This window comes from Hungatella effluvii, from assembly GCF_003201875.1.
Lineage (GTDB): Bacteria > Bacillota > Clostridia > Lachnospirales > Lachnospiraceae > Hungatella > Hungatella effluvii.
Genome location: NZ_QJKD01000016.1, coordinates 57672 through 115342, shown reverse-complemented (window position 1 = coordinate 115342; position 57671 = coordinate 57672). Strand labels below are relative to the sequence as shown.

51 protein-coding genes (1 of these 51 only partly in view) are annotated in these 57671 nt (G+C 49.1%); 4 read left to right on the top strand and 47 right to left on the bottom strand.

Annotation, left to right across the window (positions count from 1 at the left end; translation table 11 throughout):
* Positions 1-117 precede the first annotated feature (117 nt).
* Complete coding sequence (locus tag DFR60_RS24225) at positions 118-633, top strand: GNAT family N-acetyltransferase (RefSeq protein ID WP_110325189.1); 516 nt, start codon at positions 118-120, stop codon at positions 631-633.
* Between the two features lie 12 nt (positions 634-645).
* Here DFR60_RS24225 and DFR60_RS24220 read toward each other — a convergent pair whose 3' ends face one another.
* Entirely contained in the window at positions 646-1929 is a 1284-nt protein-coding gene (locus DFR60_RS24220) for a dicarboxylate/amino acid:cation symporter (protein WP_110325188.1), read from the bottom strand.
* A complete protein-coding gene (gene rfbD / locus DFR60_RS24215; protein WP_110325202.1) occupies positions 1926-2780 on the bottom strand; it encodes a dTDP-4-dehydrorhamnose reductase in 855 nt (284 codons plus the stop codon). The genes DFR60_RS24220 and rfbD overlap by 4 nt, the downstream gene beginning before the upstream one ends.
* A 183-nt stretch (positions 2781-2963) precedes the next feature.
* On the opposite strand from rfbD, the gene DFR60_RS31025 reads away from it, so the two are divergent.
* Together DFR60_RS31025 and DFR60_RS24210 are read left to right on the top strand one after the other, a co-directional pair.
* On the top strand, positions 2964-3164 hold the full coding sequence (locus tag DFR60_RS31025; RefSeq protein WP_243005171.1) for a helix-turn-helix domain-containing protein: 201 nt from the start codon (positions 2964-2966) through the stop codon (positions 3162-3164).
* 25 nt (positions 3165-3189) lie between these two features.
* Complete coding sequence (locus DFR60_RS24210) at positions 3190-3684, top strand: transposase (RefSeq protein ID WP_243005170.1); 495 nt, start codon at positions 3190-3192, stop codon at positions 3682-3684.
* A gap of 749 nt (positions 3685-4433) precedes the next feature.
* Here the strand turns inward: DFR60_RS24210 and DFR60_RS24200 are convergent.
* The 17 genes from DFR60_RS24200 to DFR60_RS24120 form a co-directional block, all read right to left on the bottom strand.
* The gene (locus DFR60_RS24200) at positions 4434-5783 is read right to left on the bottom strand and encodes an amidohydrolase family protein (RefSeq protein ID WP_110325187.1); all 1350 of its coding nucleotides are present in this window, start codon (positions 5781-5783) and stop codon (positions 4434-4436) included.
* A 171-nt stretch (positions 5784-5954) separates the two neighbouring features.
* On the bottom strand, positions 5955-6857 hold the full coding sequence (gene rbsK / locus DFR60_RS24195; protein ID WP_110325186.1) for a ribokinase: 903 nt from the start codon (positions 6855-6857) through the stop codon (positions 5955-5957).
* Positions 6857-7852, bottom strand: a complete 996-nt coding sequence (locus DFR60_RS24190; RefSeq protein ID WP_110325185.1) for a nucleoside hydrolase — start codon at positions 7850-7852, stop codon at positions 6857-6859. Before DFR60_RS24190 ends, rbsK begins: the two co-directional genes overlap by 1 nt.
* Positions 7853-7862: 10 nt before the next feature.
* Positions 7863-8834, bottom strand: a complete 972-nt coding sequence (locus DFR60_RS24185) for a nucleoside hydrolase (protein WP_110325184.1) — start codon at positions 8832-8834, stop codon at positions 7863-7865.
* A gap of 1 nt (position 8835) precedes the next feature.
* Positions 8836-9744: an ABC transporter permease gene (locus DFR60_RS24180; protein ID WP_110325183.1), complete on the bottom strand. Its 909-nt coding sequence runs from the start codon at positions 9742-9744 to the stop codon at positions 8836-8838.
* Positions 9737-10855 carry an ABC transporter permease gene (locus DFR60_RS24175; RefSeq protein ID WP_167437715.1) on the bottom strand — a complete coding sequence of 373 codons (1119 nt, stop codon included), beginning with the start codon at positions 10853-10855 and terminating at the stop codon, positions 9737-9739. Before DFR60_RS24175 ends, DFR60_RS24180 begins: the two co-directional genes overlap by 8 nt.
* Positions 10836-12422, bottom strand: a complete 1587-nt coding sequence (locus DFR60_RS24170) for an ABC transporter ATP-binding protein (RefSeq protein ID WP_341457997.1) — start codon at positions 12420-12422, stop codon at positions 10836-10838. The genes DFR60_RS24175 and DFR60_RS24170 overlap by 20 nt, the downstream gene beginning before the upstream one ends.
* A gap of 66 nt (positions 12423-12488) precedes the next feature.
* Entirely contained in the window at positions 12489-13676 is a 1188-nt protein-coding gene (locus DFR60_RS24165; protein ID WP_110325181.1) for a BMP family lipoprotein, read from the bottom strand.
* Between the two features lie 18 nt (positions 13677-13694).
* Positions 13695-14648, bottom strand: coding sequence for a nucleoside hydrolase (locus DFR60_RS24160; RefSeq protein ID WP_110325180.1), 954 nt, complete (start codon positions 14646-14648; stop codon positions 13695-13697).
* A gap of 439 nt (positions 14649-15087) precedes the next feature.
* The gene (locus DFR60_RS24155) at positions 15088-16443 is read right to left on the bottom strand and encodes a glycoside hydrolase family 28 protein (protein ID WP_167437714.1); all 1356 of its coding nucleotides are present in this window, start codon (positions 16441-16443) and stop codon (positions 15088-15090) included.
* A complete protein-coding gene (locus DFR60_RS24150; RefSeq protein WP_110325178.1) occupies positions 16440-17351 on the bottom strand; it encodes a glycyl-radical enzyme activating protein in 912 nt (303 codons plus the stop codon). The genes DFR60_RS24155 and DFR60_RS24150 overlap by 4 nt, the downstream gene beginning before the upstream one ends.
* A gap of 18 nt (positions 17352-17369) precedes the next feature.
* Entirely contained in the window at positions 17370-19664 is a 2295-nt protein-coding gene (locus DFR60_RS24145) for a pyruvate formate lyase family protein (protein ID WP_110325177.1), read from the bottom strand.
* A gap of 23 nt (positions 19665-19687) precedes the next feature.
* Positions 19688-21073 (bottom strand): glycoside hydrolase family 1 protein, encoded by a 1386-nt coding sequence (locus DFR60_RS24140; RefSeq protein WP_110325176.1) that lies wholly within the window; start codon positions 21071-21073, stop codon positions 19688-19690.
* Between the two features lie 36 nt (positions 21074-21109).
* Positions 21110-22012: an ROK family protein gene (locus tag DFR60_RS24135; protein ID WP_110325175.1), complete on the bottom strand. Its 903-nt coding sequence runs from the start codon at positions 22010-22012 to the stop codon at positions 21110-21112.
* Between the two features lie 15 nt (positions 22013-22027).
* Positions 22028-22867 (bottom strand): carbohydrate ABC transporter permease, encoded by an 840-nt coding sequence (locus tag DFR60_RS24130; protein WP_002601197.1) that lies wholly within the window; start codon positions 22865-22867, stop codon positions 22028-22030.
* On the bottom strand, positions 22867-23742 hold the full coding sequence (locus DFR60_RS24125; RefSeq protein ID WP_110325174.1) for a carbohydrate ABC transporter permease: 876 nt from the start codon (positions 23740-23742) through the stop codon (positions 22867-22869). Before DFR60_RS24125 ends, DFR60_RS24130 begins: the two co-directional genes overlap by 1 nt.
* Positions 23743-23801: 59 nt before the next feature.
* Positions 23802-25124: an ABC transporter substrate-binding protein gene (locus DFR60_RS24120; protein ID WP_110325173.1), complete on the bottom strand. Its 1323-nt coding sequence runs from the start codon at positions 25122-25124 to the stop codon at positions 23802-23804.
* 242 nt (positions 25125-25366) lie between these two features.
* On the opposite strand from DFR60_RS24120, the gene DFR60_RS24115 reads away from it, so the two are divergent.
* Complete coding sequence (locus DFR60_RS24115) at positions 25367-26104, top strand: GntR family transcriptional regulator (protein ID WP_110325172.1); 738 nt, start codon at positions 25367-25369, stop codon at positions 26102-26104.
* Between the two features lie 464 nt (positions 26105-26568).
* Here DFR60_RS24115 and DFR60_RS24110 read toward each other — a convergent pair whose 3' ends face one another.
* From DFR60_RS24110 to DFR60_RS23975, 28 genes are all read right to left on the bottom strand, one after another.
* Entirely contained in the window at positions 26569-27582 is a 1014-nt protein-coding gene (locus DFR60_RS24110; protein ID WP_110325171.1) for a LacI family DNA-binding transcriptional regulator, read from the bottom strand.
* Between the two features lie 95 nt (positions 27583-27677).
* Entirely contained in the window at positions 27678-28448 is a 771-nt protein-coding gene (locus tag DFR60_RS24105) for an SPL family radical SAM protein (protein ID WP_146218630.1), read from the bottom strand.
* Between the two features lie 7 nt (positions 28449-28455).
* Entirely contained in the window at positions 28456-29283 is an 828-nt protein-coding gene (locus DFR60_RS24100; protein WP_110325169.1) for a carbohydrate ABC transporter permease, read from the bottom strand.
* Complete coding sequence (locus tag DFR60_RS24095) at positions 29283-30140, bottom strand: carbohydrate ABC transporter permease (RefSeq protein ID WP_110325168.1); 858 nt, start codon at positions 30138-30140, stop codon at positions 29283-29285. The genes DFR60_RS24100 and DFR60_RS24095 overlap by 1 nt, the downstream gene beginning before the upstream one ends.
* A 41-nt stretch (positions 30141-30181) precedes the next feature.
* Complete coding sequence (locus DFR60_RS24090; RefSeq protein ID WP_110325167.1) at positions 30182-31627, bottom strand: ABC transporter substrate-binding protein; 1446 nt, start codon at positions 31625-31627, stop codon at positions 30182-30184.
* A gap of 449 nt (positions 31628-32076) precedes the next feature.
* The gene (gene deoD, locus DFR60_RS24085) at positions 32077-32787 is read right to left on the bottom strand and encodes a purine-nucleoside phosphorylase (RefSeq protein ID WP_002601203.1); all 711 of its coding nucleotides are present in this window, start codon (positions 32785-32787) and stop codon (positions 32077-32079) included.
* A 246-nt stretch (positions 32788-33033) separates the two neighbouring features.
* The gene (locus tag DFR60_RS24080; RefSeq protein WP_110325166.1) at positions 33034-33858 is read right to left on the bottom strand and encodes an HAD family hydrolase; all 825 of its coding nucleotides are present in this window, start codon (positions 33856-33858) and stop codon (positions 33034-33036) included.
* 125 nt (positions 33859-33983) lie between these two features.
* A complete protein-coding gene (locus tag DFR60_RS24075; RefSeq protein WP_167437712.1) occupies positions 33984-34748 on the bottom strand; it encodes a GntR family transcriptional regulator in 765 nt (254 codons plus the stop codon).
* Positions 34749-34854: 106 nt separating this feature from the next.
* Positions 34855-35667, bottom strand: coding sequence for an HAD family hydrolase (locus tag DFR60_RS24070; RefSeq protein ID WP_167437711.1), 813 nt, complete (start codon positions 35665-35667; stop codon positions 34855-34857).
* A 54-nt stretch (positions 35668-35721) separates the two neighbouring features.
* On the bottom strand, positions 35722-37071 hold the full coding sequence (locus DFR60_RS24065) for an ABC transporter substrate-binding protein (protein WP_110325163.1): 1350 nt from the start codon (positions 37069-37071) through the stop codon (positions 35722-35724).
* Between the two features lie 26 nt (positions 37072-37097).
* On the bottom strand, positions 37098-37946 hold the full coding sequence (locus DFR60_RS24060; RefSeq protein ID WP_110325162.1) for a carbohydrate ABC transporter permease: 849 nt from the start codon (positions 37944-37946) through the stop codon (positions 37098-37100).
* 4 nt (positions 37947-37950) lie between these two features.
* Positions 37951-38841, bottom strand: a complete 891-nt coding sequence (locus DFR60_RS24055) for a carbohydrate ABC transporter permease (protein ID WP_110325161.1) — start codon at positions 38839-38841, stop codon at positions 37951-37953.
* A 5-nt stretch (positions 38842-38846) separates the two neighbouring features.
* Positions 38847-39893, bottom strand: a complete 1047-nt coding sequence (locus tag DFR60_RS24050; RefSeq protein ID WP_110325160.1) for an ABC transporter ATP-binding protein — start codon at positions 39891-39893, stop codon at positions 38847-38849.
* Positions 39894-39932: 39 nt separating this feature from the next.
* A complete protein-coding gene (locus DFR60_RS24045) occupies positions 39933-41225 on the bottom strand; it encodes an alkaline phosphatase family protein (RefSeq protein WP_110325159.1) in 1293 nt (430 codons plus the stop codon).
* 279 nt (positions 41226-41504) lie between these two features.
* The gene (locus tag DFR60_RS24040) at positions 41505-42380 is read right to left on the bottom strand and encodes a ribokinase (RefSeq protein ID WP_110325200.1); all 876 of its coding nucleotides are present in this window, start codon (positions 42378-42380) and stop codon (positions 41505-41507) included.
* A gap of 35 nt (positions 42381-42415) precedes the next feature.
* On the bottom strand, positions 42416-43528 hold the full coding sequence (locus DFR60_RS24035) for a nucleoside 2-deoxyribosyltransferase (protein ID WP_110325158.1): 1113 nt from the start codon (positions 43526-43528) through the stop codon (positions 42416-42418).
* A gap of 15 nt (positions 43529-43543) precedes the next feature.
* The gene (locus tag DFR60_RS24030) at positions 43544-44497 is read right to left on the bottom strand and encodes a nucleoside hydrolase (protein ID WP_110325157.1); all 954 of its coding nucleotides are present in this window, start codon (positions 44495-44497) and stop codon (positions 43544-43546) included.
* 63 nt (positions 44498-44560) lie between these two features.
* Positions 44561-44968 carry a secondary thiamine-phosphate synthase enzyme YjbQ gene (locus tag DFR60_RS24025; RefSeq protein ID WP_110325156.1) on the bottom strand — a complete coding sequence of 136 codons (408 nt, stop codon included), beginning with the start codon at positions 44966-44968 and terminating at the stop codon, positions 44561-44563.
* 14 nt (positions 44969-44982) lie between these two features.
* A complete protein-coding gene (locus DFR60_RS24020; RefSeq protein WP_110325155.1) occupies positions 44983-46125 on the bottom strand; it encodes an SIS domain-containing protein in 1143 nt (380 codons plus the stop codon).
* A 1-nt stretch (position 46126) separates the two neighbouring features.
* Positions 46127-47029: a nucleoside phosphorylase gene (locus DFR60_RS24015; protein ID WP_002601209.1), complete on the bottom strand. Its 903-nt coding sequence runs from the start codon at positions 47027-47029 to the stop codon at positions 46127-46129.
* Complete coding sequence (locus DFR60_RS24010) at positions 47019-47987, bottom strand: carbohydrate kinase family protein (protein WP_110325154.1); 969 nt, start codon at positions 47985-47987, stop codon at positions 47019-47021. Before DFR60_RS24010 ends, DFR60_RS24015 begins: the two co-directional genes overlap by 11 nt.
* 33 nt (positions 47988-48020) lie before the next feature.
* A complete protein-coding gene (locus DFR60_RS24005) occupies positions 48021-50129 on the bottom strand; it encodes an ADP-ribosylglycohydrolase family protein (RefSeq protein WP_110325153.1) in 2109 nt (702 codons plus the stop codon).
* A gap of 12 nt (positions 50130-50141) precedes the next feature.
* Positions 50142-52376 (bottom strand): ADP-ribosylglycohydrolase family protein, encoded by a 2235-nt coding sequence (locus tag DFR60_RS24000; RefSeq protein WP_243005169.1) that lies wholly within the window; start codon positions 52374-52376, stop codon positions 50142-50144.
* A 68-nt stretch (positions 52377-52444) separates the two neighbouring features.
* A complete protein-coding gene (locus DFR60_RS23995) occupies positions 52445-53287 on the bottom strand; it encodes a carbohydrate ABC transporter permease (RefSeq protein ID WP_002601213.1) in 843 nt (280 codons plus the stop codon).
* Between the two features lie 9 nt (positions 53288-53296).
* Positions 53297-54166, bottom strand: coding sequence for a carbohydrate ABC transporter permease (locus DFR60_RS23990; RefSeq protein WP_002601214.1), 870 nt, complete (start codon positions 54164-54166; stop codon positions 53297-53299).
* Between the two features lie 106 nt (positions 54167-54272).
* Positions 54273-55709 carry an ABC transporter substrate-binding protein gene (locus DFR60_RS23985; protein ID WP_110325150.1) on the bottom strand — a complete coding sequence of 479 codons (1437 nt, stop codon included), beginning with the start codon at positions 55707-55709 and terminating at the stop codon, positions 54273-54275.
* A gap of 461 nt (positions 55710-56170) precedes the next feature.
* Positions 56171-57226 carry a LacI family DNA-binding transcriptional regulator gene (locus tag DFR60_RS23980; RefSeq protein WP_243005168.1) on the bottom strand — a complete coding sequence of 352 codons (1056 nt, stop codon included), beginning with the start codon at positions 57224-57226 and terminating at the stop codon, positions 56171-56173.
* A gap of 172 nt (positions 57227-57398) precedes the next feature.
* Positions 57399-57671, bottom strand: the final stretch of a protein-coding gene (locus tag DFR60_RS23975; RefSeq protein WP_110325148.1) for a nucleoside hydrolase. It continues 726 nt past the right edge of the window; 273 of the gene's 999 nt are visible here — the last part of the coding sequence; its start codon lies beyond the right edge, outside the window; it ends in the stop codon at positions 57399-57401.

Genomic DNA, 57671 nt, shown 5'->3' with positions numbered 1-57671 from the left:
TCCTGCTGTATGTACCGGTTACGGTTCCGCTATCCATCGGCACGAATCTGTGCTAGAATGTACGGATAACAAAAAACAGGCGTGAATCGGCGCAATCATTTACAGGAGGGAATCGCTATGATAAGACTGGTATTACCAACGGAAGACTACGAGGAACAGGTTCTGGATTACAAAGCATCATTTGAAAGAGACGGTGACAGCCTGGATGGAACCGCAGGATTACTGAATTTCCGTACCTTTAAAGAGTGGTACGAGGCACTTCTGGACAATTCCTGTGAGGCAACGGTGAGAGAAGGCCTTGTTCCCGCCACGACATTTCTGGCTGTCGATGAAAACGACAGGCTGGTCGGAATGTTGGACCTCCGCCACCGCCTGAATGACGCCCTGGAAAAATGCGGCGGCCATATCGGGTACAGCGTAAGGAAAGACGAGCGGAGAAAGGGGTATGCCACCCAGATGCTGTCCCTGGCCTTAGAGGAATGCAGGAAAATGCATATCATGCGTGTTTTAATCACCTGTAATAAGCTAAACATCGCCTCGGCCAGAACGATAATGAACAACGGCGGGATTCTGGAAGATGAGATCAGGACGGCTGAAAGGATTACACAGAGGTACTGGATTACCCTCTCTTAGAGGCAAAAACCGTTAATTCGCCTGCTTACCGGCTTCCGGATTTAAGAATACTTCCTTTTTCACTGCTTTTTCCTGACAGGCCACGATCGTCGTGCACACGGCGTCACCAGTGACGTTGACGGCGGTCCGGCACATGTCCAGGATACGGTCAATTCCCATGATGAGCGCGATGGCTTCCACCGGAAGTCCCACGGATGTGAACACCATGGAAAGTGTGATCAGCCCTACGCCCGGCACGCCCGCCGTTCCGATGGAGGCCAGGGTAGCCGTCAGAATGACCGTCATATAATCGGCTGCAGACAGGCTGATCCCAAACGCCTGCGCGGCAAATACCACGGCAACGCCCTGCATGATGGCCGTTCCGTCCATATTAATGGTGGCTCCGAGAGGAATGGTAAAAGAAGAAATCCTCTTGGAGACCCCCATTTTTTGATGAAGCGTGTCGATGGACAGCGGGATTGTGGCATTGGAGGTCGCCGTGGAAAAGGCAAAGCCCATAACCGGCAGAAACTTCCTGATAAACAGAAACGGACTCAGTCCCGTAAAGCCTTTCAGCATCACCATGTAGACCACCAGGCACTGAACCGCCAGCGCCAGCAGCACGCCTGCCATATACTTGAGAAGCGGCAGAAACGCATCGAATCCAATTCCCGAAAATGTCTTCGCGATCAGACAGAACACGCCGTAAGGCGCTAATTTCATAACCATGGTCGTCATTTCCATCATCACATCGTTAAACTGGCTGAAGAAATTGCCGACAGTTTCCACACTCTCGCCCAATTTTGCAAGAATTATCCCCACAATCAGCGCAAATAAGATGATTGGCAGCATATCACCGCTTGCCAGCGCCCCCAGCGGGTTGGTCGGTATGATATTCAGCAGCGTATCCGGCAGACTCACCTTGCCTGCGATGGCTACCTCGCTTCGCTCGATGGAGGACATATCCAGCCCCACGCCCGGATTTATCACATTGGCCACCAGTATGGCGGCCGTAATGGCGAGAGCCGTCGTAAAAAGGTAGAAGAACAGCGTCTTGACGCCGATGGTTCCCAGCTTCTTCGTATCTCCCATGGCCATGCTTCCGCAGACCAGCGAGCAGAACACCAGCGGAACCACTAGCATCTGCATCAGCCGCAAAAATCCGTTTCCGATGACATAGAATATGCCTCCGATCAGGAACTCATCCCGTATCACGCTCTCCGGTACGGCGTAATGAAGCAGGATTCCGGTCGCGGCGCCTGCCAGCAGCCCAATAAATATCTTTGTTGTCAATCCTGTCTTTTTTCTGTTTTTCATATACTGGTATAATCCTTCCTGTCTGCTATAAAACGTTCCAGCATGATTTTCCATTCCGGAAGCAGGGAGATTCCGGACATGCGCAGCATCATGTTGTCCAAAACGGAGTACGACGGGCGCATGGCGGTAAGCCTGTCATCCACAGCCGCTACCGGCACTACCTCTGCCTTTGATCCGGAAAGGCGCACGATCTCCTGCGCAAATTCATACCGGCTGCAGCTTCCCTGGCCGGTCACATGGTATAACCCATCCGGTGCAGACTCCATCAGTTCGTTGATCTTTTCCGCCAGCTCCGAGGCTCCGGTCGGCACAGCGGTCTGATCGGCTGCCGCATAAATCGTCTTCCCCTCTCCCGCCAGCTTCATAATCTTCGAAAAATAACTGCTGCCCTCTCCAAATATCCAGGAACTCCTGACGATAATGTGGCGGTTGCAGAATTCCTTCACGAAATTCTCCCCGGCAAGCTTCGATTTTCCGTAAATGGTCTGTGGATTCGGCGTATCAAACTCCGTATACGGCGTCTCCCCGCTTCCGTCAAACACGTCATCCGTAGAGAGCTGTATCATCCTGGCTTTTCCCATTCGGGCCGCCACACTTAAATTTCTGGCTCCCAGGGCGTTGACCTTAAACGCTTCCTCTTTATTCTCCTCGCACGCGGCCACATCCGTAAGCCCCGCGCAGTTTACAATGAAATGCGGCCGGTTCATGCCTGCATAATCCCTGACTGCTTTCGAATCGGTGATATCGACAGCGTCGATGTCCGTAAGCAGCAGCTCCACCGTGTTTTCCAAAAGTTCCGTCATTTTGCGGCCGACTCTGCCGTTTGCTCCGCAAATCCAAACCTTTTGCATATGATTCATAAAATGCACATGGAGACTCGCGTCTTTAGACATGAGAGGAATTGTGCCCCTCCTGACTCTTTCGCAAGCTCCTTCTCCTTTTTGTTTTTTAGTTTTTCAAACATTCGTTTGTTTTTTACCTCTATTTGTGGTAAAATGTACTCAGTCCATAATTTGTTATGAGGTACAAAATCTATGAAATCTATTACCATTACTGCTAAAGTCAAACTATATCCTACATCAGAACAGATGATTATTTTGAATAAGACACTGTCCGTTATCCGGGATGTGCTGAACTATGTCTCTGCTTTCGTTTTTGAACGGGAGGGAATCCGCTATCCCGAATTAGCCCATGCCTTATACTACCCGCTCTCAGATGACTCAGAGTGTATTTAAGACCGTCCTTGCAAAATATAAATCCATGAAAAGCAATGGCCGCCCTTTCTCGAAAGTATCTTTTCGAAACTTTGCATATGATCTGGTATGGAACCGGGATTATTCCATATCAGGTCAGTCCGTCAGTTTAAATACCCTTTCCGGCAGGCTGCATATCCCCTTTGAATTAAAAGGGATGGAACACTGGTTTTCTGCCGGAGGACGCTTTGGCACTGCTAAACTGATCCATAAAAACAGGAAATCCCGGTACGTCATAGTCTCCTGGGCATTCTATCAGTTCCGGGAGATGTTGGAATACAAAGCTGCGCTGTCGCAGTCGAAAGTCCTTGCGACAGACCCGAAGTACACCAGTCAGAGCTGTCCGGTCTGCGGGAATACGACAAAGGCTAACCGTAACAGAAGAAAGCATGAATTTTGCTGTACCGTATGCGGTTACCGGAGTAATGACGACCGGACAGGGGCCATCAATATCTATCGTAAAGGATGTAATACTCTGTTCGCAGAGGCCTGTCAGGCATAGCCGAAGCAGGCGGGCTGTCGTCAACTATTCCGCCGAACGTATGTGAGGGGGACTTTCCTGCAGCCTATTGTAGCCAGCGTTTGAGGTAGGTGGCATGAATCACATGCCGTACTACGTGTAGTTGAGTTACAAGCCAGTGTCATCAGACATGGGTAATTGACTTGGTATCCTCCATTCTGAAATCGTGACAAGGTATTGTACCATAGATCGCAGGGGCTGCCAAGGTGGGAAAGGGAATTTCAGTATAAACTTACAGAATTATTAAGAATTGTGGTTCCTCATGAGGATGAGAAAATCCCGGCAGAAGCGCTTCGGGAATTGGTGGATTTGGCCAGGATGACCGCTTCCACCGCAAATTCCCAGGCGCTCAAGTTCCGGATCTGCAGCACGGAGGAAGAAAATGAGCAAGTGTTCGGAACACTGAAATGGGCGGGCGCACTGCCGGATTGGGACGGGCCCGTAAAGGGAGAGCGGCCATCGGCCTATCCTATCATCCTCTGTGACTTGCCCTTGGGAAGAATAAACTTCAGGACGACGGGAACGGCTGGCGGAGCTTCTGGATATCGATACCGCAAAGTACTCTATTGATCTCGTGCTGGCGCTTGGAAAGCCAAAGGAACAGGTCGTGGTGGTGCCGGTTGGGGCGGACGGAGACGTGCGCTATTACCGGGACGCAGAGCAGGTCCATTATGTGCAGAAAAGAAATCTTGATGAAATTATCCTGTGAGACGTTTCAGCTTTCCCACTGCTTAACCCGCATAGGCCCCCGCTTTTGTAAACAGAGCATGGTTTTTCATCCCTGCATTGGCCTCTGCCAAAACCTTTTCCTCGTCAATGGTCAGAAGCTTCCGGTCCTTCATGACCAGTTTCCCGTTAATGATGGAATGCTTTATATCGGCTCCCGAGGCACTCTCGATCAGGGTATTCACGAGACTTCCCGTTGGCATCAGATGGGGTTTGTCTAAGTCAATGGCAATGATATCAGCTAAGTTCCCCCGGCGGATTGCTCCCAGGCTGCTGTTCATCAGGGCCTGTGCTCCGCCCGCCATGGCCATGGATAGAAGGGTTTTAGCCGGCATAATCTCAGGATTTCCGGTGGTGATTCCGTAGGCCACGTTCATGATGCACCGGAACGCCCGCATCTCCCGGAATAAATCCAGTCCGCCGTGGCCCGCGCCGTCGGAGCCGAAGGCCACGGGAATCCCTGCCGCCAGGAGGCGCGGCGTCTGGGGAATGCCCTTGCCGCAGTTGCTGAACGGACAGTGCACCACCTTAATACCGCGTTCCTGTACCGTCTGAATCTCGGATTCGGACAGCATAATACAGTGTGCTGCTACAAAACGGTCCGACAGCGCGCCGATCCGGTCTAAGTAACTGAACGGCCGTTCTCCGTAACGTTCGATGAAATCAAGCACTTCGCTGGCGTACTCGTTCATGTGGCATTCTGCCGCCACCTTCTGCTCCCTGGCCGCGAGAAATATGGTGCGGAACAGGTCTTCCGTGCAGGCCATCAGAGAGGTTACGGAATAGTACACCTGGAGCAGGCCGCCTTTCCCGTGGTATTCCCTGTGGAATCTTTCCAGACGCGGCAGCGCCTCCCTGGTGTCGATGCGCAGACCATCCGGCACTTTCGCACCGTCGGTTGTCTGCCAGGTCAGGGCTCCCCGCATCCCCATTTTCAAATACTCTTCGGCCGCGGCTTCGATATGAGGCCCGCCGGCGTCCACAAAGGATGTGGTCCCGCTCTTTATCATCTCCGCGCCGGCAAGCCTGGCGGACAGGGCCATGGTTTCCTCCGTCAGAGAGGCCTCAAACGGCACGTTGATCCGTTTCCAGATCACCGGCTTCTCATCCAGCAGACTTCCCCTTAAGAACTGCTGGCTGGTGTGAAGATGGCCGTCTGTGAGGCCCGGCATCCACAACAGATGCGGATCGTCGATCACGGTTTCGGCATGGTATCCCCCGTTCCGATCCTCCGCTCCAGAGTCCAGAATGTCCAGAATCCGTGTTCCGTAAACAACAATGGTCTGATTCTCTTTGATACTCATATCGGACATCAGGATTCTGGCATTTTTAATTAAAATATCACATGACAACATAAAGAAACGCCCCCTTCTCTTTTCCTGTAATGAAATAAGCTGTATTCATTATAGTAAATCGTTCGGGCCGAAAAAAGGACAGTTGGGATGTTTGGACAACTTATCTGGTGGTTTTGTACAAATGCTTTTTCCCCTGCCCTCTTCTCTTTCTCTCAATAAATATGGCGCCTCTTAAAGAAGCCGTTCCACCTCTTCCAGTAGAGGTATCGAATCGGCGGCCCCCTGTCTGCTCACTGTGATACTGGCTGCCAGGGAAGCAAATTCCATCGCAGTTCTGACTTCATATCCTCTTGACAGAGCCGACAAAAAGGCCCCTATATAGCTGTCTCCTGCAGCCGTGGTATCAACCGCGCTGGTCTCTGCCGCAGGGATAAAAAAATCCTGACGGCCGTCAACATAGCATGAACCCTCTTCGCCCATTGTGACAATGACTGCTTTCACGCCCCGGTCGGTCAGACGGCGCGCCGCGGCCACAGCGGTATGGCAGTTCACTTCGCAGCCTGTTAAAAGTGCCAGTTCCGTTTCATTGGGGATCAGATAATCGGTAAGAGATAATAATTCGTCCGGAATTTTTTGAGCAGGAGCAGGATTTAAAACGACTTTTCCCCCATGCTCCCTGCATATTTCTGCGGCGTGAGCCACCACCTCCAGATTGATCTCCAGCTGCATCAGGCAAAAATCCGCCTCCGCGATAACCTGCGCGGCACTGTCAATATCTTCGCAGCTGAGCGCACCGTTGGCGCCCGGGTCAACAACAATCGTATTATGTGCGTTTTTATCGACGCAGATAAAAGCGCTTCCCGTTGGAACATTCTTTTTTATAATATGGTCAACGGAAACTCCATATGCCGCCAGTGCTTCCACTGCCCGCTCGCCCGGCTCGTCGGCTCCCACCGCGCCTATCATGGCGACCTCCAGCCCCATCTTGGAAAGCGCAGCCGCCTGGTTTGCCCCCTTTCCGCCGGTGCTGCTGTATGATCTTCTGCTTAAAATTGTCTCTCCTCTGTCAGGAAGATGATCCAGCAGAAACGTATAATCTCTGTTGACGCTTCCTACCACAACTGTCCTTTTCATTACACACTCCTCAGTTCACTTTTATTTTCAGGACAGCCCAGTGTCCTGTTTAAATAACGGACAAAGCCTTCCCTGTCCGCGGAATACGCAAATCTGCAATTGGCCTTTTCCCTCTTCTCTCTTCTGTCCATCACCAGGTGACCTTCCCCCGCTCCCGAAAAGCATACTCTGACCGATTCTTCCCTGACATCCCGAAGCAGGCTCCCATCAACCACACAGGCCACCGCAAGCGCATCATGGACCGTTGCCGAATCCTTCAGATGAAGAGGCTGTATGGCGTTGTGAACTGCCATACGCTGTTCCAGCAGTTCAGCCGCGAATCTGCTGCAGAAGTTTCCATTTTCCCTCAGTCCGGCAATCTCATCTTTCGTAATGACTGCCTCATGGGTGGCATCCAGCGGAACGAACACCGGGTTCACCCCACTCTCCAGTACGATCTCGGCCGCCTCCGGGTCATGCCAGATATTCGCTTCCGCCGCTGCCGTTACATTGGCCGCCATCGAGCCGCCTCCCATGATCACCATCTGGTGTATGCCTGAAACAATATCCGGATTGAGCGACAAAGCAATTCCCAGATTCGTAAGCGGCCCTACTGCAATAATATCAACCGGCTCCGTGGCTTCTGCCAAGTAATCCAGGTAGAAAAACGGCGCCGGAAGACTCTTCTTTTGATACTTTGCTTCGGGCAGCTTCAGATGTTCATCATGAATTCTGACTTCCTTTCCGTCAATCACCGCCTTACACGTGCCATCCACACATCTTTCTTTTGATAAATATTTCACGAGTGCTGTCGATGCTCCCGCGTATACCGGAATATCCATCCCCATCTGCGTGAGAACACGCAGCGTATTATCCGTGGTGTATTCCACTTCTGTATTTCCCCATACGGTGCAGACTGCCGCCACCTCAAGCTCCTGCGACAGAAGAGCGCACATAATGGCTATTGCATCGTCCGAACCGGTATCTACATCCAATATAACTTTTCTTTTTTCCATATTTTCCTCCTCACGCAAGTCTCTCACAAATTATCTGGAAAAATCTCTTCTTATCCGCCGATAATGCAACCCGCAGGTTGACCGGATCTGTAACCGCGCGCCGGTCTATCATGATCTCCCCGTCGGAAGCGCCCGACAATCCAACCGTGCACGACACCTCTCTTATATCCTTCAGCACACTTTCATCAATACAGGCGCTCACAGCCAGCGCATCATGGATTGCCGACCTCCGTCTGTCCGGTCCCAACAGTGCGGATTCATAGACAATCCTCTGTCTGATCAGTGACGCGGTAAATCTCGCCTCAAACGTATCTATTTTCTCTAATTCTTCACAGTCCTTTTCGTCCAGCATCGCCGCGTGGGTCGCATCCAGCGGGACGAGAAGCGGAATAATCCCGGTATTCAGAATAATCTGAAAAGCTTCCGGATCATGCCAGATATTGGCCTCCCCGGCGGCGCTGCAATTAGAAATATCCACGCCTCCGCCCATAATAATTAATTGATGTATTTTTTTAGACAGTTCCGGCGCGGTCCGGAGCAGAAATCCCAGGTTTGTAAGCGGTCCCACCGCCACAATTGTCACGGGTTCCACCACATTTTTCAGATATTCATAGTAAAAGCGCACTGCGTGAACCGGTTCCGGACCTCCCATCACCTCCGGCAGACCATCTAATCTGTCATAGTGGATTTTCAGTTCTTTCCCGTCGACAATGACCGGCTGATAAGTATTCTGCAAATCACGGCTGCTGCTTCGGTCCTTCACCATAGGACGCTGGCATCCCTGGTATACGGGTATTTTAGCCCCCAGCGCCTGACAGACTCCCAGTGTGTTCCGTGTCGTCTTATCGACCGTTAAATTCCCCCAGACATTACAGACTGCCTTCACATTCAGTTCCGTCGACTTAAGCGCAAGCATAATGGCGACGGCGTCATCCGAGCCTGTATCTACATCAAGTATTACATTACATCTTTTCTCTTTCATTTTATTTCCTCACCTTTTTAGGAATATTCATCAGAACCAGTCCAATCAGTGTCACAAGATAGGGCGTCATCTGAGCAAACTGAGACGGCAGCCTGAACGACTGCGCCATGCTCCCAAGCGCATCTGCCGCTCCAAAAACCATGGTCCACACCATCGTAAGCAGCGGGCTTCCGGCTCCAAGACTCTGAGCCGCGATACCAATAAAGCCTCTTCCAGCAACCATATCCCGTGTAAAATACGGCAGATATGCCATGGACATGAATATGCCTCCCATGGATGCCAGCAGTCCACTGATGATAAGCGCAATAAATTTTGTCTTACTTACGTTAATACCTACAGAGGCAGCAGCCAGCGGCGCCTCTCCCGCGGTTCTGATGCGAAGCCCCAGAGGAGTGCGGTATAACAGCATCTGAACCAAAAAGACACACAGAAATACAAAATAGGTAAGTGTATTGTGTCCCGATACAATACCTCCGATTACCGGTATGTTTTCTACAACCGGAATATGTATTTCAGAGAACGCCATACTTCCCAGATTGGCGCTGTTTGCCTTTGAACCGGTTATCAGATAAAGCCCGAACACCGTACCCGCGCTGGCCAGTATATTCAGCGCCAGGCCGATCAGCATCGGCTTCGCATCCATATAAAGGACGAAATAAGCAAAGATTCCGGTAATCACAAGCCCCGCCAGCAGTCCGCCTGTCAGTCCGCCGGCCAGCGAATGAAGCAGCGCGCTGCCGACTACCCCGCCGAAGGCCGCAAACAGCATAATTCCTTCATAGGCCACGCACAGCACATCCGCTTTGTCCCCCACCATTGCCGCCAGGCCAACAAAAAGGATCGGCGTAGACATGCGCAAAACAGACGCAACAAAATCTGCTGAAAAAATCAAACGGAATAACTCATCCATCCAGACTGCCTCCTTCCTGTGCATTCACTGCCATCACCTGTCTCGTATTCTTAACAATTGTCCGGTGTTCCCAGCCGGCCAGAAAACGCTCCGCCGCCACAAAAATGATGATAACCGCCTGAATAATATTGACTACCTCGGTGGGAACGGAGGATGTGCGGTTCAGCACATCTGCGGAGGTTCTTAAATATGCAAGAAACAGCGCCGCCAGCGGTACATTTTTGGGGTTATTCCTTGCCAAAACCGCGATTGTAACCCCATCCCAGCCGTGGTTTGTCAAACTGCCGTAGGCAAATCTGTCATACAGTCCCAGAACCTCCACGGTTCCGCCGAGTCCGGCTATCAGCCCGCCTGCGATCTGCGCCAGTACCAGGGTTTTCAATACCGGCATTCCTGAAAATCCGGCAAAATGGTGATTTGAGCCAATCGTACGTATTTCCAGTCCAAATGTGGTTTTATACAGCAGGAACCAGCCGCCCGCTACAATGGCAGCCGCGATTAACAAACCCGCATGGATGCCGGTACCGGAGATCAATTCAAACAGCTTGGCCGACAGATTGAATTTATAAGAGGCCACATAACCGACAGAAGGGTCCCTCACCAGATTGGTCATAATAAATAATCCCAGATATAATGCAACATAGTTAATCATCAGCGAGGAAACGACTGTCAGAACATTAAATTTAGCATTCATAACCGCCGGAATTCCACATATAACCGCTCCTGCGGCCGCCCCCGCCACCGCGCACAGAAGAAAATGCAGCACGGGCGGAACCCCGTTTAACAGCGCCACAAGCGACCCCGTATAGGCCCCCGCAAAGAATGCGCCCTCGGCCGCCAGATTAATCTGGCCGCAGGAAAACATCAGGCAGACCGCGGTTCCGGTAAACAGCAGCGGAATCCATTTATTCACCATAACCGTTATGCGTGACATGCTGGTTAATGGACCAAACAGCAGTGTCATCATATCTGCCGCCGCCTGACCGCTGACTGTCAGAATGAGTAAAAATGCAATAGCCAGCGCCAGGATCAATGATACCAGCGTCCGCAGAAATGCAAAACGCCCTCCGATCTGCTGACTGGTCAGGACTTTATTCTTTTCTATTATCATATAGAACACCTCCAATCTCAGCCGGTGTCTGCCTCTTGATCCCCAGCATATACTCCCCAAGAATGTTTTCATCCGCCTGCTCTGTACTCGGAAAATACGCCGTGATTTCCCCATTATATAATACAATCAGACTGTCGCTGACCGTCAAAAGCTCAGTTAAATCCGCTGAGAACAGAAGTACCGCCGAGTGATACTCATCCCGCAGCATAACAAGCTTGTTTCTGATTAATTCGGCAGCTCCCACATCAATGCCGCGGGTGGGCTGGCTGGCAATCAGCAGCCTGGGTACCGTGGAAAACTCTCTTGCAGCCACCACCTTTTGAATATTTCCGCCGGACAGCGTATCAATATCTGCCTGGGGGCCGTCGCAGGCCACCTGATATTCACCGATTAATTTGCTGCTTTCATCCGTGATCACACGGTTGTCAACAACTCCCCTGCGGTTATATCCGGTGTGAAAATAGCGGTCGGCAAAAATATTCTCTTTAATCGACTGTTTTTCAGATACTCCGTAAATCATGCGGTCCTCATGGATTAGGGAGGTGCCCGACTGGCGGATCTGCCGGATCGACATTTTTTTAATGTCGTTTCCGTTCATAAGCACGCTTCCTTCGGAGACCGGAAGCAATCCGGACAGGATATCGGAAAGCTCTGACTGCCCGTTTCCCTCCACTCCCGCCACACCCAAAATTTCCCCCTCCCGGACATCAAAGGAAATACCGTTCAACACCTGATTTCCAAAATGATTCTTCCAGCTCAAATCTCTTACTGATAAAGTCGTCTTTCCCGGAACTGCCGCTTTTTTATTCAGATGAAGATCCACATCTTTTCCTACGATCATATGTGAAATATCCTCCTCCGAGATGTCCGCCACCTCCGCCCTTCCGGTCACACGGCCTTTTCTCAGAACTGTAATTCTATCACAGAGTGCTTTCACCTCATTTAATTTATGGGATATAAAGACAATCGTATATCCTTCTTTTTTCAGCTCCTTCAGCCTGGCAAACAGCTCCTCTGTCTCCTGCGGAGTCAGTACTGCTGTCGGTTCATCCAGCAGAAGTATTCTGGCCCCCCGAAGCAGTATCTTTAATATCTCAACACGCTGTTTCTGGCCTACGGAAATATTATTTACTTTTTCCTGTGCATCTACAGGCAGTCTGAATTGTTCTGCAATCTCAGCGGTCTTTTTTACCGCTGTTTTATAGTCAAAGAGAATACCTTTTTTCGGCTCCATTCCCAATACCATGTTCTCCGCCACGGTCAGAGAGCCAACCAGCATAAAATGCTGATGAACCATACCAATTCCATATTCCAGGGCTTTTAAAGGGCTGTCTATCTGTATTTCCTTACCGTCGAGCAGAATCCTGCCTTCCTCCGGCTTTTCCTGCCCGAATAAAACCTTCATTAATGTCGTCTTCCCCGCGCCGTTTTCCCCGAGCAGGCCATGAATTTCTCCTCTTCTGACAGAGAAAGTCACATCTTTATTTGCCACGAACCCGTTGCTGTATATTTTGGTGATGTTTTCCATCGACAATACTGCATCTTCTTTTTCCTTACGCTCTGTCACGAAACTTCGCCTCCTGTTTTTAGAGAAAGGGATCCGTGGTTCCCCGGGATCCCCCCTCTCCTTCTGTTAAAACGGAGCTGCCTCCGCTTTATATTGGTCAATCTCCTCCTGCGAAGCCCCTATGGCCGTGCCAACCTTAATTTCTCCGGCTGCAAGTTTTTCCGTGATTGCATAGTACTGATCCTTGACCTCCTGGGGAACCTCTTTTTCAAAATATTCGTTATCAACCAGCTGACAGCCCCCGCCCGCATAGTCATATTCCGTGTGGCTTCCCCATTGGATTGTGCCCGCATCGATGCTGTCCAGTTCTTTCATCATGATCGTATAAAAGTCCTTTACTGCAGATGTAACCACATGCTCCGCCGTATCCGGATTCGTCGTTTTAATGGATCCCGCCACATCATAATCGACTCCTATATTATAAGCATCGGCCTGTTTTGCCGCCTCGGCAACGCCCAGGCCGGCCGCTCCGCAGACAGAAAAGGATACATCCGCCCCCTGCTGAAACTGCATCAGTCCAAGCTCCTTTGCCTTGGCCGTATCCGACCAGTTTCCCACAAAGGAATACAAAACATTGATGCTGCTGTCCACATAGTTTACTCCTTCAATGTATCCCACCAGGAAATCCAGAATCGCTGTATTTTCCGCGGCTCCCACATATCCTACCGTCTTATCCGGATTGGCAAGCTCCGCATCCGATTCCGTAAGAAGCGCGGCCAACGCCCCGGCCAGAAATGCGCACTCGTTCTGCTTGGAAGAAACACTCCTTACATTTGCGTTCTTTCCGTCCGTGTAGTCGGCCTCCGTGTCATACAACAGTATTTTCTGATCCGGATATTTGGCCGCCGCCTCCTCCGCGCCCTCCAGCATGTTGTAATATCCGGTAATTACCAGATCGTAATCCCCGGAACCGCAGATATCCAGCATAGCCGGAGTCAGCAGAGACGCATCGCTGTTGCAGTCATACACGTTATACTCGGAACCCGTGCGGCCGCAAAAGTCCTTCAGTGCATCGACTACAATATCACTGATACTGGCATCCCCCTGGGTGCCGTAGTTTACAAACATAATTTTGACCGGCTTTCCGGCCTCTGATCCGGGCGCGGCGGATGTCTCTGCGGTTGTCCCGCTTGCGCTTCCGGCGGCCGTCGTATCCTCTGCGGCGGTTACCGCGCCGGTTTTACTTCCTCCGCATGCAGTTAGTGAAAAAGCCATCATCGCAGCCAGCGCCACGCTTAAAATTCTTCGTCCCATTCTTTTTCTCCCTTCTCTTTAATCCAGGCGTGAAATTGCCCTGCTCAAATTTGCAACAAATGCGTTTCTGTCAACCGCGGTAAGAAATTTTACGTTTTTCTTCTCATCTTCCCCGAAGATTTTTGACAGATAACCGATCTTATCAATTACAGTCATTCCGCGTGTCAGTGTTCCGTGAAGCTCCACATCCACATTACAGTTTACCGATTCAAATATCTCCGGATGGATCAGCGCGGCCACCGCGCAGGGGTCGTGAAGCGTACAGCCGGGGAACCCCTCAACTTTATAATGGTACTGCCGGTAATATTCAATCAACTGCCCGACATAGGCGGACACCCTGCCGCCCTGCTGTTTCAGGATGTCATTCTCTTCATCTGTTACATACGCTTTCTGCGTGACGTCCAGCCCTGCCATGATGATGGGAATTCCGGACTGAAATACAATGTTAGCAGCTTCCGGATCATCCCAGATATTAAATTCCGCCGCCGGAGTCCAGTTACCATAGGTTCCTCCCCCCATCATGGAAATCTGTCCAATCCTTTTTTTCAGGTCGGGTCTGACAAGTAAAAAGCGCGCCACGTTGGAAAGCGGCCCCAACGCGATAATCGTAATCTTTTCACTGCTTTCCTCAATAATCCTTTCCATAAGAGCAATACTGTTTAACGGCGACTTCTCAAAACCCGCCTCCGGACGCGGCGGCCCATCCAGGCCGGTCTCTCCATGAATGACCGCTCCGTCATGGTTCTTTCCCAGCAGCGGTCTTTCAAAGCCCTGGCCAACGGGGATATTACGCGCCCCTGCCAGAGTCAGGATCCGAACCGCATTGTCCGTCACCTTCTCAATGCTCTGGTTCCCGGCTACGGTTGTCACCGCCCTCACCTCCAGCTTTGGACTTGACACGGCCCACAAAATCGCAATTGCGTCGTCATGGCCCGGATCGCAGTCAATGATTACAGGTATTCTTTCCTCCATTTCCTCCTCCTTTTTTTGAACGGTTCTCAGGAACTCACGAAAGTACGGATTCCTGCTCTCCCTTTCCGGTTACGGCATTCGGTAATGCTGTATTGGTACCTTTGTCTAAATCAGGCTGGGAAAAATGTTTCGTCAACACTTTTCCTATGTCTTATCATAACACGCTTTTGTGTTTTGTCAATACGTTCTCGTGTATTTTTACAACTTTTAAGTGTATTTTTTTATTTTATTTTCCGTTTTTACCATTATACAAAGTAAATCGGAGGGATCACGCTGTTACCGGCGGAACGCCATCAAAGTAAAAATACCTCTCATGCTAAAATCTTAACATCTTAACTTTGATTGGAAGCCACTTTTCCATTTATAAAAAAAGAGAAACGTGGAAGAAAAGCTTTTTATACTTTTCTTTTTCGTTTCTCTCTTTTCGTTTTATATTCTTTTATACTGGCCATGCAGGCTCGAAAAACACCTTTTCGCAGTTCTCCAGGCAAGGTTCTATCATGAGGTTTTCCTGGGTTATCTCATTTTCAATCGAATAGTCCTGAACCTTAACACAGCACGCCTCCCTCGCATAAATCCAGTACAAGCGGCCTTCCGGCACCATTTTTTCCATCTTTCCCGGCAGGAAATCCATCCTGCCTCCGAAAAACTTCCGGTTAGGCGCGTCAATGAAGCGGAGACGAAGATTGTAAAACCTTACATCGTGAATATTGCCGTGCTCTCCCGCCAGCACAATCCCATTTTCGCAGGATGCCGTCACATCCCTGACAGTGATATTTTCAATATTGTACTTTCCCGGAACGGTATCATACGGATCCCGGTAATTGTGATGAAGCTCATGATCCAGTGCCGATATGTAGATGGCTTCCCCGATTCCCCACCAGCCGCCGGCCCTGCTCATGGTATCAATGATCAATCCGGACAGAACCACATTTTTCACGTATCCGCCCTTACAGGCCGTCATACAGATTCCCCGGTTGGACCGGTATATGGTGCAGTTGTGCACCTGCACATCATTTACCTTGCTGCAGAAATAACCAATTCTGACTCCTGCCGAGGATGAGGACAGAATACAGTCGGATACGATAATCCTCCTGCTCTCTCTCAGCCAGTCATCAATGCCAGAGACGGCGATGCAGTCGTCACCCGCCACAATATCGCAGCCCGTTACGATCACATCCTGACAGGAACAGAGATGAATTCCGTCGTTATTGGGGATTCGCTGGCCAAACCGTATGGTAATTCCTGTAATTTTCACTTCATCACACGCGCTGAATACAATCCCCCAGCACGGGGCATTGTAAAATGCAGTATCACGGATTCTCACGTTTCTGCATTTCCGGAAAAACATCAGCTGATTGGGCCGCTCGTCAAAATTAACCACAAACTGGTTTTTCTGAGCTTCCGTCAGGCTCTCCAAGTCAAGCCCTTCCACCCGGGGCGTCGTATAGTCGAAGAAGGCATCTCCGTTGAAATCGATTTTTCCGTCCCCTTCTATCACAATGTCTTCACAGTCTTTTGCATAGAATAAAGAGAATATCTCTCCCCATTCGTTCTGTATATGATCAAAACTCTTATAATCGGCCATGCTTCCTGATCCCAGCAGGACCGCGTTCTGCGCCAGATGAAGGGTTATATGGGATCTCAGCTGCAGTGTCCCTGTTAAATACGTACCCGCTCCGATCTCTACGATGCCGCCCGTCTCGCCGCAGGCATTAATCGCCTGCTGAATCGCTTCCGTGCACAGACTGCCGTCTGCCCTGGCCCCGAATTCTTCAATGTTATATCGTTTCACTGTGTTTGCTCCTCCAGACTGTCCTGTTTCTCTTTCTGATCCCGCAGCATTTCTTCCCATCGCTTTTTCTGCTCCGGTGCGACCGATTCTAACTGTTCCAGCCGATATGGAATTCCCAGCGTCTCCCATTTCTTTCTCCCTGTGGAGTGGTACGCCATGATTTCCACCTGCCTGATATTGGTGTATGTGTCTCTGATCCGTCTGATCTCTGCAAAATGGTTTTCGCTGTCATTTACGCCCTGGATCATGGGGCATCTCAGGATCACTGGCCTTCCCATTTTTTCCAGGAATGCAAGTGTTTTTAAGACTTCCTCCGATCCCATTCCAGTCAGCTCTTTGTGAAGCGCCGAGGGTGTGGCTTTATAGTCGATCAGAAACAAATCCACCGTCTCTGCAAGCCGCCGTCTCTTCTCATCGCTTAAAATACCGTTGGTTTCCACACAGACATGAATCCCCTCCCCCCGGCACGCCCCGATCAGTTCCATGAGAAAATCAAACTGCATCGTCGGCTCTCCGCCGGTAAATGTCACACCGCCTCCCGACCGCTCGTAATAGATCCTGTCGCTTATGATTTCATCCATTACCCGGGAAACTGACATTTCTTTCCCATAGATTTTCAGAGCCTCTGCCAGACAGCCTTTTACACAGCTTCCGCACGCGGTACAGCGGGTAAAATCAATCCTGTGGGCGCCATCCGTGAAATCATGGGCCTGGTTTTCACACCGCGCTTCACATTCCCGGCATCCGATGCACAGGCTGCTCTCAAAAGCCAGCTGCGGCTTACTCTTTATGGATTCCGGATTGTGGCACCAGATGCAGGACAAATTACAGCCTTTCAAAAAAACAGATGTCCTGATACCCGGTCCGTCATGTACGCTGAACTTCTGTATATCAAATACAATTCCCATCGTTCTTCCCCTTATCCGTCAGCTTTCAAACGTAGTTCTCTTGATGATCTCGTTCTGTATCACCGGATTCAGCGTCACAAATCGGGCCGAAAAGCCGCCGATTCTGACGATCAGATTCTGATATTCTTCCGGATGCTTAACGGCATTTTCCAGGTCATCTCTTCCGATCACCATCAGATTCAGCTGCGTTCCGTTATTTTCCAGAAAGGTACAGACAAGAGCCTTCACCTTTTCATAGGAATTCTGAAACAGTTCTTTGCTGATTCTCACATTGTTGATCACGCCGGAATGGAGGCTGTGATCATACTTGCTCATGGAGTGGAGAAGCGCTGTAATTCCGGACTTATCGGCTCCGATTGAGGCTCCGTTGGCATTAGCCAGGGGATCTCCGTCTTTCCTGCCGCAGGCGGAAGCCATCGTATACTCTCCCCAGTCCGCGCTGGCGCTGTTGTTCACGCTCACAATTGTGTAGTGGTCAAGTCCTACCGTCTCCGTACATTCGATAGCCGCCCTCGCCACATGTTCATACACCTTTAACACCATGGCATCGGCTTCCGGGTCATTATTCCCATATTTGGGGGCATTTAAAAACAGTCTGCGCTCCTTTTCAAAGCCTTCAAAATTGCAGTCCAGCATATCTTTCACCTGCCGGAGCGTAAACCGTTTTTCGTCGTATACATACTTCTTAATTGCCGTCATACTGTCCGCAGCAGTCACCATTCCCACAATCTCGGGGGCTCCGTTCATATAGCGGACTCCGCCTGAGAGCATTGCCTTACCGCGTTCCAGGCAGTCGTTCATCAGAAGGCTGAGCTGTAAGTAACCCGCGTTTTCTGCTGCAGTGTAATAACACTCCGCCTCTCCCCAGGCTTCCCGAAGCATTTCCGGTTCCACCTGTCTCCGGTATGCCTCCCAGAATTGATCAAAGGTCCCCAGTTCTTCCGGTTCCCCGGTCCTCGGACCCGCCTGGCACTTCATATAGGCATCGTCTCCGTTGTGAAGGACCAGTTCTACAGCCTTCTGAAGGTTGAAACCACAGTTTGGCGTCCCGGTGCTGGTTGCTTCGATGACGTACTCCCCGCATCCAGCCGGAATATACTGTTGGGCCTCCTCCTCGGTAATGCCGTACAACTTCATGACAGCAGGAATGTTGGTATCATCCCCGTAAAGCAGAGGGAAGGAACAGCCTTCTCCCACCACCAGAAGCGCCTTGTTTAAAACTTCCTCATTCATCCCCCTGTAATATCTGAGGGTAAGCTGGGGAACCACATCCTTCACTCGCCTTGAGGTCTCCAGGACTGCAAGCGCCAGGCGGTCGGCATTCGCCTCGTTCCTTCTGCCTTTTCCGCCGATAATGACTCTCGTATCGTGCACCTTATTAATGAACAGATACTGCTGATAGAGACTGGTCAGCAGGGCGATGGCCCCCTCTTCATCGAGAATACCAGCCTCCAGATCATGCACGTATAAATCACCCAGAAATACATCCATGCGCCCGGTATTCATCTGATCCGAAATAACCGAGTAAAGCCAGTACAGCTGAAGGCCTTCCTGGAAATTCTCCGGCGCCTGGATCTGAATATGTTTCAGGGTATGAGCCGTTTTTAAAAGCGCTTCCCTGTATTCCGGTTCTGCATCGGCCAGCCGTTCTGCCTGCTGCCTGTAGGTGTCTGCGGCAAGGCAGACAGTATCCAGCATCATTAGAAGCGCCGTATAGAAACTGTTCTCTCCATTCTCCTTTCGTTTACACTCCACTTCTTCCCGCAATCCTGGAATCCCCATGCGCACCAGCTTATCATCATCCGGAATCGTCAGTGCGATTCTGGCTGTCGGATAAGAGCCGACGCCAAGGCTTTTTATGACCTCCGTCTTTTCCCCCGGCAGGGCACGCACATCATCCATACCAATATTGGGTCCATAGGGCTTATAATCGACTTCCAGTTCCCCGTGTTTCTCGGTAAAACGCCGCTGCAGCTTCTTAACCGTCTTTTCCTCCTGCCAGAACCGGTAACACTCCCATACCGCTTCCCGCTCCTCTTCGGTTAAGCAGTTTCCCGCCTGCTCCATCATTTTTTCCACCTGCACGTTGTGAAAAAAGTATGTATAGAGACCACCGTACTGGGGGCTGAAGCCCACTACTGTATGCCTCACCCGTCCGACGATTCTCTCCTCTTTTGTCATCGGGACGAGTATTTTCCGGATCTGGCGGTCGAGACACTTCGCCTCCCTGATATACTTATCCGTTTCCGAACGGTATATTTTTGTAAATTCAATCAGATACTTCAGTTCCTCTGTCATTTGTCCCTTCTCCATAAGATTCACCTCTCATTTATTTCTTAACAAAATCCATGATCTTCCGTAACCTGTTTAAACCACCGGCCCGATTTTTTAATTGAAAGGGCTCCGCCATTTTTAATATCCACCCGGATCATGCCATATCTGTTTTTATACGCGTTTCTCCAGGACCAGCAGTCAAATGGCGCCCACAGATGGTATCCAAAGCAGTTGCATCCCTCTCCGATTGCCTTGTTCAGCCAGATCAGATGGTCACGGATAAATTCGATTCTGTAATCGTCTTCCACGATACCGTTTCTATCCAGGAATTGTTCCTCGTCCTGCACTCCCATCCCGTTTTCCGAGATATACCAGGGAATATTTCCATAATGATCGCGGAGATTGACGGCGATCTCATAGATAGCCGGCTCATAGATCTCCCAACCGCGGGAAAAGTTCATTTTCTGCCCCTCAAAGGTATACTCTTCAAAGTATTTTTCCGGCATCAGGGGGCCATCATATGGAGTGCTCCTTCTGGTGACCCGCCTCGGATGGTAATAGTTTACCCCCAGGAAATCAACTGTGTTGTTTCGTATGATCTCTAAGTCTTCTTCTGCTGCCTCCGGGCAGATTCCCTCTTCCTTTAGGAGCTTTACAAGCTTTTCCGGGTATTCGCCCCTGATCGATGGATCCAGGAATGATTTATTAAAGAGCAGATCCGCGATTTCCGCGCTTCTTCTGTCTTCTTCGTTATCCGGATCTTTGCAGTAGGTCGGCGTCAGATTCAGTACGATCCCGATGCTGCCCTCTCTGCCGCTCTTTCGAAATTCTCTTACCGCCATGCTGCTGGCAAGCTGAATATGGTAGCCGACCAGCGCCGCTTTCTTTGCGTCACAAACGGCGGGATAATGGCGTTTATAGATATATCCGCCCTCAGCGATCACAATCGGTTCATTAAAGGTAATCCAGCGTTTTACCTTCCCGCCAAACAATTCAAAACATTTAGCCGCAAAGGCCGCGAAGCCTTCGGCCGTCTCACGGTTTTCAAATCCGCCCTTCTCCATCCAGTACATCGGCATATCGAAATGATGAAGGCAGAGAACAGGTTCAATCCCCTCTCTTAGAAGCTCATCAATAACCGCCTGGTAGAACGTTACGCCTTCTTCATTGACCGTTCCCTCACGATCTTTAAAAATGCGGCTCCACTGAATTGATGTGCGGTAGGAATTCATTCCGATTTCCTTCATCAGCTTTACGTATTCCTTATATTTGTGGTAAAAATCCGAGGTCACGGAAGGTCCTACTCCATCGAAAAACTGCTCCGGCACCTGCTTAAACCAGTAATCCCATTCCGTCTCCGCTTTTCCGTCTCCCGGAAACGTTCCCTCTGACTGCGGCCCTGAGCTGGCAGCCCCCCATAAAAAATTGTCGTTGAATTGATATTTCATGATTTCCTCCGTTCATTTTCCAAATTTGATTGTTAATCAGAATAACCTCACTTTATATTGCTTCATTTCCTGTAAATGGTGAAACAGCGCTCCATATAAGTTTGCTTTATTGCCAAAGCGGCAGGGAACGATCTTCGGCGTCAGAAAACCAAACCGGTCCTCTTTTGCCATTTTCTCCATTCTCTTATAGATTTCCGGTATAACAAAAGGCGCTTCGCTGATCCCGCCCCCCAACACGATCAATTCCGTGTCCAGGGTAAACTGAATGGAAAACAGCCCAACCGCCATGGCCTCATAAAACTCCTCAGTGAGCTGTAAAGCCAGCGGATCTCCGCCCTCTGCCAGTTCAAACAGACCTTTTCCGTCCGTTCTCTTTCCGGTTGCCGCAGTATATTTTGCCGCCTGTTTTACCATGGTATAGGAACTCCACGTTTTATAGTGACCATCCGCACGGTTCACCAGACAGTTTCCGAATTCTCCGCAGTTATTAGTCCGGCCTCTGCAGACGGCTCCATTTATGACGATCGAGCCGCCAATTCCGGAGCCGCACACCACGGATACAATGTTGCGTTTTCCTGCCGCGGCTCCCTTCCACAATTCTCCCAGAGCCGAACAGTTACCATCGTTCTCAATCGTGACAGGAAGTCCGTCTAACCGCCGGCTGATCCGTTCAGTAAGGGAAATCTCATGGATATACGGAATCGCGCTGATTCCACCGACAATCCCTTTCACAGGATCGACGGCTCCCGGAGAGCTTAAGGCAATACCAGTAATCTTCTCCTTTACCGAGTCAAAGACCCGCCTCATCTCATCGAGCATCGCCTCCAGCCCATCCGACGGCGTAGGAAATGACCCGGTGTCTTTTAAACAGCCCTCCTCATCTCCGCAGGCGTACTTCACGGAAGTTCCGCCCATATCAAAAATCAGATAAACGTCCATACAGCTTCCTCTCTCCTATGCTTTTACCGCCCCATCCACAAAGCCTTTGTAAATGTGCTTCTGGGCGATCAGGAAAATGATAAAAATCGGCAGGATAACCACCAGAATTCCGGCGGCGATCACGTTCCACTGGGAAGAATACGGTCCCATAAACCGGTAAAGCATCGTACTCATAACCGCCTTCTTTTCTCCCGGCAGGTATAAAAACGCAATGTAAAAATCATTGTAAATGGATGTAATCTTTAAGATGGCCACCGTCATCATCGCAGGTTTTAAAAGAGGCAGAATGATCCTCTTGTAAATGCCAAAATACGAACTGCCCTCCAATAGCGCTGCCTCATCGAGATCATACGGAATCTGGCTGATAAACTGCATAAACAGGTAGAGACTCACCACGTCCACACCGGCGTAAATGATTATGGGGGCCGCCAGCGTATCCACCAGCCCGATCTTTGAAAATACGGTAAACACAATGAGATGAACGATTACAGACGGTATAAAAGATGCGATCAAATAAGCCGCCTCGATGATTTTCCGTCCAGGAAACTGAAACCGTCTTAAGACGTAAGCCGTCATGGTTCCGAACAACAGTCCCAATACCAGCGATCCTAAAATAATGATAACGGTGTTGACCATTCCCAGCAGAATCTTGCCGTCTGTAAAGACTCTTATGTAGTTATCGAAGTTTAAAAAGCTTTCCGGGGGCGTAAACCTCGGCGTTTTCAAATACTCCAGCTTTGTTTTAAAGGAGGAGAATACGACGCTGATGATCGGCACAAACACCACAAGAGCCATGAGAATCAGAGAAATATATTTACCTGCCTGTATGAGATTCTTTTTTACTTTCGCACTCATCACTCATCCTCCTTGAATACGATATTTTTCACTGCCATAACGATTGCCACGAAAATCATCAGGAGTACGGCCATGGCGCATGCCACGCCATATAAGTTGTACTGGAAAGCCGTCTCTATTAACGTGGTCGTAAATGTATTCGTCCCGTTAGTTCCCCTTGTCAGAATATACGGGATATCAAAAACCGCCACAGACCCTACAATCGCAAAGGTCGTCAGAAGGCCGATAATGGATTTCATGCCAGGGAAGGTGATCGCCCAGAAGGACTGCCAGGAATTGGCCCCATCGATGGAAGCCGCCTCGTAGTAATCGCTGGGAATCGACTGCATGGAACCTAAATAAATCACGAAACTGTATCCAATGTTCTTCCAGAGATAGATAAAAGCCAGTGTAAACTTGACAAGCTTCGGGTCTGCAATCCATTTAAGCCCTGTCTCCGCCATGCCGATGGAAGCCAGAATCGAGTCGAAACCGCCGTTGATTTCAAAAAACATCTGAAAAATAAAGGTAACCGCTACTGTATTCATGATAAACGGGAAGAAGATAACCCCTTTAAAGAATCCGCCTCCCCGCAGTTGTCTGCTGAATAGTGTGGCAAAATAGAGCGCCAGGATCTGCTGAATCATGCCAGCGGCCAGATAGTAGATTACATTGTTAAATACCATACGGTACTTTTCTGTTGTAAAGATTCTCAAATAGTTGTCAAAGCCCACGAACTGCTCAGGCGACGAAAGCCCGTTCCATTCCGTAAAGCTGTTAATCAGCATCACCGCAATCGGATAAAAGGTAAACAGCAGAAGCAGAAACAGCGGTATCGCAAGAAAGCTGACAATCAATATTGTCTTTTCCCTTTTATAACGTTTTATTGATTTCATCAGAGCCCCTCTTTCCTTTATCAGGCCGCCGTGAAGACACCGGCGGCCCTGTCTCTCTACTAATTAAAGTTCTTAGCCCACTCCCCATTTAATCCGTCAAAATTCGGTTCCCCACCGGCCAGACACGGTTCAAGGACATATTTTGTTATGTAGGAGCCCTGTGAAAACACGTCGATCTGAGCATTGGAAGCCATCTCTGATATCCGGATATCCTTTGTGGGGACGCTGTATAAGTTGATATAATCCATGGTTTCAAAGTTCTTTAAATCGTCTACCACTTTTCCACCGTCTCTCATAATTTCATTCATACCACGGTTTAAAGAAATTCTCTCACAGAAAAACTTTGCAAATTCAGTTGCCAGTTCCACATTGGGACTGTTTTTATTCACGACCACGAAGATGTCCTCAGAGACTCTTACATTCAGCTTATTATCCGGTCCCACGTCATTCTTATATGGAAATGGCGCAAAGCCAATGTCATCCCGGCTTCCTCCCAGTTCCTCCGCCGAATCCTTCATCTGAGGGATGGCCCAGGAGCCGGTAAGCATAAAGCACGCTTCTTCAGAGGCGATGGCAACCTTGGACTTATCCCACTGCTCCGTAACCGTATCCGGTTCGATCTCCCCGTTTTTCGCCAGTTCTCCGACAAAGGAGAGAACTTCGTTAAGCGGTGTTCCGTCTGCCCATGGCGCTTTTGTCTCCACAATGCTGTTGGCATAATTGATATCCTCTGACCAGGTAACCGCCAGATTATCCCAGAAACGCATCGTCCACTTTGCACCCGCGTTGGTATAGAATGGGATCACGCCGTTATCTCTTAAAATTCCGCAGCACTCTTTTAATTCGTCCAGGGTCTTCGGAACTTTTCCGCCGTAATACTTGTCCAGAACCTTCTGATTATATAAAATTCCTTCATAGACAACACCGATTGGCATTGCATACGTCTGACCTTCATAGGACATGTAGTCTCCGTAAAAATACTTCTCATTCAGTTCCTCCGCATTTCCCAGGGAGGCGAAGTAATTCGGATACTCCTTGATGGAAACAGCCATTGGCGCTGTCATAACATCCTCAAACTTACCGCTTTTCATCATCGTAACTACCTGTTCCTCCGTTCTCTTGGAACAGTTGACATACTCAAACCCCTTCACTTCCGGATGCAGCGCTTTAAATTCTTCCAGAATTGGTTCCACCATTACCCCGTATTTATCCGGCGTGTCTTCCACATTAAATGCAAATGAAAGTGTAATTCCCTCCTTATTTGCCTCTGCCTTTTCCGTCCCGTTACCTTCTCCGCTGCTCTTTCCCCCGCAGCCGGCTAAAGCTGCCGCCAGAGCCGAAATAAGTATCATTGCCGCTAAACGTTTTCCTGCTTTTTTCATCTTACTTTCCCTTCTCCTTTTGTAATAATAATTTGTGTATCTCTATGGGTCTATCATATACTTTTGTTATTTATATATCAAGTACTTTAAAACAAAAAGTATATACTTTTATCATTTTCGTCATTCCTTCCAAAATAAGTATATACTTTTTGTATATTATAACAATACTTTTAATTGTATAAGTAATTGCTTTTTAAGTATGCCTGTGTTAGAATGAAGCTATCTTAAAAGGGGACTTATCTATGAATAAATACATTGAAATATCGAATGAATTGAGAAACCACATATTAAAAGATAATCTTTACCACCCGAACGACCAGCTTCCATGTGAAAAGGACCTCTGTATCCAGTATGGAGCCAGCAAGATGACCATTAAAAAGGCGCTTGACATTCTGGTCGACGAGGGGCTGATTTATAAAAAAAGAGGGCATGGAACCTTTGTAAAGGGGTTATCGCAGCAGCAGCTGGATATTATGGAAGAGAACTTATGCAACACCCAGCAGGCCCTGACCGGTTTCAGCCGGCAGTATGCCAAGGAGGACGTGACCTCCACCGTCCTGGAGTTTTCCGTCATACCGCCGACGCCGAAGATCGCATCCAATCTGCATATCACAGAAGAAGACTTCGTCTACAAGATAATCCGTGTCAGGAACAGGAACGGGGTTCCCTGTGTGATAGAAGAAACCTATATGCCCATTGATCTGATTCCAGGTCTCAAGATGGCGCATTTGGAATCGTCCATCTATGCCTATATCCGTCAGACGCTACATTATGAAATTCAAAGTTCCCACGTCCGCATCCGCGCTAAGGGAGCATCCGAGTTCATCGCCAGGAATCTCCAGCTGGAACCAGGCAGCCCGGTAGCCGTCGTGGAGCAGATCGCCTTCCTGGACAACGGCATGCCCTTCGAGTATTCCTTTTCGACGCATAAGGCAGATTTATTTGATTTCTCGGCCGTTATTGTAAAAAAGATACCTTAGATATGGTTCAAAACTTCGTAAACAGAAGCACTCTGGAAAATGATTCTAATCCTATTTTCAGAGTGTTTTTTATATTTTATCCAATTTCATTCATACATACGTTCGTTTTATCGGATTAATAGTGTAGCGCTACTGATTCAGGCACCAATTACACGCCACTCTTGAAAGGAGGAAGAAAGCCTGTTCACGATAGGCTTTCGAAAAGAATATAAGCCCCTGTCTCCATCGGTGCTGGAGAAACCAAAGAAGTATTTGGAATCCGGGCATCGAAAGGCACCGCCACCGGCTATCAGGGCCAGTGTACCTGGATTGGGGCAAGCGGTTCCCTGACCCTGTCGATCGAAGTACCTTACACGAAAGAAAAACAAAAGAGAATTCTGAACACCATGAGTATTCATATACTCACTCCTGTTCAGAATCCTCTTTCTGTAATCCGTACAGCTACGTGCAGGTTTCCTGACGGCTCACCGGGCCGCCGCGCTGCTTCTCTCAATCAGCTGCGGTGCAAAGTAGTACTGCTGATATGTGCTCCGCTCTGCCTCTATCTTCTGCACCAGCATTTCACTGGCGGCCTTTCCAAGTGTGGTTCCAGGCTGGCGGACCGTGGTCAGAGGGACATCCATCACCACCGCCACCGGGTCGTCATCGAAACCAACCAGAGACACGTCCTCCGGAATGCGGAGTCCTAACTCTCTGGCCGCCCGCCAGACGCCGAGCGCCATATAATCATTCCCTGCGAAGACAGCGGTCACTCCCAGCCCCAGAAGGCGTTTTCCACATTTATATCCGGATTCAATTGAGAAATCCCCCTGCATCACCAGACTGCGGTCAATCGGTATGCCATAATCTTTCAATGCTTTCAAATAGCCGCAGGTACGCTGTCTGGTAAACTGTTCTCCAGCAATATGGCCGATCCTGGTATGCCCCTTTTTCAGAAGATACTCGGCTGCCAGATAGCCGCCCTGAACGTTGTCAACAGCCATGAAATCACAGGATGCTTTCTGTAAATAATGCTCGATCAGAATTACCGGTACCCGGCATTTTCGCAGTGCCGCCTCTACCAGCCTCTGATTGGCATTCACTTCTTTCTCCCTTGGCAGCACAAGCAGAATCCCATCCGCATACCTCTTCTGAAGAATATCCAGGTACTTCACACACTGCTGTACATTTTCCTCGCAGTTACACAACAGAAGGGCGTACTCATTTTCCTGAGCGCATTTCTCAATTCCCGTGGATATATTGGCCAGAAAAGGGTTCACAAGGTTTGGCAGAATAAGGCCAATCGTATGCGTTTTTCGTGTTGCAAGAGATACCGCAATCGGATTGCAGGTAAATTCATAGCGCTCTGCAATCTCCAGTACTTTCTGCCGCGTCTTTTCAGAAATCCGGTAGTGTCCGGCCTTGTTATTCAAAATAATGGAAACCGTGGCCTCTGAGACCCCAGCTTCCCTGGCAATATCTTTTGCGGTGATTTTCATATAACGTCTCCAGTCTTACAGTACTTCCATATTTTTACAAAAGTATACCTATCATTGTATATGAAAATCCTTTAAAATGCAATGGTCCCAGTCAATCAGAACGGAAGCTGCCTCACCCGGCCGCCGCCCTGACAGCGGCGTATCACAGCCTCGTATTCTGCGTCGCCCCCTTCCCGGATCAGACGTCTGTATTCCTCCATTAATTCCGGGCGTTTTTCCCTCAAATATTCCATCAGCCTGATCTCCTGTATGGAATTAGGTTTCATGTAGAAGCGGTCAATATAGAGCGGTATATCCGGTCTTAAGGAATCCAGCACCAGGTCCAGATCCGTGATCCCCGGCATGATGGGTGCAAACGTCGCAATCACCGGCAGCCCCGCTTCTCTCAGCCGGTTTCCCGTCTCAATCCCGGCATGTCCTTCTCCTGCCTTAAGCTTTTCAATTTCATCCAGACGGCACAGTTCTGTCACGATACACAGCTCTTCCATCCCCCTCAGTAAATCCAAATCCCGCTCAATCAGAAGAGACTTCGCACTGGTACAAATAGTAAGAGGAATACCATGTTTTTTGATTACCTCCACGCATTGTCTCGTCAGCCCGTACGTCTCCTCCACTGGCATGTACGGATCGCAGTAATCTCCGATGTAAAGCCGGACGCCTTCCGGCCATCTCTCACACTCCTGATCCAGGACCTCTGCGATATTGATTCTGATGGCGATATTGCCTTCCCAGCCCTCCCGTTCCAGCCAGTAGCAGAACGGACAGCCGGACACACAACCATCGTAAGGATTGATGTAAGGCTGGCCGTTTCCCGTCATTTCTATTGCTTTTTCCACCCTGGTCTCGTATATCATCATTTTCTCCAATCTTTCTTTATCCTTTTACCGAACCGGTTACCATTCCATTGATAATCTGCTTCTGAAAGATGATAAATACCAGAAGCGACGGAATGAGGACGATTACGGCCCCCGCCATAATAACGCCATAGGCGGATCCCTCCGAACTGTTCAGCTGTGCGATTCCTACCTGGACCGTCCGCATCTCATTGCGGTTCGTAATCAGCATAGGCCATAAGTACACATTCCATATTTCAACAAACGCCGTGATAAATACGGTAACCAGAATCGGTTTTGAAATTGGAATCAGAATTCTGGTAAAGAAGCGGATATCTCCGCACCCATCCATCTCAGACGCTTCCTTTATAGAGGCCGAGACTCCCAGAAAATACTGTCTCATAATAAAAACACTGGTCGCAGAGCCAATAAACATAATAATAATTCCCTGGTAAGTATTGATCATATGAAGCTTCGATATGGTCTCATAATTGGTGAGAAGCGTCGCCTCACCGGGAATAAGCATGGTCCCCACAGTCAAATAAAAAAACAGATTCTTTCCCTTAAAATCGAAGCAGGCATATCCATAAGCGGCCAAGGCCGCCGTCACCACGCGCAGACAGCACGTGATTGTGGTCACAAAGACCGAGTTCCAGATAAACCGCAGCATCATCGTATTTTCCCAGACCGCGTGGTAATTGGAAAAATCGATGCGCCTCGGGAGCATTCTGGGATTCATGCTCAGGATCTCCGTACTCTTCATAAAGGATGTGCCCAGTGCGTACAACACAGGAAATATGACCAGAAGTCCAATTCCTGTCGCCGCCGCCTGATATAGCACACTCTTCCATATCCTGCGTTTCCCCATCAGTAATGAACACCTCTCTTCTCCCAGATAAACGATATGAGAATAACCGTAAATCCAATGATAAAACCTACCACAGCCGCCGAATACGAAAGGCCGTAATTATATACGTAAAATCCTTTCTGGTACATATAGTACATAATGGTAGATGTGGAACTGTCCGGTCCTCCCTGGGTCAGGATAATCACAGGCCCGGACATCATCAGCGCGCTTCCTACGTTGACACAAAACAGGTAAAACAGGGTTGGGCTTATCATAGGGGTATAAATATAGCGCACCTTCTGCCAGATCCCGGCCCCTTCTGCGGTGGCCGCTTCCAACAATTCTTCCGATACCGACCGGACCGCAGACAGCAGGAATATGTAAGTCATCCCCAGTCCCATCCAGATGCCGATGATAATGATCGCCCACAGCGCATACTTCTTATCTGTAAACCACATGATATTTAAGTGAAACACATGATTGATAAATCCCAGATTCCCATTTAAAAGAAGCTTAAAAATGACAGAAGCCACAGACATGGACACTGCCATGGGCATCGCATACATCAATTCATAAACGGGAGAGAGGCGTCTCCCGGACGCGGAAATCAGCGCCAGGAGATACCCCATTAGAATCGTCACCGGTATGACAACCAGTGCATACTCGAATGTTACAACAATGGATTTTAAAAATGTTTCATCACTGAACAGTTTCCGATAATTTCCCATTCCCACGAATTTAACAGGTATATTGCTGGAATTAATCAGAAACAGACTCTTAAACAGCGTTTTGACCGCAGGATAATAGATAAACAGCACCAAAAAAAACATGGATGGCAGTATCAGCAGATATGGAGTTATTTTCTTTTTTCTTTTCAACGTTTCCGCCCCTCTCCCCGTATATACTCTCGCGAAGTATCTTACTCTTCGACCGGATTCGCCTCATTGTATTCATCCAGCGCTCTGTTGCACTGCTCCGCCATGCTGTCCACACATTCCTGTGCCGTGATCTCTCCCTTGGCCCATCTCAAAGAAGTATCTCTGAAAATCAGCTGGAACTCCTGCTGAGTCGGTGCCAGATGCTCCTGAACTTTCGGGTTGGACTTCATCAGGGAATCAAATGCCACACGGTAGCTGGGATTGTCTATCAAAAATGCTTTCATCTCTTCTGTTTCCATGGTTTTTCCATTGGTCGGTATATAACCGGTTGCGATACACAGCTTTGTCTGCGTCTCTGCCGAGGACCAGTACTTCATAAATTCCCATCCGGTATTCACTACATCCGAATCACCTCTGTCCAGAATATAAAGGGATGTTCCACCCGGACATACTCCGCCTTTGTCCGTATCCAGAACCCTGGGAAGTTCCGAAATGCCCAGCTCGAATCCATTTTCTTTGGCCGCTTCAATGATTGAGGTCATAGCCCAGTTTCCACCGCAGAACATGGCGCTTAAGCCTGAACAAAACTCGTCCTTGGGCTGATCGTCCACATCAACACTCTGTACAGCCCCCGTATCGAGAACCTTCTGCCACTCATTCAGGAGAGTCAGCATGGTTCCATCCTCATCAAAGGTCACCTTCGTCATGCGCCCTGTCCTGCCGCCTTCGTTGTTGCCGATGAAATGGTAATCACCCTGGCCGCCGATCCAGTTGTTTAGGTATACATTCTGAAGGCCAAGGGTGATTCCGTACTGTTTCACCGTATCACCATCTTTAATCAGCAGTTTTTCCGCGCAGTCCGCCATCTCTGCAATGGTCGTCGGCGGATTTTCCGGATCGAGTCCCGCCTTCTCAAATGCCGTCTTATTGTAATAGAAGATCATAGCGTCGCCTGTAAATGGGATGCTGTACTGTTTTCCCCTGAAATTATACGTATCCCACAGAGACTGTACCATGTCCTCCTTCTTAAAATCCGCGTCCGTCTCCAGAAACGAATCCAGAGGGACGACATTCTTAACCGTGCTCATGTACTCCACATCGCCGGCATAAATAGTAACAAGATCAGGCATATTCGCCACATCGTTTGCCAGGATCAGCGCTTTTAGCTTACTCACAATGTCTTCATCCTGATAGACCGGCACCACCTTCACCCCAGCCGATTTACCGATGGTGTCGTTAACCCCCGGAATCAGCTGCTCTTCAATAAACTTTCCGTTAGAGCCGCCCCGGTTATGCCACATAATCAATTCTTTCTCCTGTACCGGCGCGGCCTCCTTCTGATCCCCCGCAGTCTCTGTCTGTGTCCGAGTCCCTGCTGGTGTCTGGGTCTCTGCCGCTCCCTTCCCCGTTCCGGAAGAACAGCCTGCTATCATCACCCCAGCCATGACAGCTGCAAGCACTGCTGAATAAACCCCGTTCCTTTTCATAGAAATACCTCCTTTTTCTTTTGCTAAAGCGCTTTAGCAACTTTTTCTTATTATACACCTTCCATCCTTTTGTTGTCCAGTATTTTCTATATTTTCTTTAACTATTTATCTCATATTTATCCTTATTTAAGGCTCCGTTTACGGAGAGGTGAAATGCAATAAAAATGCCTCCCTTCCGGCAGGAACCTTTGATTACTGGTTTTGTCGGATGAGAGGCATTTCTATTCTATTTTTATATGTATCTTTATAAAGGTTGTAATTATATGGGGATTTTCGAAATGCATTTTTTATCCTTTATTATATATAAGATACTTTGTAATTCAGATGTTTTAAGTTTAAAGATAAGCTGCTATCTGATCGATTGATAAATGCTTCTTATATTGTTTTCGGATAAAATTGACATTTGTTTTTCCGTTCCTATTAATACGCCGAGTTTTTCGCCCTTTTTCTTATACACAGGCTTCCAGCGCAATTTTCATCATTGTGGTAAATGACTCCTGGCGCTCCTTTGCGGAGGCCTTTTCCCCTGTAGGGAAGGAATCGGAAATTGTCAGAAGGCAGGCTGCATTTTTATTCAGTACCTTAGCGTTATGGAACAGTGCAAAGCTTTCCATATCGACACAGGTACACTGGTGTTTTCTGTTAATCTCTCTGTAATCGTCCATGTTCGCTTCACAGTAGAATACATCACTGGAGTGAACGCGTGTGGGAGTAAGCAGATAACCCAATTTCTTAGCCGTCTCCAGAATCCGGTCATTTAATTCTCTGCTTGGATATAAAATGTCATCAGAAGAGCCATTCTGTGTTCTGGCAAAGCTTGATTCGCTCCAAACACTCTCCGCCAGCACAACATCATACAGATTTAAGTCCGTTACGTAGGCGCCGGAAGAACCGATCCGGATAATATTATTCACATCATAAATACTGAACAGCTCGTATGAGTAAATTCCCATGGAGGGCATCCCCATACCGCTCGCCATTACGCTCACTTCTTTTCCCCTGTACATTCCCGTATACGCATATGCGGCACGCACTTCGTTCACAAGGCGGGGATTCTCCAGGAAATTCTCTGCGATAAATTTCGCTCTCAGCGGATCTCCGGGCATTAATACATTTTTAGCAATATCGCCTTTACAGGCCTGGTTATGTGGTGTTGACATTGTTTCTACCTCCTGTTTTTCATTACATAATAGGACCATTGTTTCATTCCACGCTCGATCATTTCACAGAGTGCGGCTACATCTTATAGATGCGCGGTTAAACTTCATGTTAGTGGGGGATACTCGCTTGTGTTGATAAATTATGTCGCAAAAATTTAGTATTATTTATCCTATTTTTATCTTTGAACTTATTATAATTCATCTCTAATTATTTTTCAATATATTTCTGTCAGATAAATTTTTTTATCATTTTTCTCTCCTCTCTCCAAACACAAACTTTTCAACCGCCTCCTTCACCCCCTGGTCCCGTTCTCCTTTCGTGATATAATCCGCCACTGCTTTCAGCTGCGGATCGGCGTTTGCCACAGCCACACCAATCCCGGCCTTTTTGATCACTTCAATGTCATTCGTGTGATCTCCCACCGCCATGACGCAGTCAGACGGCAGGGAAAGATACTCTAAAAGCCTTGTAAGGCCAGATGCCTTGGAACAGCCGCCGGCCACTATCTCTATGGAAAACTCTCCATACTGAAAAAAGCTGATCTCATTGGCAAAGCGTTTCAGTTCCCTGGCAAATGCTCCGATCATTCCGGACCTCGCGTCGTCCAGAACATAGATCTTGTGTACTGCCTGATTCCAGACCTCCGGCGTATTGCCCAGTGTCTGGTCATATCCCTTATATTTACCGAGACGCTTCCTGATCCACTCCGTTCTTACCAGAGGGCATTCCCGGTCTGTAAAGCTGAATATGACCGTAAACAGAGGATACATTTCCATGTAGCGCTGCGTGATCTCCTGTATTATTTTTGCATACAGCATCCTGCACCAGATCATTCTCCCCCGGTCATATAAAATGCTGCCATTATTCGCAACATACGGTATTGTAAGTTCTGCATCTCTCGCATAGGATTCCGCGCGGTAAGGCATTCTTCCTGTCGCCAGAGTAAACTGGATTCCCCGCATTTTCAGTTCCTGAATTACCTGGATTGTCTCCTCCTTTAAATGGTCGTCTTTATGAATTAAGGTGTCGTCGATATCACACACCACCAATTGAATCGGAATTCGTTCCATAGTTAAAAACCTCCTGCTTTATCAGATGCCTGCAGCACCTGTAAAATTTATTCTTATCCTTACTGCCTTCCTCTTCTCCCTCCTCGAGTAAAAAAGCCCGGCAGAATACGCATCTGCCGGGTTTCTTATTTCAGAAATGTAATACCGTGCTCTATATCTTCCACATCGACCTCCAGCCTGATGGCATCGCCGATCCAGGAGGTAACGGAATACTCATACGGAACATTGTCTTTTAAAAAGGATTTGCTCGTGATCTGGAGAATCAGTGTGTCATACGTGATCTTCAGCAGCTCTATGTCGGATACCGAGGGTCTTACAGCCTCGATGACATTTTTTCTTCGGTCTATCTTTAAATGGTATACATCCTTCAAGGTCTTCGAGAGAGAACCTTCCACACATAAGCCTTTTTTATCCAGTTCCGGGGTGAATACCGCTGGAATCCAGATTCGGTTGATTGCAACCGGATTGCAATCGACACGAAAAATCCGCTTAATGAAGAAGATATCTCCTTCATAGTTTAAAGCACGGCCAATGTGCTCATACGTCGTATCAAAATGGCTCAGCTCCACAATCTCAGGGCTCTTATCAATCCGTACTCTGCCTGCCTGCCCTGGCAGTCCCAGCTTATGCAGAATCGGGTTCGGCTGCGATTTCAAGAAAGATCCGCGGCCTCTGTAGCGGACGATCAGACCGTCCTTTTCCAGCTCCGCAATGGCCTGCCGCATGGTAACCCGGCTCACTTTATACGATTCTGCCAGTTCCTTTTCCGCCGGAAGTTTTCCGTTTTCATCTACAAGCTTGTTAATCAACAGCTTGTTCTTCAGATCGACATAGATCTGGTAGTAGAGTGGAATCGGTGATTCATTCATGATACCATTGCTGTTCCCCATTTGTTTCATTCCTCTTCTGATCATTTTAGTTAAACGCTTCGCCAAGTGCTCCCGGACGGCAGAAAGCAGTTTTTAAACACATTTCAGTATACCATAATTTCCCAGATTATGGAACTCCATTGCCTGTCAGACAGAACTTTTTCACCGCCTCAATCACCCCACAGGCACAGGCGGATGCGGCGACATAGTCCGCCGAACTTTTCAGGATTTCATTGGCATTGGCCACCGCAACTCCAATTCCCGCTTCCCGGATCATTTCCAGATCATTCGTGAAGTCCCCGCAGGCCATCACATCTTCCATACCAATCCCCATAAGCCCCGCCAGTTCCCGGACTCCCGTTGCTTTATTGCAATGTACCGGCCCCAGCTCAACCGCTACATCGGAGTACGTTGTAATCCAGTATTGGGAGGAATATGGCTTCAAAGCCATTCTGATCCTTTCTATTTTTCCTGTCCTGTGTTCATCCATAAACATAATTTTAACAAATTTTTGTTTTTTCCAGTCCACTGCACGATAATCCAGCAGCTGCTTAAACCGGTTTCCCAGTTTCCGGTGTTCCGTAACATAATCGGTAACACTCAGGGCGCGCTCCTGGTATGCATCGGAACAGGTTACCGTAAGACCCGCCCGGTTTGCATCATTTATGATGTCCCTGATCGGTTCTGCGCAGAAGCCTTTCATCAGGACGCAGGTGTCATCCACAAACACGCACGCCCCGTTTGCTGCAATATACGGTTCCGTGACATGCAGCTTCAACCGGATATCCTCGATTAATTCCTTCGTTCTTCCGGAAGCGAGAGAAAAATAAATGTGTTCATTTCTGCACTGATCCACAATCTGAATCAGCTCCGGGATCACGGTTTCCGAATGATCAATCAATGTGCCATCCACGTCGCACACAATTAATTTTACCCTCATAATTCCTCCTGCCTCTGATGGCTGCCGCATCTTTACGGCAGCCATATTTTATTATCACTCATTTAAAATTTCCAGACACTGCTTTTCAGTCTTATCCAGAACCTCTTTGGCAGAGACATTCTCGTCCATGAGGAACTCCGTTACCATGTCTTTAATGGCCTTATGCACTTCCGGCCCCTGTTTTGAAATCGGTCTGGCCAAAATGTACTGCAGTTGATCCACCGCTACCTTAAACTGCGGCTTTTCCGCATAGAAGGCCTTCATGGCATCACTCTCCACGGCACTGTTTGTCACCGGAACGTATCCGGTATTCTGTGACGCATAAATCGTCTGCTCATCCTCCAGCACCCATTTCATGAATTCCCATGCCGCATTGGTCTCCTCTTCGCTCTTATTAGAGGTAATAATTAGATTAGCGCCTCCTGTAGGAATCGCAAACGTCTTATTTCCCGGCAAAAATGCAGTCGCACAGTTAAATCCGTTGTCCTTTGCCACATCCAGGAAGTAATTGATATCCGCTACCGAAGCGAAAAGCATGGCGCAGTTCTGAGATGCAAATTCTGCTTTCGACATATTGCTGGAATCGCTTCCGAAGAGAATATTGACTCCGCCTGTCTTCTGCAGATCTCTCCAATAATTTAATACGGACTCACCGGCTTCATTGTTAAAGTCAAAGCCATTTTCTTCTTTGTTAAAAATGGTTCCTCCAGCCTGTCCTAAAAATGCCTCAAAATACCATTCATTTACGATCGGGAAGCACAGGGCGTCTTTCCCCTGCGCCGCCATCACCTCCGCATAATGTGTAAGCTCATCCCAGTTTTCCGGTCCCTTTGGATCGAGTCCTGCGGCTTCCAGCATATCTGTATTTACGAACATCAGAGGTGTACTGCGCATATACGGAAGCGCGTAAAGCTTTCCGTCCACATAGGAATTCGTCATCAGGCCTGTATTAAAATTGTTCAGATCATACCCGTCCCGGGCAATAAGATCCGTTAAGTCCCTTGATATTCCCGACCGGGCAAACGTACCGACTGAAGCCGTTTCGTTCATCGTAATGGCTGGTGCCTCCCCTGCTGCAAAAGCAGCCTGTGTCTTGGACTGCACATCGTCATAGCTGCCCTGATAGGATGCCACCACCTCAATCTTATCCTGGGACTCGTTAAACCGTCTGGCCAGTTCCTCGTTTGTCTCTCCGATCTTGTCTCCCCAGGCATACCAGAACTCAATTTTTACCTTTTCTCCCCCGGTGTCGGCTGCCGCTGCCACGGTCTCTGTCTCTGCCTGTGTGGTTCCCTGGGTATCGGCAGGCACCGCAGCCGTCTCTTCAACAGCCTTCTTTCCACAGCCGCTTAAAAGGGTGCCGGCAAGCAGCAAAACTGTCATCATAGCTAATGTTTTCTTCATCTTAAACCTCTCCTTTTCTCTCCTGTTTACTTTTCTCCCGTATAGGTAAACGCCCGTATGATATGGCGCTGGGCACAAACAAAGACTATCAGAATCGGCAGAACTAATATCACATTGCCTGCCATTAAAACGTTCCAGGAAGCGCCGCCTTCTGTATTTTTCAGCATGGAAACACCGATGGAAAGCGTGCGGACCTTATCATTGGTTGTCATAACAAGCGGCCAGAAATAATCGTTCCAGCGGCTGATAAACGTCAGAAGCATCAGCGTGACGATAGTTGGCCTCGCCATTGGAACCATAATGTGCCGTATGATCTGCCACTCGCTGGCTTGATCCAGCCTGGCCGCCTCTAAAAGCTCTTCCGGAATCTGCATAAAACTCTGCCGCAGCATAAATATCCCAAACGCACTGGTAGAAAACGGAAGAATCATGCTGGCGTAGGAATTGATCAGTCCCATCTTGGAAAAGATCAAAAACAGCGGCATAAAGATCAACTGTCCCGGTATCATGAGCGTCATCATCGTAATCCCAAACAGGATCGTCTTCCCCCGGAATTTGCACCGGGCAAATGCATAAGCGGCCGGAACAACAAACAACAGCTGCAGGATCATGCTGGAAAATGTGATAATGGCACTGTTTAAAAAGAAATGCAGAAACGGCCCCGATTTCCATGCCTTTACATAGTTCTCAAAATGAAAATCAGACGGAATAAAAATCGGCGGATTTGTCAGCGTTTCCCCGATGGACTTGACTGACGTGGATACCATCCAGACAAATGGAATAATAAACAGTACCAGCAGTATGGCAAATCCGATATACTGCACGACCGTCAATACTATTTTTTTCAGTCGGTATGTCAGTTGCAATCGTTTCACCCCCCTATTGATAATGTACTTTTCTTCCCAGTAAATTAAAATAAATAATCGTCATAATTCCGACCAGCACCAGCAGCACCACTCCCGCCGCAGAGGCGTATCCCATTTTATAAAAGCGGAAGCCATTCTGGTAGATATAGTAAACCAGTGTGTTGGTGGAATTCATAGGCCCGCCCTCGGTCATGATGGACACGGTTTCAAACGCCTGAAATGAGGTAAGGGTATTCATTACCACCAAAAAGAACAGGTTAGGCGAAATCATGGGAAGAATGATCTTAAAAAAGGTGACGATTCCGGGCGCCTTATCGAGAAGCGCTGCTTCGTAAATCGACTTCGGAATACTCTGCAGCGCAGATATCAGGATCAGAGTATCGTATCCAATCAGCTTCCAGACAGATACCAGCACCAGAGACATCAGCGCCGTATCCGGCCGCTGCAGCCACATGGAGGGTTTGACGCCAAACAGCCCCAGCAGCCAGTTTAACAACCCATAGGACGGTTCCATCATCCACATCCAGATAAAGGACACGGATACCAGAGAAATAATGTGGGGGCTGAAAATTGCTCCCTGTACAAATGCGAACATTTTTCCAGGATGGTTTAACCAGACCGCCAGCACAAGTGCAAGTACGATCGCTATTCCGACGGAACAGAACGTATAGATCAGCGTATTGGACAGCACCTGGTGGAATTCCACCTTGGAAAACAGGGTAATAAAGTTCTTCAGGCCGACAAAATCCTTCGTTGGACTTATGAAATCCCATTTAAAAAGGCTTAAGTAAATCATGTAGAAAATGGGATAAATATAACAGAACAGAAAAACTGCAATCGACGGCAGAACCATTATGTAAGGCCGGATCCCATCACGGAATGAAGTCTGTTTCTTATCTCTCATATTCTCTACCCCTCTCTTTTCCCACAGTTCATCCCAAACGCTTTTCCGCTGTCATCAAAGAAAAAGAGATGTTTTCGCTCTATTATCAGATTCACCTTTTCTCCCGGCTCGGGTAAATAATCCGAATAATTCTTCATCTGAATCTTTCCTGCCTCTGATTCAAAGGTATAGACCGCTTCCGCCCCCAGAAGCTCTCTCGTCTGTACGACCGCCGGCAGGACCAGAGCCTCGCTGCATTCCCTGTCAAGGCTGATCCGCTCCGGCCGAAAGCCTACATACCGGCAGCCCGGCGGACAGCATACCGCGTCATGAAGCTCCTCTGCCGCCAGTATATTCATGGGCGGTGTTCCGATAAACTGAGCGGAGAATATATTTTCAGGGCAATGGTATACCGTCATCGGCTTTCCCACCTGCATGATCTCTCCCTGATTCATAATAACAATTTTATTTCCCATGCTCATCGCCTCTACCTGGTCATGAGTCACGTAGATAAAAGTCGTTCCCAGTCTGTCATGAAGCTGAATCAGCTCGCTTCTCATCTGACCTCGCAGTTTCGCGTCTAAGTTGGATAGTGGTTCATCCATGAGGAATACACTGGGTTTCTTCACCATGGCCCTTGCCAGGGCAACCCTCTGGCGCTGACCGCCCGAGAGCTCACTCGGCTTTCTGCCCAGGTATTCTGTCAGCCCCACAATATCGCTGACATCCCCGATCAGAGTATCGCGTTCCTCTTTCGGAACCCTTCGGTTCTTAAGTCCAAATTCAATATTATCTCTCACGCTCATTGTCGGATAGATCGCATAATTCTGGAAAACCATAGCGATATCCCGTTTTCCCGGCGGAACATAATTGACACATTTTCCAGAAATCCATATTTCTCCTGAAGTTGGCTGCTCCAGCCCGGCAATCATCCGGAGAATCGTAGACTTCCCGCAACCGGAAGGCCCTACAATTACCGAAAATGCCCCATCTTCGATCGTCAGATCCACGTGTTTTACCACCGCGGTCTCCCCAAAGCTTTTACAGATATCCTTTAGTATAATCTCAGCCACTTAAAGTCCCCCTCCTATCGGCCAGGTTAGTATACCGTATCAAGGGCGTACTAACACTTCATGTAAGCATCTGCCTTCCAGACCTTCCATCTCCACTCCCAGAACTGCTGCAAATGTCGGCACTTCATCCAGAATACTGCACTCCCGGATTGTGACGTTCTCCTTAAAATCCGGGCCTTTCGCCAGCAAGACTGGCTGCGGGCCCAAGTGAGGCCGGTGTCCATGAGAGGTCTTCACGTAATCGTAATCAGGATCTTCCTCGTTGATCACGACCCTGCCATCCCATTTTGCTGCAAATGCAACGCCGCCCACGCCTTCAACCACATACTCAAAGGGACCTGACAGCTGGAATTTTTCCTCGGCTTCGCGCCTCGTATAAATCGCCTTAATTCCAAATGCTTCTGTGTCTTTTGCATATTCCAGGATGGCTTCCACTTTTTTCCGAACCTCTGTATCGGCCGCATCTGCCAGCAGAATCTGAGCCGAAAGCCCGGAAGAATGGCAGTATGCCTGATAACTTACAAGCTCACCGTGATCGTCTGTCTGAATCAGTCCCTCTTCTTTAAAAAGTACATTTAAATTCACCTGCTTATCCACCTTTAAATGCCCATGGTCACTAACAATGATAAAATTGGTTTCGTCAAACCTGCCGCTTTCTGAAACCGCCTGCTCCAGTCTGCAGAGCCAGCTGTCCACTTTCCGGATCGCATCGTCGATAGCTGGTCCAAACATACCGTTACCATGGCGCGCAATATCAACTGCCGACACATGAATCATGGCTAAATCAGGCTTTTCATTCCGGATCACATCTTCTGCGACCGATACTCCGAATTCATCCAGCTCCGGCTTCGGATGCCAGCCGAGTTTAAACCGGTGTTTTTCAAAATACTTGTCAAACAGCTGCGGGGAACAGTTCTTCTTATATATAATTGCAGGATCCTCCCATTTTTGTAAATCCCATACTTCCGGCAGAAGCCAGTCGATATCCGCCTGTGCCGTCACCGGCCACATCACAGCGTGAGTTGTCAGCCCTTTCCGGTGTGCCGCGTCAAATATGGTCGGAACCTTGCAGTCCCAGATCTGCCAGAACCAGTCCGGCGAAAGACGCCCCGGCATGACGCGCTCATTGTTGTAAATTCCATGATTCATCAGATTTCTTCCTGTCATCTGAACTACATGGATAGGATAGGTCAGTGTCGGATAGACACTCATGACCTGCTCCACTCTCGCTCCGCCAACCATAATTTTCTTAAATCCCGGAAGTGTGGAAGCAAGTTTTAAATCTTCGCCAACCAATGCATCCACAGATACTATTACCATTTTCTTTGCCAAAGCTTTCCTCTCCTTTTAGCTATAGTTATTAATGTATTATCTTCAATACATTTGATGGTAAAAAATTTTTAAGTGTTTCTGTATTTCGTTTTTGCTCTTGCTCTTTTTTGTTTTAATGTATTATCTTTAATACTTTATATATTATAACGAATTTGCTATCATATTTCAATAGCTTTTTCATTTTTTTTCACTGCATTTATCATACACATTTTTTCAAATACCACCACTTGGAACCATCGTAACAGGCAGGAGAAAGGGTAATTCCTCCCGCCGTTATCTCTACCTGACTTCCTCCACCCCCGGAATCGACGGCACCGCCCCTTCTCTTGACACTGCGATCCCGGCCGCACGGGCGGCCATATCGAGCGCTGCCTTCACATCACCTTCCAGTTCATACGTCCCCAGAAAATACCCCAGAAACGTATCGCCGGCCGCAGTCGTATCCCTCACTCCGAAACGATAGGCTTCCTGCCGCAGGATCATGTCCCCCTGACAGTACATGGAGCCATCTTCTCCCAGCGTCAGAATAACAGCCATCCTGGGATACCGGGTAATCAGACTTTTCACAATCTTCCCCGGTTCCTCTTCTCCGGTCAGGCCATAGCCCTCCGTCTCATTGATAATGAGCCAGGAAACTGGAGACAAGTCCATGTGCAGCACCGTATCATCGATGGGCGACGGATTAAAAGCGATCCGCATCCCCCGTTTTCCCGCCATTTCAATCAGATATGGAACATTGCTGATCTCATTCTGGGATACGAGAATGTCTCCTTCCTGGAAATGGTCCAGGACCTCGTCGATCTCCGCCGGACTGATCTCTCCGTTGCTTCCTGCGTAACAGATGATCGCATTCTGGCCGTCTGCGTCCTTCTGTATGATGGCGCTCCCATTGGGGCTCCTGCTGTTTTTCAGCCATGTACAGTCCACACCGTCAGCCACCAAAATCTTTTTTAAGAATTCACCGTCATTTCCAATCTTTCCGGCGTGAAAGACCATGGCTCCTGCTCTCGCCATCGCCACCGACTGGTTTAGGCCTTTCCCGCCCGGGAAATCCTTAAATCCCACGGCGGAAATGGTTTCTCCCGGCCTGACAATGTGCGGAACCGAGTACACGTGATCTATATTCAGCGATCCATAATTTAAAATCCGAGCCATGTTCTGAAACTTCCTTTCCTGTTTCTTCCATAATCTCACACGTTCAGTTCCTTCGCCACCCTCTCAATCATCTGTTCAAAGCTCCCCTCATAAATCTTCATGGAGCTTCCGAACATTAAATTGGCCGGATAATTGAAATTTTCCACATTGCTGCCTGTCATATCGCGGAACTCTGCGGCCTCGCCCAGATGTGGGATTTTCTCGATGCATGGCCTTGCGTCTTTCATATAGCCGAACAGCTTTTTCCCCATCTCAAACCCCATACCGCATTCGAATCCCACATCGTTGGAGCACTCATAGCCGCGGTAATCACTCAGATCGGCGATCACTGCATCGCAACTTCTCACCAGGCGGCAGTAATTCTCCGTCAGGGCCGCCGCTCTCACATAGGGGTTGAAGCCTTTCGTCTCCGGAAATCCTTCCGCCCAGTCGCAGGGAGTGACAGCCTCCAGACCGTAAGAAGCGCAAAGCTCCTTAAGGCGGCCGTAGACCTCCTTCGCATCCTCTTCATACCGGATCACATCGGATAAGTAGACTCTCGGCTTCGCCGGAGCGCCGGCCGGATCATTCGCCGTCCCAGACGCTATCCCCTCCCGCGCAGCGGCCATACCGCCCGTTCTTCCCTCTGCCTTCCACTCCTCCTCTAAATCCGTCATCAGCATGGCGAGACAGTCGTCGAAATCACCTTCCACAATCTTCGTCGAACCTACCACGGCCGGTGAAAATGGCAGCTCCTTGTAAGGCGCTTTTTTCCCATTTTCATCGTAGACAACGCCATCTTTCATCACATACTTCTGATCTTTCCATGCCAGCGGGCGTTTATCTCTCGTGTAGCCGTAGCATTTTATCCCATCCGCATACGCCATTCCGATCTCATAGATTGTTCCGCTGTCCGCTTCGGAGCCGCGGTACGCCTCCAAGTCGGCGATAATGACAGTTGTCTCCTTCATGATCATTTTCAGATCCTCGAAAATGCTGTCTGCCCGCTTCTGAAGATCCGGATTTCCCATATCCAGCGGATGCTCGTTGGGAAGCGTAACTCCGAAGCCCAGGCTCTCCGCCCTCCGTCTCATTGCATTTAAAATGTCCGGGCCGCCCTTATAGAAACACTCGGGTCCCGCTATATAGATCTTTTCTTTTTCAAACATACGCAAACCTCCCGCTTAAGCCAGCACAAGCTTCATGAGAAGCTTTAAGAATCTCTCGTAATCGGCGCTCTCTCCGATTTCCACAACCGGCAGCGATTCCCATACGAAATGGTGTCTCCGGTCCAGAACCGTCATTCCCAGCGTCAAATCACTCTTCGTCTCAATACCCACATGGCCGGAAATGGTTTTTACCAGGGTAGCATCGATGGCGTATCCGACCGCCATACAGTCGATTACCGCACAGTACGCCTCAAAGCCTCTTTCATTTACAAAATGAACGGCCTGCAAGAAGAACTTTGCCTCCGGCTTGTCGCTCTCCTCCAGCATGCGGATATCTTCATCCGTCAAATTCACATCGAAATGAGTCGCCACATCGAGGCCCAGAGCCACCAGCTTCACACCGGAATTGTATACAATATCGGCCGCCTCCGGGTCCACATACACATTCCATTCGCTCTGCGGTGTATCGCCTGTAGCATTGGTATACGCGTAACGGTTCAGACCGAACGCTCCGGATATCGCATAGATCCCGGCAATCATCTCCTTGATCTCAGGCGCCTTTTTCATGGCCATGGCCACATTGCTCATGGGACCGGTGCAGAGGATGTAAATTTCTCCCGGATTTGCCTTTACCGTATCTATGATCAATTCCACTGCGTTCTTATTGCTCAGCGGCGTCACCGGATCGGGAAGGTTATTTTCCGCCTGACCGTCTTTCCCATGGGTAAATGGGTCCTTCGGGCACTTTCTCACCATCGGCTCCGGCATTCCCTTGCCAACCGGGATATCCGTTCTTCCGATCAGCTCCAGCACTTTCAAGGCATTTTTGCTGGTTACATCGACGCGGTAGTTTCCATTTACCGCGGTAATCGCCTTTACCTCCAAAGCGTCTGATTTACAGGCCATAATAATGGCCATGGAGTCGTCCATACCCGGATCGCAGTCCAGGATTATTTTCTTTTTATCCATTTTATTCTCCTCTTTTCTCAATCTGAGTGCTCCTTCTAACTTCTGCCAGATCTGGGAGCGTTTCTACGCATCCGCCTGAATCTTCACAAAGAATTCCCGGTTTCTCGGTCCGTCAAATTCCAGGAAATAGATGCCCTGGGACCCGCCGACCAACAGCTTTCCCTCATGCACGATAAAATTCCCGGAAATGCCGAGAAGCGCCGATTTTACATGGCCTGCCGCATCCTGCGGGGTGTCGTGCTGGTGTTTGAAATCGATCCGGGTGGGCACCAGCCTGCGGATTTCCTCGTCCAGATCCAGAAATCCGTCCGGATCCCATGGAGAAAATACCGCCAGACCCGCTGTGGAATGGGGATTGTAAACGAGGCAGGTGCCCTCTCTTACTCCGCTTTCCTCCACCGCCTTCTTGACGTGTTCCGTGATATCGTAAACCTCATTGTATTTCGTCTTTATTTTAAAGTTTTTCAGCATTTTTCCATCCTCCGCTATTTCAAAACGATCTCATTATTCTGGACACAGAAGCCATTTTCGCAGAAGCTCCATGGCCCTTCACATCCGCGCCCATACTGCTCTCCCAACATGGCGGAGAGGTAACCGGCGAGAAGAGACATCGGGACGAACTGGGTCACCGGCATATTAATCGGATACTTGGGAGTCGGCACGGTTACACAGGATACGCCTTCCGCTCCGTCTCCATCGGTTATGACTAACATCGGCCGCCCCAGCTTCTTTCCGTAACGAATTACGTCCTTTGTCCTGCTGAGTCCCGGATTCGTGGTATTGGACACCACCACGGTGCCGATGTGTTCCGGGTCCTTAGCGAAACAGTTCAGATGGAACCATTCCTCCGAGTTGATATGCATGGAATATATTCCTGTGGCCTCCAGCATCTTCGCCTGGCCAAACCACGCTGACGCGTAGTCGAAACCCGCTCCCACGAAGTCAAAGCAGGGGAAATCCTTCCATTCTTCCGCCGTCTTCGCACACGTTTCCGCCATCTGCGGCAGAAGCGCTTCCAGCAAATCCCCCTGATTTTTCATATCATAGCGGTAGTCCATGGCCTGATCCATGGTGTACATGCCCCGCACCTCACCGATACGGACAGCCAGCAGAAGGAGCGCCATCACGCTGACCATATAGCTTCTCGTTCCCGGCGCGCTTTCAAAGGGCGGAATATCCAGCTTCAGCACCTTATCCGAATTCTGGGCCAGTGGGGAAGTCAAATTTCCTGTGATCCCAAGGACGAAACAGTCATGGAATTTCGCCCGCTGCACCGCCTCTGAAATCCTGGCCACACGGCCTGAGTTACTGACTGAAATTACCAGTGGATTCTGACAATCCACACCCATGTGGCGTTCACTGTAATACCGTCCGAAATCGATGGCTGTCACCACCTCAGCCTGAATGCCAGTCAGCATCTCAAACACATGCTTTGTCGCCATACAGGCCGCATAGGAATCACCGCATCCCGTCAGCACCACACGCTGAATATTAAATATTTCCTGAAAAGAAAGGACTTTCCTGGTCTTTACTTCCAGGTCCTCATACTGGCTCCGGATCAGCTCCGGGAGGCTCATCGCCTGTCTGCACATGGGGTTGTCATACTCTTTCGTCAACATTTCACTCATATCACTGCTTCTCCTCTGCCTTTTTCTCGTTCTTTTCCTGATCTAACCGGTTTAAGACCGCACAGCCCTCCAGTGCGATATCAATCGCAAACTCATGGCCGCCGCCCGCTTCAAACTTCTCTCCGGTGCAAAGATTATCCGCAACGGAACAGATGGAACCGCCTCTGCGTCCAAACAGTGCGGACAGAGTCACGATCGCCGCAGATTCCCGGTCACCGTTCAGCACGCCGGCCCGGTTGTAGATTCCGGCTATTTCAATATTCCACGGCTGTAAGTATCCGCCGACCCCCGGTCTGCCGCCGCCCACAAAATCGCTGTCCACGGACAGGGTCACTCCCACATGGTATGGTGCTCCCAGCGTTTTGGCGGCTTCCACCATGGCGCCTACCACCTCATAGTGGCTGACCGCCGGATATCCTGCCGGTATGTACGCTTTCGTCATGGCCTCTTCCCTGACCACACCGCTGGCGATCACCACGTCTCCCGGCTTCACCTCATCACCGATTCCGCCGGAACCGCCGACCCGCAGAAACGTTCCCGCGTCCGTATATTCCATAAAATCATATAAAATCAGTTCCATTTCCGGCGATCCGCTGCCGCCGCTGACCACGGTGATCTTCGCCCCTTTATACGTTCCGGTATAAGAGGTAAACATCCCTGAATTGCCGATCAGCTCTGCATGCTCCAGTCTGTCCGCGATCTTCTTCGCCGGATCCACATCATAGGCGCAGAGAGGATCCCTCACCGTAATCAGGACAAAATCCCCCACCTTTTCGTGGTCAATCTGGGTAAGCGCCGGGCGTCCTTTGATCATGAGCCCGCGCTCCGGTACATTTTTATAGTATTCATACTGCTCATGAATCCGTCTGATGGACGGTTTCTTTCTGATTTCCTCACTCTTCATTCGGGTTATTTCCTTTCATTGCTGCTAAAAGTCTCTGTGCGGCCTCCCGCTTCTCCATTCCAATCTCGTCTGGAACGCCGTACTGTTCCAGGCACATGGCGGCCGATATACTTCCCATCAGGCCGCACTCCTCCGGGGTATGGCCGCTGCACCACCCGTAAAGCACCGCGCCTGATGAACTGTTGCCGCCGCCTGTAGGATCCACCACATTTGCGTGATCCACCGTGGGCACGTATACCGCCTCTTCCGGCGTAATCATCACCGCCCCCTTAGAACCTCTGCGCAGAAAAATCAGCTTCAAATGATTCTGTCCGGCAAAAGGAGTGGGACTGTCCATCCAGCCCCTGAATTTCCCGATTATCTCGTCCAAAGACTCTGTACCGAATAAATTCCGGGCCTCCGTTAAATTGATAGAAAAGATATCTACATTTCCGGCGATCCATCTCACCTCTTCCAGGCATTCCGGACAGGTGGAATCGCTGGCAATCTCCCACATGACGGCGGCCGCCCGGGAGCGTGTCTGAAAACTGCTTTCCATCATGGGAAGAATCCCGTTCCAGAACTCCGGGGAGGTATTCTTGAAAATGTAGATCCCCTTTGCAGTCTGAAAATACGGCTCCAGCTCTTTTGGCGTCACCTCGATCTTCCGGTAATGATCCGCCCCGTACAGGGCCGTCTCACTCCGCTCTCCGTCCTCAAAATACTGGATTACATTGTAAGGCGTCTTCTCGTCCTTTTGGATCAGGCCATCCATGGAAATATGATTCTTCTTATACCATTCTCCAAACATTTCCGCATAGTCTTTTCCAACACCCGTCACAGGCATGACGCTGTCGCACCAGAGCCGGATCCCGCACAGCGCATAGATCCCTGCTCCGCCCGCCTTCTTTTCCACTGTCTTTTTATCAGCAAACCTTATCTCATCCGTAACAACCGTCGATGCTATAATATAATCCATGTTCTGTCTCCTATTTGTAATGCAGCCGATTTCCTATGAAACAATAAAGCTGTCACACGTCATAGTTCCTTTCGAAATTGTAAATCCGGCTCCGCCGCCCGAGTAAGTGGCATCCGCCACCTCGATCAGCTTCTCCCCGTTCACCGAGAATTCCAGCTTCTCCTGATGAGCCGCAAAGGTAAGCGTATATCCCACATCCTCCTGATAGGAGTATGGCACCTCCGCCAAAACCACCCGTTCCCGGTCCTTCTGCACGTATACCACGGCGCGGCTGTAATCCATGAGCGCGGCTCCATAGTACCGCTTATGGCCCCTGCTCCTCACCACCAGGCCTCCGGCCTCATGAAGGCTGTAGAAGACTGTCGAGGACACGGTATAATCTTCCCATTCCCTGCTGCCGATCGTCACCAGACCATCCGCTTCCACATTGGATACACAGTAGGTATGTTTGAAATCTGCCGCAAACTGAACCGCGGAGCTGGCAAAGCCGGCCAGCCAAAGCGGATTCGTATTCCAGATGGAGGTCATCAGCATGCCTCTCTGTGCGAAGTCCGTGGGCGCTCCCTTCCAGTCGATACTGTAGATGACCACATCCCCGTCGAAACGTTTCCTGCCCGCAACCTCATATCCCAGTTTAAAGATGGACATGCCCTTCGTATCCGGTACGGTCCACTCAAATGTCTTTTTCGTTTCATCCAGCAGAACCGCATCTCCGTACATGGCTCTGACCTGATTTTCAATATCGTAATAGAGAATATACGGACGCAGAGTCACTGCCTCCTGTGAACCGGTGCGGGTAGAACCAGCCAAGCCCGCCTCCGTCACCACCTTCTGAGAGGAGTAAAGCGTCGGAGACGCTACGGTAGAGAAGTTCTGCGCCAGCTTTGAGAAATCGATAAATGTCTGGGTGGAAACGTCCGCGGTCACTCCGTCCGCCACGTGGCGGCAGCGGATCAGCAGACCGTTCTCCTCCGATATTTCATTATAATTGGAAAGCTCGATGCACGCCTGATTGCCGTGGCCGTAGTCACATACTGCAAAGCCCTGAAGAGAACCGGGGTATTCGAAGGTGTACCGTTTGTCCGATACGGAAACTGATTCCCCGTGCAGTGCGGCCGCAGCCTGAAGAACCTTTTTGCTCTCTATCACCGCGTCGGAGACAACAGACCCGCCATCCGAGGTAACGACATACATCAAATCAGCCACCGGCGTACGGAAGTCCGCTCCCGCATTGATTCCATCAAGCCCCAACCGGATGCCGTTGAATGCGCCTACATTGCCCGCGTTGCAGTCTGTATCCCAGGCAGCCGAGGAGGCGATGGAAATGGATTTCTGGAAATCGTCTCCGCCCAGCAGAATGGCCGCGATCACCATAGCGTGGTTGGGAATCATGTGGCAGCAGCCCGGAAATACTTCATAGCCGTATTTCGGATCCAGATATTCACGGACCTTTCTCCAGTCAGATTCTCTTCCGCAGATATCCCGGACATCACCGATCATATCCTTTAAAACCTGGTTCTGCACATAGGCCCCCGCCCGGTCCAGAAGCACGTTCACGTCTTTTTCCGTAAACGCCATCGCTTCCAGCGCTGCTAAATGGCAGGCCGCTTCGACTGCAATGCCGTCATGGCTGACGCTGGCCGCTTTTCTCACCAGACTTACCGCCAGATCCGGATCATCGGGGCAGGCCATGGCGATCGCGTCGATGAAAATCTGTGCTCCGATCTGCTCCGCCAGCGTGGTTCCATTGGTCCCGATCGCTCCGCTCTCCGGCGCCTCCATGCCGTTCTTCAGATTCAAATAAGCCGTATGCTCGGTTGACCGCCCCAGGCCGCCCCACCATAGAATCGTCCGATTCTCAATGATATAGTTCAGCCATGTGTCCCCAAACGCCTTCGCAGGCAGTTCCCTGTCATATCCATTGTCCTCCAAAGCCCTGAAAAATGCGAACGTTCCGGATATATCGTCATCCGCCACAATTAACGGAACTCCCACCTTCTCATGAACATAGTATTTCACCTCATCAAAGGTTTCCCTGATCTTATCGTAACTCCAGCCTTCCACAGGGCGGCCTAAGTAGACACCGATAATCTTCCCCAGCACGCCCGCATAAATCTGTTCTCTATATTTTAATACACTCACGCTTTTTTCCTCTCAATCCTTCTTATTCCTGCGGGAGCAGATGCGTTTGACCTCAAAGCCATCCGCCAGGATCGCTCCGGAATCCACTACAAAGCCCGCTCCGCCGCACAGGTAACTCTCATCCTGTCCGCTCACCGCTGTTTTCCCATCCACCGCCAGAGACAGTCGCGGGCCATCCAGAGTAAAGGTAAGCTCCCGGGTATCGTCAATTTCAAAATCAAAGGCAGCTTCCTCCACTACGGTGCGTTTTGCATCACACTGCTTGTAGATCACAGCCTTTTTGTCCTTCAGCACTGCCCCGTAATACCTTCTGTGTCCCTTTGCCCGGGCCACAAGCCCTGCCGCATCCTGCTGAGAAAATGTAATCACCGATTTCACAGAATAGTTATCCCAGTCCATGGTCCCTGTCGTCACAACACCGTTAGGCGCCGCATGGGAGATGGAAAATGTCGTTGTATAATCCGGGCAGAAATGATCCGCAGATGAGACAAATGTCTTCAGCCATGATGTGGTCGTCGTCCACGGCGTCAGGGTCGGCGTCATTTCCATGGATCTTCCCATGCGGTAGCACTCCGGCGCCCCCGACCAGTCGAGAGATTTGATAATCACGGAACCATCCAGACGGGAACCGCCTGCCGCGCCGCTCATCCCTTCCATCGGACTTCCCGGCCGTTCTCCGCGTGCACCGCTTCTTAAGGACATACCCAGCCGATAGATGGCGTGGCCGCCCACATCGGGAATCCGCCATTTTATCTGATTATCTCCGTCGTTAAGCTGGAAGGCGCTGCTGGATAAGGTCTCCAGCTCATCTTTCTCATTAAAGTACTCGATGAAAAAGGTAAAGGCCGGGCTTACCGCTCCCGCTGCTATAACGGCCTTCACTTCCTGGCCGCTGTACAGGGAAGGGGAACAGAGTACATCAAAGTAGCTGGTTCCTTCCTTTCCCTTCGGCTGAAGGTCAATAAAGGTATCGATACAGGCTGTCGCATGCACCCCAGGCCCTAAGCCGCGGTAAGAAAGGCGGCATCCATACTCTTTTGTCTCCTCATTACCATTCTGCGGATCGCAGTGCCTGGGACTTTCCACCAGATTATCAATTCCGCACAGTACCTGTTCTTCCGTATTCTTATCGTAAGGAACAATCCCCTGAACGGCGCCCGGATATTCGAAGGCCAGACGCTCCTCCGGGAAATCAACCGGCTCATATTCCAGACGGCAGGCCGCCTTTAAGATTTTCCTGGTCTCCTGCACCGCATCTGAAATGCAGGAACCTCCGTCGCTGGTGACCACATATAACCGGTCCGCTACGGCCTTCCTCAAATCCGTGCTCGTGCCAAAACCGTCCAACCCCAGCCGTATTCCATTCAGACAGCCGACATTGCCGGAATTGCAGTCCGTATCCCAGCCGGAACTGCAGGCGATCATACACGCTTTGTTAAAATCATCGCCTCCCATGATAAATGCCATCAAAAGAGTCAAATGGTTTGTCACCATCGGACAGTTACCGGGATACTTCTCATATCCATGATGATCTGCGATCCACTGTCTCACTTCCCTCCAGTCAGACGCCTTTGCACACTGTTCCCTGACCGCTCCGACCAGCCGGATAAATTCCGGATTTTCTATGTAGGCAAGGCCCGCATCCAGCAGCTTGTCAATATCCTTCTCCACAAAGGCCAGCGACTCCATAACAGCCAGATAAACCGCTGCGTCGATGGCGATTCCGTCGTGGCTGACGCCAGCCGCTTCCCTGGCCATCTTAGCCGCCCGCTCCGGATTGCCCGGATTTGCCATGGCCCATGTGTCGATAAAAATCTCCGAACCGATCTGTTCCGCCATGCTCCGCCCGTTTAACTCGATGGAACCGCTCTTCGGAGCCCTGATTCCATTTTTAAGGCGCAGATACGCGGTGTGCTCCGTGCTTCTTGAGAGGCCTCCCCACCAGAGGATGGTCTCATTCTCAATAATATAATTTAACCAGCTGTCCCCGATCTGCTCCGCCCGGATGTCCGGATCGAACTTGTTGTCCTCCAGACTCCTAAAGAACGCAAAGGTTCCCGAGATATCGTCGTCCGGAACGATTAAAGGGGCTCCGGTCCTGTGATTCTTATAGTAGTTGATCTCACCAAAGGTGTCCCGGATGGCCTCGTAAGTCCACCCCTCTACCGGACGTCCCAGGTAAACACCGATAATCTTTCCCAGTACGCCGGCGTAGATGTCATTTTTGAAACGAGCTATGTTTTTCACGTTGAGTTCCTCCATTTATATCAATTTAATGTAACAGTTCATCTCTGTCTTCTGTCCGCATGGCAGTCCTAGCCTTTCACCGCTCCGCTTACCATGCCGTCTACAAAGTATCTCTGAGCGCAAAGGAAGAAGACGACGATCGGCGCGATCAGGATTACCGAGGATGCCATCAGAATCGACATGTTGGATCCGTAGCTTCCGTTCATAGACAGAAATCCTAAAGTAGCGGTAAAGTTCTTTTCCCCCTGTAAGAAGGTACTGGATACAAGATATTCATTCCAGGACTGAAGGCCGATCAGAATTCCAACTGTGATTAACCCCGGCGAAACCACCGGACGCATCACATGCCAGATCACCTGTCCTGTGTTGGCCCCGTCAATTCTGGCCGCGTCCTCCAGTTCCTTCGGCACATTTAAGAAAAATGTTCTCATCAGAAATACCGACAGCGGCATAAACATAGCCGACAGAATCAGACTGGTTGCCGGAATATTTCCGATCAGGTTAAGCTTTGCAAATGCATAATACAGCGGGAATAAGAACAACTGAATCGGAACAGTCATCGCCATCATAAAATAGGTGAGTATGATGCCGCTCCCCTTGATCCGGTAACCCGACAGCACATAGCCCGCCAGAGTGGAGCAGACCAAAATGATGAGAATCGTACAGCCGCTCAGCTTGATACTGTTGATAAACCCATGGGCAAATTTACCTGTCGTCCACGCCTGGATAAAATTCTCCAGATGAAGCACTTTGGGAATCGACAATGGATTCCTTACGATTTCAGCATTTGTCTTAAATGCGTTGATGACCACCAGCGCAATCGGAAGCAGGCAGATAAGCAAAAGCAGAATCAATACAAAATGAATCAGCACATTGATCCATATTCTTTTCTTTTTCGAAGAAACTCCCATATTCTCCTCCTAATCCATGTTTTCTTTGCGGCTCATTCGCGTATAAATCAGAGAAGCAATCAACCCAAAGAAACTCATAAAGAGACCAACCGCGGCCGCCTTGCCTACCTTCATCTCACTGAATGCAAAGGAGTAGGCGTATGTACCAAGTACCTCTGTCGAATGTGCCGGACCTCCGCCGGTCAGCAGCTTGACGTAATCAAATGCAAGGAAGGAACCAATGACTATCATGACAAACATCAGATTTACCGTGGACTTAATATTCGGCAGATAAATGTAGCGGAATAACTGCCAGCCATTACAGCCGTCGATCCTGGCAGCCTCCACCTGATCGGTCGGCGTCTGTCGTAATGCCGCCAGATAAATAACGGTTAAATAGCTCCAGTAATGCCAGATATCGACGCCAGCACAGGCAAATATCGCGCTTTTCATACTGGCAAGAGGCGATCCCAAGTCGATTCCAAAATTCTTTAAAAATGAAACAACACCAACAACCGGGCTGAAAATCACATTCAGCCACAGCATGGCATTTACCGCCGGAGCCAGAACGTAAGGAATTAAAAAGGCCACCTGATAGATACTTCTCGTCTTCGATCTCGATAAGAGAAGCATCGCGGCCAGCATACCGATACACACCGGAATTGTGATGAACATAATGGTCCAGATTAAGTTGTTGCGGATTGCCAAAAAGAAAATCCTGTCGTGAAACAATTCTTTAAAATTCTGCAGCCCTATAAAATTAAAATTCTGCGAAATACCGTTATAATCCGTAAAGGAATAGACGATGGTCATGATTCCCGGGAGCAGGATAACGGACACGCTGATGAGCAGCGCCGGAGCAATCAAAAGATAATTCCAGTTTATCTTTTTACTCTTCATTGGAAACCTCCTCTTCATTGGAGAAAAATGACCGGTATGCTGTTTCCTTCCTGCATACCGGCCATCTCCCTTCTTCCCTTTTTAAGTTGCCTGTGCTGTGCTGATATCAGTTCATTGCCGGTTCCGGAATCGGAGGTACAAGGCCCTTTGCAAGTGCTTCCGCAAAATCCTTGTCTATCTTATCCAGATATTCGGATACCGGTACCGTATCGTACCAGACATCCTCAATGTTCACCATACTCTGCTGTGTGGAAGCCGGGAAAAATACATTGTCATAATAACCGAAGTTTCCTTTATCCACAGCAGCTGAAATATTTTTTACAACATCAACAAAGGACTGTGATAAATATCCCATCTTGCTGGTGTCAATGGTGTTTAAATCTTTCAGAGGAGTTCCCCAGTATCCCGGCCATGCGGTTGTCATCTCCTGCATGAATTCCGGCTGGAACATCATATCAATAATCTTAGCTGCTTCATCCTTATGTTCCTGGCTCACATTGGCATTAATGGACAGGGTACAGGAAGCGCCCAGGGTATACGTTTCATTGGGAACCGTCTCTGTGGAAGGGAATGGGATAAACGCAATATTTTCTGTCTTATCTCCGGTAAAGAAGGATGCTGCCCACTGGAATGCGATTGACGGCCCAATAAAGAACGGAGCTTTTTCATCAGATAAAAGCTGCAGCGATTCACTGAAATTTAAGTTTACATAATCATCACCTGCAAGATATCCTTTATCCCACCATTCCTTTGACTTCTCGATTGCTGCGGTGACATTCGGATTGTTCCATTTTTCTTCTCCGGTCAGACATTTGTACATGGTCTCCGGTCCTGCTACATGAGTTAAAAATACGGAAGCATAGTTTTCATTCACTGGTTTCCAGCCCTTGTTTCCCGTAACAGATGCATACAATCCCTTTGCGAGGGCGTCATCCATGATCTTCTCCATGTCTTCGATCGTCTTCGGAACTTCCCAGCCGTTATCAGCCAGTACCTTCTTATTATAAAAGACTCCCATCGTGCTGACACCGCTGATTAAACTGTACAGTTTTCCGTTCACGGTTCCAGATTCATAGAACGGCTTCAGGATCCGCTCACTCCACCCGTACTGTTCGGAATAGGTATCCAGCGGCTCCAGTTTTCCTGCCTCTACAAGCGGCATAACGAAAGATGGACCGGAACCATATACGATATCGGGTCCCTGATTTGCTGCCAGTGCAGTTGACATATCCGTATCAACCGATGGTCTGAATTCGATAGCCAGCTTATACTTATCCTGAGAGCTGTTATACTTATCTGCCAGGATTCGCTGCATCGCTTCCTGTGCGTATGGCTCTGCGCCCCAGAACCACAAAGTGATCTCTTCACGCCCCTTTAAATCCTGGCTTGCTGTTGTCGTCTCAGCCGCCGCCGTCTCACCCGCTGCTGCCGTAGTTCCTGCCGCATCGTTCTCCGGCGTGCTGGTTGTGGATATGCTGCACCCTGACAAAAGAGTTCCAACCATGGCAACTGATAAAGCTGCTGCAAAAAATCTTTTTTTCATTTACTTTTCTCTCCTTTTTCACTGAAATTTTCACGGTACCTTTAAGCACTTGATAAATTTGTGATAAATGTTTCTGTAATTTCATTATATCATTTTATCTACTTTTGTCAATACGAAAAATGAATTCAGAATTTTCATTTTCTCCCTGTATTTTAATGGTGATTTATTCTTATTTGTCAGTTATTTTAATATATTTTTTGTACATATAATCCAAATTTGTGCAGATAAACAGGAGTTAAACTGATTCTTTTATTTTTTCCTGTTTTATTTATTCAAATTCGCCGTTGACAAAACGCAAAAAAATAAAGGCAGGAAACGAATCAATACTCTTCGTTTCCTGCCTTTGCAATATGTGGTATTTAACTTTTATTTAGCTTTTATTTATCCGTTATTTATCTATCAATCGACTTTTCCTTGCTGCTTATTGCGAATTACGGCGTTTCATCTTTTTTCACTGTGTCTTACCGCATTTCACTGCGCTTTGCTGAGCTCTGATTCATCACTCCCACCGAATCACGCTCCACCACATACGGCGTGAAATAATAGTTTCTGGCCGGTTCCGGTTCATCCGCGGCCGGCTCCTCGATTCTTCGCAGCAATACTTCAACTGCCTTGGAGGCCATCGTATCGGTATTCTGGTCCACACTCGTCAGCGGCACGTCCATAAGGCCGCACAGCTCCGTATTGTCATAGCCGATCACCGATAAATCACCGGGTATGGAAAGGTGATGCTCCTTTGCAAAGAGATACACGCCATAGGCCATCAGATCATTGCCTGCAACCACCGCGGTAACGCCTTTTTCCCACAAGATCTCCATTCCGGCCCGTCCTGACTCTATATCGTAATTCCCGTAATAAACAAGATCTTTATCAAATGGAATCTTCGCCGCTGCCAGTGCTTCGCGGTATCCCTCCACACGCTTTCTGGAGGTGTAGACATTTGCCTCGCCTACGAGGCAGCCGATTCCGTTATGGCCGTGCTTAATCAAATATTCCGTGGCAATCCGCCCGCCGTGTTTGTTGTCCGCCGTCACAAAATCACAGAACACCGCATACGCCGCCCGATCCAGCAGCACCATGGGAACTCCGCTCTTCTGCAGCGATTTTAGCAGCTTCACATTTTCTTTATCCATCGTTCTGGGCGGTATGATGATGATCCCATCCACGTTCTTGGCCATCAGCCCTTCCACCGCCATATAGAAGCACTGGATATCGTCATTGGTGTAACACTGAAAGACTGTGTATTCCTGGTAAAACGCATGTCTGGACGTTTCCTCCGCCAGCCTGTGATAAAAAGAACTCATCACGTCCGGCACCACCATGCCGAGCGTCTTCACCTTCTTAAACTCTGAAAAATCTATTTCCGATTCCTTCTGAAACTGCATTTCTCTGGCGACCCGGAGAATATGCTCCTTCGTGTCCTCCGCAATTCTGGAAGGGCGGTTATTTAAAACCAGTGACACCGTGGTGGGCGATACCCCTGCCGCTTTTGCAATGTCTTTTACTTTTACTTTCAATGTTATCCCTCCCAATGGTTAGTTGATAAATATATTTACCGATAATATATAATATTTATCAGGTGGCGTCAACTGTTTTCTTCTTTTCTCATGATTCTTTACATGCAAAATGAAAATATCCGGTAAATCCCTGCAACAGGAGATTTACCGGATACCAAAACAGCATGTCGCCTTACTTGCAGGCCGCCCCGGAGCGCACCAGCAAATCAATAAATCCCGGAGTATTCATGTTGAATATTACTCTTACATTTTTCTCTCCGCCCAGTATATCCTCGTAGTCACAAACCGTCGCCCCGTCAAACAGTTTTCCATCTGTCTGAATATCCACGTGCATATAAGCAGCTTCTGTCACGAGATCAGGGGCAATAACGCCGGCAACCGCACAGGCATCGTGAATCGGGCAGACATCCGTGAGTCCCAGCCATCGGAAAGCGTGGTTATGGCG

What these genes read in the sequence shown, in the direction of transcription:
- DFR60_RS24225 (WP_110325189.1), top strand. Translation starts at nt 118, where the DNA reads ATGATAAGACTGGTATTACCAACGGAAGACTACGAGGAACAGGTTCTG.
- DFR60_RS24220 (WP_110325188.1), bottom strand. Translation starts at nt 1,929, where the DNA reads ATGAAAAACAGAAAAAAGACAGGATTGACAACAAAGATATTTATTGGG.
- rfbD (WP_110325202.1), bottom strand. Translation starts at nt 2,780, where the DNA reads ATGCAAAAGGTTTGGATTTGCGGAGCAAACGGCAGAGTCGGCCGCAAA.
- DFR60_RS31025 (WP_243005171.1), top strand. Translation starts at nt 2,964, where the DNA reads ATGAAATCTATTACCATTACTGCTAAAGTCAAACTATATCCTACATCA.
- DFR60_RS24210 (WP_243005170.1), top strand. Translation starts at nt 3,190, where the DNA reads ATGAAAAGCAATGGCCGCCCTTTCTCGAAAGTATCTTTTCGAAACTTT.
- DFR60_RS24200 (WP_110325187.1), bottom strand. Translation starts at nt 5,783, where the DNA reads ATGTTGTCATGTGATATTTTAATTAAAAATGCCAGAATCCTGATGTCC.
- rbsK (WP_110325186.1), bottom strand. Translation starts at nt 6,857, where the DNA reads ATGAAAAGGACAGTTGTGGTAGGAAGCGTCAACAGAGATTATACGTTT.
- DFR60_RS24190 (WP_110325185.1), bottom strand. Translation starts at nt 7,852, where the DNA reads ATGGAAAAAAGAAAAGTTATATTGGATGTAGATACCGGTTCGGACGAT.
- DFR60_RS24185 (WP_110325184.1), bottom strand. Translation starts at nt 8,834, where the DNA reads ATGAAAGAGAAAAGATGTAATGTAATACTTGATGTAGATACAGGCTCG.
- DFR60_RS24180 (WP_110325183.1), bottom strand. Translation starts at nt 9,744, where the DNA reads ATGGATGAGTTATTCCGTTTGATTTTTTCAGCAGATTTTGTTGCGTCT.
- DFR60_RS24175 (WP_167437715.1), bottom strand. Translation starts at nt 10,855, where the DNA reads ATGATAATAGAAAAGAATAAAGTCCTGACCAGTCAGCAGATCGGAGGG.
- DFR60_RS24165 (WP_110325181.1), bottom strand. Translation starts at nt 13,676, where the DNA reads ATGGGACGAAGAATTTTAAGCGTGGCGCTGGCTGCGATGATGGCTTTT.
- DFR60_RS24160 (WP_110325180.1), bottom strand. Translation starts at nt 14,648, where the DNA reads ATGGAGGAAAGAATACCTGTAATCATTGACTGCGATCCGGGCCATGAC.
- DFR60_RS24150 (WP_110325178.1), bottom strand. Translation starts at nt 17,351, where the DNA reads ATGGGAATTGTATTTGATATACAGAAGTTCAGCGTACATGACGGACCG.
- DFR60_RS24145 (WP_110325177.1), bottom strand. Translation starts at nt 19,664, where the DNA reads ATGGAGAAGGGACAAATGACAGAGGAACTGAAGTATCTGATTGAATTT.
- DFR60_RS24140 (WP_110325176.1), bottom strand. Translation starts at nt 21,073, where the DNA reads ATGAAATATCAATTCAACGACAATTTTTTATGGGGGGCTGCCAGCTCA.
- DFR60_RS24135 (WP_110325175.1), bottom strand. Translation starts at nt 22,012, where the DNA reads ATGGACGTTTATCTGATTTTTGATATGGGCGGAACTTCCGTGAAGTAC.
- DFR60_RS24130 (WP_002601197.1), bottom strand. Translation starts at nt 22,867, where the DNA reads ATGAGTGCGAAAGTAAAAAAGAATCTCATACAGGCAGGTAAATATATT.
- DFR60_RS24125 (WP_110325174.1), bottom strand. Translation starts at nt 23,742, where the DNA reads ATGAAATCAATAAAACGTTATAAAAGGGAAAAGACAATATTGATTGTC.
- DFR60_RS24120 (WP_110325173.1), bottom strand. Translation starts at nt 25,124, where the DNA reads ATGAAAAAAGCAGGAAAACGTTTAGCGGCAATGATACTTATTTCGGCT.
- DFR60_RS24115 (WP_110325172.1), top strand. Translation starts at nt 25,367, where the DNA reads ATGAATAAATACATTGAAATATCGAATGAATTGAGAAACCACATATTA.
- DFR60_RS24110 (WP_110325171.1), bottom strand. Translation starts at nt 27,582, where the DNA reads ATGAAAATCACCGCAAAAGATATTGCCAGGGAAGCTGGGGTCTCAGAG.
- DFR60_RS24100 (WP_110325169.1), bottom strand. Translation starts at nt 29,283, where the DNA reads ATGGGGAAACGCAGGATATGGAAGAGTGTGCTATATCAGGCGGCGGCG.
- DFR60_RS24090 (WP_110325167.1), bottom strand. Translation starts at nt 31,627, where the DNA reads ATGAAAAGGAACGGGGTTTATTCAGCAGTGCTTGCAGCTGTCATGGCT.
- deoD (WP_002601203.1), bottom strand. Translation starts at nt 32,787, where the DNA reads ATGTCAACACCACATAACCAGGCCTGTAAAGGCGATATTGCTAAAAAT.
- DFR60_RS24080 (WP_110325166.1), bottom strand. Translation starts at nt 33,858, where the DNA reads ATGGAACGAATTCCGATTCAATTGGTGGTGTGTGATATCGACGACACC.
- DFR60_RS24075 (WP_167437712.1), bottom strand. Translation starts at nt 34,748, where the DNA reads ATGGGGAACAGCAATGGTATCATGAATGAATCACCGATTCCACTCTAC.
- DFR60_RS24070 (WP_167437711.1), bottom strand. Translation starts at nt 35,667, where the DNA reads ATGAGGGTAAAATTAATTGTGTGCGACGTGGATGGCACATTGATTGAT.
- DFR60_RS24065 (WP_110325163.1), bottom strand. Translation starts at nt 37,071, where the DNA reads ATGAAGAAAACATTAGCTATGATGACAGTTTTGCTGCTTGCCGGCACC.
- DFR60_RS24055 (WP_110325161.1), bottom strand. Translation starts at nt 38,841, where the DNA reads ATGAGAGATAAGAAACAGACTTCATTCCGTGATGGGATCCGGCCTTAC.
- DFR60_RS24040 (WP_110325200.1), bottom strand. Translation starts at nt 42,380, where the DNA reads ATGGCTCGGATTTTAAATTATGGATCGCTGAATATAGATCACGTGTAC.
- DFR60_RS24035 (WP_110325158.1), bottom strand. Translation starts at nt 43,528, where the DNA reads ATGTTTGAAAAAGAAAAGATCTATATAGCGGGACCCGAGTGTTTCTAT.
- DFR60_RS24030 (WP_110325157.1), bottom strand. Translation starts at nt 44,497, where the DNA reads ATGGATAAAAAGAAAATAATCCTGGACTGCGATCCGGGTATGGACGAC.
- DFR60_RS24025 (WP_110325156.1), bottom strand. Translation starts at nt 44,968, where the DNA reads ATGCTGAAAAACTTTAAAATAAAGACGAAATACAATGAGGTTTACGAT.
- DFR60_RS24020 (WP_110325155.1), bottom strand. Translation starts at nt 46,125, where the DNA reads ATGAGTGAAATGTTGACGAAAGAGTATGACAACCCCATGTGCAGACAG.
- DFR60_RS24015 (WP_002601209.1), bottom strand. Translation starts at nt 47,029, where the DNA reads ATGAAGAGTGAGGAAATCAGAAAGAAACCGTCCATCAGACGGATTCAT.
- DFR60_RS24010 (WP_110325154.1), bottom strand. Translation starts at nt 47,987, where the DNA reads ATGGATTATATTATAGCATCGACGGTTGTTACGGATGAGATAAGGTTT.
- DFR60_RS23995 (WP_002601213.1), bottom strand. Translation starts at nt 53,287, where the DNA reads ATGGGAGTTTCTTCGAAAAAGAAAAGAATATGGATCAATGTGCTGATT.
- DFR60_RS23990 (WP_002601214.1), bottom strand. Translation starts at nt 54,166, where the DNA reads ATGAAGAGTAAAAAGATAAACTGGAATTATCTTTTGATTGCTCCGGCG.
- DFR60_RS23985 (WP_110325150.1), bottom strand. Translation starts at nt 55,709, where the DNA reads ATGAAAAAAAGATTTTTTGCAGCAGCTTTATCAGTTGCCATGGTTGGA.